56 protein-coding genes (2 of these 56 running past the window's edge) are annotated in these 56,927 nt (G+C 67.5%); 46 read left to right on the top strand and 10 right to left on the bottom strand.

All coding sequences use genetic code 11. The annotated features are described in order from the left end of the window. From CG716_RS08450 to CG716_RS08440, 3 genes are all read left to right on the top strand, one after another. A protein-coding gene (locus CG716_RS08450; RefSeq protein WP_094478367.1) for a TetR/AcrR family transcriptional regulator crosses the window boundary here: on the top strand, window positions 1-336 show its 3' portion. 246 nt of this gene lie to the left of the window's left edge; 336 of the gene's 582 nt are visible here — the last part of the coding sequence; its start codon lies beyond the left edge, outside the window; its stop codon occupies window positions 334-336. Window positions 337-422: 86 nt separating this feature from the next. Then, complete coding sequence (locus CG716_RS08445; protein ID WP_094478365.1) at window positions 423-1,763, top strand: replication-associated recombination protein A; 1,341 nt, start codon at window positions 423-425, stop codon at window positions 1,761-1,763. 25 nt (window positions 1,764-1,788) lie between these two features. Further along, window positions 1,789-2,877 (top strand): methyltransferase, encoded by a 1,089-nt coding sequence (locus CG716_RS08440; protein ID WP_094478433.1) that lies wholly within the window; start codon window positions 1,789-1,791, stop codon window positions 2,875-2,877. Here CG716_RS08440 and CG716_RS08435 read toward each other — a convergent pair. Next, a complete protein-coding gene (locus CG716_RS08435; protein WP_094478363.1) occupies window positions 2,874-3,494 on the bottom strand; it encodes an antibiotic biosynthesis monooxygenase in 621 nt (206 codons plus the stop codon). The two genes, CG716_RS08440 and CG716_RS08435, sit on opposite strands and share 4 nt — an antisense overlap. 114 nt (window positions 3,495-3,608) lie before the next feature. On the opposite strand from CG716_RS08435, the gene CG716_RS08430 reads away from it, so the two are divergent. The 6 genes from CG716_RS08430 (at window position 3,609) to CG716_RS08405 (ending at window position 9,787) form a co-directional block, all read left to right on the top strand. Then, window positions 3,609-4,010 (top strand): secondary thiamine-phosphate synthase enzyme YjbQ, encoded by a 402-nt coding sequence (locus CG716_RS08430; protein WP_094478431.1) that lies wholly within the window; start codon window positions 3,609-3,611, stop codon window positions 4,008-4,010. 78 nt (window positions 4,011-4,088) lie between these two features. After that, window positions 4,089-6,797, top strand: a complete 2,709-nt coding sequence (gene alaS, locus CG716_RS08425; protein WP_094478361.1) for an alanine--tRNA ligase — start codon at window positions 4,089-4,091, stop codon at window positions 6,795-6,797. A 5-nt stretch (window positions 6,798-6,802) separates the two neighbouring features. Next, window positions 6,803-7,321, top strand: a complete 519-nt coding sequence (ruvX, locus tag CG716_RS08420) for a Holliday junction resolvase RuvX (protein ID WP_094478359.1) — start codon at window positions 6,803-6,805, stop codon at window positions 7,319-7,321. Continuing rightward, window positions 7,314-8,549, top strand: a complete 1,236-nt coding sequence (locus tag CG716_RS08415; protein WP_094478357.1) for an endolytic transglycosylase MltG — start codon at window positions 7,314-7,316, stop codon at window positions 8,547-8,549. Before ruvX ends, CG716_RS08415 begins: the two co-directional genes overlap by 8 nt. After that, complete coding sequence (locus tag CG716_RS08410) at window positions 8,546-9,349, top strand: shikimate dehydrogenase (protein WP_094478355.1); 804 nt, start codon at window positions 8,546-8,548, stop codon at window positions 9,347-9,349. The genes CG716_RS08415 and CG716_RS08410 overlap by 4 nt, the downstream gene beginning before the upstream one ends. 18 nt (window positions 9,350-9,367) lie before the next feature. After that, window positions 9,368-9,787: a prepilin peptidase gene (locus tag CG716_RS08405; RefSeq protein ID WP_207760608.1), complete on the top strand. Its 420-nt coding sequence runs from the start codon at window positions 9,368-9,370 to the stop codon at window positions 9,785-9,787. Here CG716_RS08405 and CG716_RS31070 read toward each other — a convergent pair. Beyond that, the gene (locus tag CG716_RS31070; RefSeq protein ID WP_272938271.1) at window positions 9,784-9,915 is read right to left on the bottom strand and encodes a nuclear transport factor 2-like protein; all 132 of its coding nucleotides are present in this window, start codon (window positions 9,913-9,915) and stop codon (window positions 9,784-9,786) included. The two genes, CG716_RS08405 and CG716_RS31070, sit on opposite strands and share 4 nt — an antisense overlap. Window positions 9,916-10,134: 219 nt before the next feature. On the opposite strand from CG716_RS31070, the gene aroC reads away from it, so the two are divergent. From aroC to CG716_RS08375, 5 genes are read left to right on the top strand one after another with little or no spacing between them, the layout of a single operon-like run. Further along, on the top strand, window positions 10,135-11,343 hold the full coding sequence (gene aroC / locus CG716_RS08395; protein ID WP_094478353.1) for a chorismate synthase: 1,209 nt from the start codon (window positions 10,135-10,137) through the stop codon (window positions 11,341-11,343). Window positions 11,344-11,347: 4 nt separating this feature from the next. Further along, complete coding sequence (locus CG716_RS08390; RefSeq protein ID WP_094478351.1) at window positions 11,348-12,013, top strand: shikimate kinase; 666 nt, start codon at window positions 11,348-11,350, stop codon at window positions 12,011-12,013. Then, window positions 12,010-13,125 (top strand): 3-dehydroquinate synthase, encoded by a 1,116-nt coding sequence (gene aroB / locus CG716_RS08385; RefSeq protein WP_094478349.1) that lies wholly within the window; start codon window positions 12,010-12,012, stop codon window positions 13,123-13,125. The genes CG716_RS08390 and aroB overlap by 4 nt, the downstream gene beginning before the upstream one ends. After that, window positions 13,122-13,577: a type II 3-dehydroquinate dehydratase gene (gene aroQ, locus CG716_RS08380; protein ID WP_094478347.1), complete on the top strand. Its 456-nt coding sequence runs from the start codon at window positions 13,122-13,124 to the stop codon at window positions 13,575-13,577. Before aroB ends, aroQ begins: the two co-directional genes overlap by 4 nt. A 14-nt stretch (window positions 13,578-13,591) precedes the next feature. Beyond that, entirely contained in the window at window positions 13,592-14,470 is an 879-nt protein-coding gene (locus tag CG716_RS08375; protein ID WP_094478345.1) for an MBL fold metallo-hydrolase, read from the top strand. Between the two features lie 23 nt (window positions 14,471-14,493). On the opposite strand, the gene CG716_RS08370 is transcribed toward CG716_RS08375, so the two are convergent. Next, window positions 14,494-15,123, bottom strand: coding sequence for a B-4DMT family transporter (locus CG716_RS08370; RefSeq protein ID WP_094478343.1), 630 nt, complete (start codon window positions 15,121-15,123; stop codon window positions 14,494-14,496). 33 nt (window positions 15,124-15,156) lie between these two features. Here CG716_RS08370 and CG716_RS08365 point away from each other — a divergent pair, with 33 nt between their 5' ends. The 5 genes from CG716_RS08365 to CG716_RS08345 are packed head-to-tail and all read left to right on the top strand — an operon-like array spanning window position 15,157 to window position 19,044. Further along, window positions 15,157-16,245 (top strand): M24 family metallopeptidase, encoded by a 1,089-nt coding sequence (locus CG716_RS08365; protein WP_094478341.1) that lies wholly within the window; start codon window positions 15,157-15,159, stop codon window positions 16,243-16,245. Between the two features lie 29 nt (window positions 16,246-16,274). Continuing rightward, window positions 16,275-16,838 (top strand): elongation factor P, encoded by a 564-nt coding sequence (gene efp, locus CG716_RS08360; RefSeq protein WP_094478339.1) that lies wholly within the window; start codon window positions 16,275-16,277, stop codon window positions 16,836-16,838. Window position 16,839: 1 nt separating this feature from the next. Continuing rightward, window positions 16,840-17,319, top strand: coding sequence for a transcription antitermination factor NusB (nusB, locus tag CG716_RS08355; RefSeq protein WP_094478337.1), 480 nt, complete (start codon window positions 16,840-16,842; stop codon window positions 17,317-17,319). Window positions 17,320-17,329: 10 nt separating this feature from the next. Further along, the gene (locus tag CG716_RS08350; protein ID WP_094478335.1) at window positions 17,330-17,866 is read left to right on the top strand and encodes a TetR/AcrR family transcriptional regulator; all 537 of its coding nucleotides are present in this window, start codon (window positions 17,330-17,332) and stop codon (window positions 17,864-17,866) included. A 32-nt stretch (window positions 17,867-17,898) separates the two neighbouring features. Next, the gene (locus CG716_RS08345) at window positions 17,899-19,044 is read left to right on the top strand and encodes an acyl-CoA dehydrogenase family protein (protein WP_094478333.1); all 1,146 of its coding nucleotides are present in this window, start codon (window positions 17,899-17,901) and stop codon (window positions 19,042-19,044) included. A gap of 9 nt (window positions 19,045-19,053) precedes the next feature. Here the strand turns inward: CG716_RS08345 and CG716_RS08340 are convergent, their stop codons facing one another. Continuing rightward, window positions 19,054-19,860, bottom strand: coding sequence for a BtpA/SgcQ family protein (locus CG716_RS08340; RefSeq protein ID WP_094478331.1), 807 nt, complete (start codon window positions 19,858-19,860; stop codon window positions 19,054-19,056). Between the two features lie 138 nt (window positions 19,861-19,998). Between CG716_RS08340 and CG716_RS08335 the strand changes: the two genes are divergently transcribed. From CG716_RS08335 to CG716_RS08285, 11 genes are all read left to right on the top strand, one after another. Next, complete coding sequence (locus CG716_RS08335) at window positions 19,999-20,841, top strand: DeoR/GlpR family DNA-binding transcription regulator (RefSeq protein WP_094478329.1); 843 nt, start codon at window positions 19,999-20,001, stop codon at window positions 20,839-20,841. Next, complete coding sequence (locus CG716_RS08330; protein ID WP_094478327.1) at window positions 20,838-22,322, top strand: FGGY-family carbohydrate kinase; 1,485 nt, start codon at window positions 20,838-20,840, stop codon at window positions 22,320-22,322. The genes CG716_RS08335 and CG716_RS08330 overlap by 4 nt, the downstream gene beginning before the upstream one ends. Further along, window positions 22,319-23,092, top strand: a complete 774-nt coding sequence (locus tag CG716_RS08325; RefSeq protein ID WP_094478325.1) for an SDR family NAD(P)-dependent oxidoreductase — start codon at window positions 22,319-22,321, stop codon at window positions 23,090-23,092. The genes CG716_RS08330 and CG716_RS08325 overlap by 4 nt, the downstream gene beginning before the upstream one ends. Before the next feature lie 43 nt (window positions 23,093-23,135). After that, a complete protein-coding gene (locus tag CG716_RS08320) occupies window positions 23,136-24,452 on the top strand; it encodes an ABC transporter substrate-binding protein (RefSeq protein ID WP_094478323.1) in 1,317 nt (438 codons plus the stop codon). Between the two features lie 67 nt (window positions 24,453-24,519). After that, complete coding sequence (locus CG716_RS08315; protein WP_094478427.1) at window positions 24,520-25,353, top strand: carbohydrate ABC transporter permease; 834 nt, start codon at window positions 24,520-24,522, stop codon at window positions 25,351-25,353. Beyond that, a complete protein-coding gene (locus CG716_RS08310; RefSeq protein ID WP_094478321.1) occupies window positions 25,350-26,165 on the top strand; it encodes a carbohydrate ABC transporter permease in 816 nt (271 codons plus the stop codon). Before CG716_RS08315 ends, CG716_RS08310 begins: the two co-directional genes overlap by 4 nt. 26 nt (window positions 26,166-26,191) lie before the next feature. Continuing rightward, window positions 26,192-27,280 carry an ABC transporter ATP-binding protein gene (locus tag CG716_RS08305; protein ID WP_094478319.1) on the top strand — a complete coding sequence of 363 codons (1,089 nt, stop codon included), beginning with the start codon at window positions 26,192-26,194 and terminating at the stop codon, window positions 27,278-27,280. Beyond that, window positions 27,280-28,074, top strand: a complete 795-nt coding sequence (locus CG716_RS08300) for an inositol monophosphatase family protein (protein ID WP_207760604.1) — start codon at window positions 27,280-27,282, stop codon at window positions 28,072-28,074. Before CG716_RS08305 ends, CG716_RS08300 begins: the two co-directional genes overlap by 1 nt. A gap of 861 nt (window positions 28,075-28,935) precedes the next feature. Beyond that, complete coding sequence (locus CG716_RS08295) at window positions 28,936-30,084, top strand: hypothetical protein (RefSeq protein WP_133066893.1); 1,149 nt, start codon at window positions 28,936-28,938, stop codon at window positions 30,082-30,084. A gap of 55 nt (window positions 30,085-30,139) precedes the next feature. Beyond that, window positions 30,140-31,621: a hypothetical protein gene (locus tag CG716_RS08290; RefSeq protein WP_133066892.1), complete on the top strand. Its 1,482-nt coding sequence runs from the start codon at window positions 30,140-30,142 to the stop codon at window positions 31,619-31,621. Window positions 31,622-31,672: 51 nt separating this feature from the next. Then, window positions 31,673-32,725, top strand: a complete 1,053-nt coding sequence (locus CG716_RS08285) for a cupin domain-containing protein (RefSeq protein WP_094478311.1) — start codon at window positions 31,673-31,675, stop codon at window positions 32,723-32,725. Window positions 32,726-32,751: 26 nt separating this feature from the next. Here the strand turns inward: CG716_RS08285 and CG716_RS08280 are convergent, their stop codons facing one another. Then, entirely contained in the window at window positions 32,752-33,954 is a 1,203-nt protein-coding gene (locus CG716_RS08280) for a serine hydrolase domain-containing protein (RefSeq protein WP_094478309.1), read from the bottom strand. Between the two features lie 149 nt (window positions 33,955-34,103). Here CG716_RS08280 and pyrR point away from each other — a divergent pair, with 149 nt between their 5' ends. The 7 genes from pyrR to pyrF are packed head-to-tail and all read left to right on the top strand — an operon-like array spanning window position 34,104 to window position 42,753. Beyond that, window positions 34,104-34,670: a bifunctional pyr operon transcriptional regulator/uracil phosphoribosyltransferase PyrR gene (gene pyrR, locus CG716_RS08275; protein WP_094478307.1), complete on the top strand. Its 567-nt coding sequence runs from the start codon at window positions 34,104-34,106 to the stop codon at window positions 34,668-34,670. 31 nt (window positions 34,671-34,701) lie between these two features. Beyond that, entirely contained in the window at window positions 34,702-35,655 is a 954-nt protein-coding gene (locus CG716_RS08270) for an aspartate carbamoyltransferase catalytic subunit (RefSeq protein WP_094478305.1), read from the top strand. After that, complete coding sequence (locus CG716_RS08265) at window positions 35,652-36,980, top strand: dihydroorotase (protein WP_094478303.1); 1,329 nt, start codon at window positions 35,652-35,654, stop codon at window positions 36,978-36,980. Before CG716_RS08270 ends, CG716_RS08265 begins: the two co-directional genes overlap by 4 nt. Next, window positions 36,977-37,474 (top strand): PH-like domain-containing protein, encoded by a 498-nt coding sequence (locus tag CG716_RS08260; protein WP_094478301.1) that lies wholly within the window; start codon window positions 36,977-36,979, stop codon window positions 37,472-37,474. The genes CG716_RS08265 and CG716_RS08260 overlap by 4 nt, the downstream gene beginning before the upstream one ends. Then, window positions 37,471-38,595 carry a glutamine-hydrolyzing carbamoyl-phosphate synthase small subunit gene (gene carA / locus CG716_RS08255; RefSeq protein WP_094478299.1) on the top strand — a complete coding sequence of 375 codons (1,125 nt, stop codon included), beginning with the start codon at window positions 37,471-37,473 and terminating at the stop codon, window positions 38,593-38,595. Before CG716_RS08260 ends, carA begins: the two co-directional genes overlap by 4 nt. Beyond that, window positions 38,595-41,936 (top strand): carbamoyl-phosphate synthase large subunit, encoded by a 3,342-nt coding sequence (gene carB, locus CG716_RS08250; protein WP_094478297.1) that lies wholly within the window; start codon window positions 38,595-38,597, stop codon window positions 41,934-41,936. The genes carA and carB overlap by 1 nt, the downstream gene beginning before the upstream one ends. Next, on the top strand, window positions 41,929-42,753 hold the full coding sequence (gene pyrF / locus CG716_RS08245; RefSeq protein WP_094478295.1) for an orotidine-5'-phosphate decarboxylase: 825 nt from the start codon (window positions 41,929-41,931) through the stop codon (window positions 42,751-42,753). Before carB ends, pyrF begins: the two co-directional genes overlap by 8 nt. Before the next feature lie 9 nt (window positions 42,754-42,762). Here pyrF and CG716_RS08240 read toward each other — a convergent pair whose 3' ends face one another. Continuing rightward, entirely contained in the window at window positions 42,763-43,209 is a 447-nt protein-coding gene (locus CG716_RS08240; protein ID WP_094478425.1) for a hypothetical protein, read from the bottom strand. 472 nt (window positions 43,210-43,681) lie between these two features. Between CG716_RS08240 and mihF the strand changes: the two genes are divergently transcribed. The 5 genes from mihF to metK all read left to right on the top strand — a co-directional run bounded on the left by mihF (window position 43,682) and on the right by metK (window position 47,615). After that, complete coding sequence (mihF, locus tag CG716_RS08235; protein WP_036338016.1) at window positions 43,682-44,005, top strand: integration host factor, actinobacterial type; 324 nt, start codon at window positions 43,682-43,684, stop codon at window positions 44,003-44,005. A gap of 5 nt (window positions 44,006-44,010) precedes the next feature. Next, the gene (gmk, locus tag CG716_RS08230) at window positions 44,011-44,634 is read left to right on the top strand and encodes a guanylate kinase (protein ID WP_094478293.1); all 624 of its coding nucleotides are present in this window, start codon (window positions 44,011-44,013) and stop codon (window positions 44,632-44,634) included. 84 nt (window positions 44,635-44,718) lie between these two features. Continuing rightward, on the top strand, window positions 44,719-45,021 hold the full coding sequence (gene rpoZ / locus CG716_RS08225; RefSeq protein WP_005146197.1) for a DNA-directed RNA polymerase subunit omega: 303 nt from the start codon (window positions 44,719-44,721) through the stop codon (window positions 45,019-45,021). A 22-nt stretch (window positions 45,022-45,043) separates the two neighbouring features. Further along, window positions 45,044-46,288, top strand: coding sequence for a bifunctional phosphopantothenoylcysteine decarboxylase/phosphopantothenate--cysteine ligase CoaBC (gene coaBC / locus CG716_RS08220; RefSeq protein WP_165774066.1), 1,245 nt, complete (start codon window positions 45,044-45,046; stop codon window positions 46,286-46,288). A gap of 118 nt (window positions 46,289-46,406) precedes the next feature. Then, the gene (metK, locus tag CG716_RS08215) at window positions 46,407-47,615 is read left to right on the top strand and encodes a methionine adenosyltransferase (RefSeq protein ID WP_094478289.1); all 1,209 of its coding nucleotides are present in this window, start codon (window positions 46,407-46,409) and stop codon (window positions 47,613-47,615) included. Between the two features lie 51 nt (window positions 47,616-47,666). On the opposite strand, the gene CG716_RS08210 is transcribed toward metK, so the two are convergent. From CG716_RS08210 to CG716_RS08195, 4 genes are all read right to left on the bottom strand, one after another. Further along, the gene (locus tag CG716_RS08210) at window positions 47,667-48,410 is read right to left on the bottom strand and encodes a 3-oxoacyl-ACP reductase family protein (RefSeq protein ID WP_094478287.1); all 744 of its coding nucleotides are present in this window, start codon (window positions 48,408-48,410) and stop codon (window positions 47,667-47,669) included. Window positions 48,411-48,479: 69 nt separating this feature from the next. Next, a complete protein-coding gene (locus tag CG716_RS08205) occupies window positions 48,480-50,093 on the bottom strand; it encodes an adenylate/guanylate cyclase domain-containing protein (protein WP_234817753.1) in 1,614 nt (537 codons plus the stop codon). A gap of 83 nt (window positions 50,094-50,176) precedes the next feature. Then, window positions 50,177-50,557 (bottom strand): hemophore-related protein, encoded by a 381-nt coding sequence (locus CG716_RS08200; protein WP_165774065.1) that lies wholly within the window; start codon window positions 50,555-50,557, stop codon window positions 50,177-50,179. Between the two features lie 84 nt (window positions 50,558-50,641). Next, entirely contained in the window at window positions 50,642-51,583 is a 942-nt protein-coding gene (locus CG716_RS08195) for an esterase LipI (protein ID WP_094478281.1), read from the bottom strand. Between CG716_RS08195 and CG716_RS08190 the strand changes: the two genes are divergently transcribed. The 4 genes from CG716_RS08190 to CG716_RS08175 form a co-directional block, all read left to right on the top strand. Further along, entirely contained in the window at window positions 51,549-52,280 is a 732-nt protein-coding gene (locus CG716_RS08190; protein WP_094478279.1) for a lysoplasmalogenase, read from the top strand. The two genes, CG716_RS08195 and CG716_RS08190, sit on opposite strands and share 35 nt — an antisense overlap. Window positions 52,281-52,308: 28 nt before the next feature. Continuing rightward, window positions 52,309-54,306, top strand: a complete 1,998-nt coding sequence (locus CG716_RS08185; protein ID WP_094478277.1) for a primosomal protein N' — start codon at window positions 52,309-52,311, stop codon at window positions 54,304-54,306. 305 nt (window positions 54,307-54,611) lie between these two features. Beyond that, a complete protein-coding gene (gene fmt, locus CG716_RS08180) occupies window positions 54,612-55,541 on the top strand; it encodes a methionyl-tRNA formyltransferase (RefSeq protein ID WP_094478275.1) in 930 nt (309 codons plus the stop codon). Next, window positions 55,538-56,927 carry the 5' portion of an RsmB/NOP family class I SAM-dependent RNA methyltransferase gene (locus CG716_RS08175; RefSeq protein ID WP_207760603.1) on the top strand. The gene runs 89 nt beyond the window's last position, so 1,390 of the gene's 1,479 nt are visible here — the first part of the coding sequence; it begins with the start codon at window positions 55,538-55,540; the stop codon falls past the right edge of the window. The genes fmt and CG716_RS08175 overlap by 4 nt, the downstream gene beginning before the upstream one ends.

Genomic DNA, 56,927 nt, shown 5'->3' with positions numbered 1-56,927 from the left:
GCGCCCAGCGGTGTCCCGACCGACGACATCGCCGCCCTGATGGTGGCCGCGTGCCGAAACCTATTGCATCACAGGCATCTTGCGCACGCGATGATCACATCGACCCAGATCGTCCGGGCGCAGGCCGACGCGCCAGACGACCCCACATTGCGCGAGCTCATTCTGAAGATCGCCGGCGTCGACAGCCCGACCGACGAACAACTGCGCCGCACCCGGCTGGTGCAGCAGGCCGCGTTCGGCATCTTGACGTGGACGGTCGGTGGAGCGCTGGGACCAGAGGATGCGCTGGCGGACGTGGACGTCGCCTGCCGGTTGCTGGTGGGCGATGTTTTTTAACGGGTTCTGAGCGCCCAGCCGGTCTGACGGGACCTGGCCGCGTGCAGTCACGACGACCACATGACGAACATGGTAAGTCTGAGGGCGTGTCTGGCAGCCTGTTCGACGTTCCCGACGGCGGCGACGGCCGGGTGAGCTCGGCCGCGCCGGCGTCGGCTCCGCTGGCTGTCCGGATGCGCCCGGCCAGCCTGGACGAAGTCGTGGGGCAGGAGAACCTGCTGCGCCCCGGCTCGCCACTGCGCCGCCTCGTCGAGGGCTCGGGCGCGGCGTCGGTGATCCTCTACGGGCCGCCAGGCACCGGCAAGACGACGTTGGCATCGCTGGTTTCGCAGGCCACCGGCCGACGGTTCGAGGCGCTCTCGGCGCTCAGCGCGGGCGTCAAGGAAGTGCGGGCCGTCATAGACAAGGCGCGCAACGCCGCCGTTATCGGCGAGCAGACCGTGCTGTTCATCGACGAGGTGCACCGGTTCTCCAAGACCCAGCAGGACGCACTACTGGCCGCGGTGGAGAACCGGGTGGTGCTGCTGGTGGCCGCTACGACCGAGAACCCGTCGTTTTCGGTGGTGGCCCCGCTGCTGTCGCGCTCGCTGATCCTTCAGTTACAGCCGCTGACCGCGGACAACATCCGTGCCGTGGTGCGCCGCGCCATCGAGGACCCGCGCGGACTGGGCGGCGCCGTCGCCGTCGACGACGACGCCGTGGAACTGGTGGTGCAGTTGTCCGCCGGTGACGCCCGTCGGGCGCTGACCGCACTGGAGGTGGCCGCCGAAACAGCAGTGGCAAGCGGTGGCCGCATTTCCGTCGAGACCATCGAGCAGTCGCTGGACAAGGCGGCCGTGCGCTACGACCGTGACGGCGACCAGCACTACGACGTCATCAGCGCATTCATCAAGTCGATCCGCGGCTCGGACGTCGACGCCGCGCTGCACTACCTGGCCCGCATGCTGGTTGCGGGGGAGGACCCGCGGTTCGTGGCCCGCCGGTTGATGATCCTGGCCAGTGAAGACATCGGCATGGCCGATCCGTCGGCGCTGCAGATCGCGGTCGCCGCCGCGCAGACGGTGCAATTGATCGGTATGCCGGAGGCGCAGCTCACGCTCGCGCACGCGACCGTGTATCTGGCCACCGCGCCGAAATCGAATGCGGTCACCACCGCACTTGGCGCCGCGATGAACGACATCCGGGCGGGCAAGGCCGGTCTGGTGCCGGCGCATCTGCGCGACGGGCACTACGCGGGTGCGGCCAAGCTCGGCAATGCCGTGGGCTACCGATATCCGCACGACGACCCGGACGGTGTTGTGCCCCAGCAATATCCACCCGACGAGGTGCTGGGCGTCGACTACTATAAGCCGACCAGCCACGGCGCCGAGCGCGAGATCGCCAGCCGGCTGGACAAGCTGCGGGCGATCATCCGTCGCAACCGCTGACACTCAAGGGGGAGAGTTACCGATGATGGCGCAGGCCAAGGTGCCGCCGGCACCAGTGGTGAAGGCAATCGATCGCATCCGGCAGCACCTGTCCCGATTGAGCCGGCGGATGGTGCCCCCTCCGATCGAGATGCTCGAACTGGTCCTGGGGGCCTGGGTATCGCAGGCGATCCAGGTGGCGGCCGCGCTGGGCATCGCCGACGCACTGGCCGGCGGCCCGTTACCGGCAACCGAACTCGCCGAGCGCGTCGGCGCGGATCCCGACGGGGTGGACCGGCTGATGCGGGCCCTGGTCAGTCGGGGTGTGTTCCGCCGCCACCGCGACGGCCGCTACGGGCTGAATGCTCTCGGCGAGACTCTGCGGTCCAAGTCGGAGCCATCGATGCGGCCTGCGGGGTTGTTCTACGGATCCCATCAGCAGCGGGAGCACTGGTCCCATCTGCTCGACGCGGTTCGCACGGGCAAGCCCGTGGTCGAATCCCTGCGCGGCAAGGAGTTTTTCGATTACCTCGGCGACGACCCGGAATTCGCGGGTTTGTTCAACGACGCGATGACGGGCATGTCGGAGATGACGGTGCAACCCGCGGTCGCCGCGTACGACTTCAGCCGCTATTCGACGATCGTCGACGTGGGCGGCGGCCACGGCCGGCTGCTGGCGGAAATCCTGGGTGCCACCCCGTCGGCCCGCGGCGTGCTGTACGACCTGCCCGACGTGGTCGCCTCAGCGCCCAAGCTGCTGGCCGAGTTCGGGCTCACCGATCGGGTGGACGTTCAGGGCGGCTCGTTCTTCGACGCGGTTCCCGGCGGCGGCGATGCCTATGTGATGAAGCACATCATTCACGACTGGGCTGATGAGCAGTCGCTGACGATCCTGCGCAACATCCGTGCCGCGATAAAACCCGGCGCCAGCTTGCTGCTCCTCGAATTCGTCATTCCCGACGACGACAGCGACTTCATCGGCAAGTGGATCGATCTCGAGATGTTGGTTCAGGCCGGCGGCCGGGAACGCACAGCCGAGCAATACCGGTCACTACTCGCCAAAGCCGGCTTCCGGATGACGGGGATAGTGCCGACCGCGGCCCCGATCAGCGTTGTGGAAGCGGTGCCCGCCTAAGCCATTTCGGGCACACGCAACTGCGCGATCGCCAGTTCGAACTCACCGACGTCGAACTGATCGGCACCCAGATCGCGCAGCAGCGCGGTCCGCAAGGACCTGGCCACATCTCGACTGCGCTCCATCGCGGCGTGGCTGTCGTAGGTCGTCGACACCACCGCACGGCCGGTGGCGCGGTCGGTCATCAGGCTGGTGCTGCAGAACCCGTCCAGCTGTTCGATCTCGGGAAGCACCGTCTCCTTGTAGAACTCGACGACTCGATTGAACTGGTCGGGCCTGGCCTTGAGCCAGGTGGCCCGCACACAGGCGCCTTCGCCGGAGCGGTGGTCGCGATGCAGTGCGGCGATCTCCCATTCGTCCACCGAGGTGCCGGCCGCGAACGCCTTGGCGGCTTTGGCGCGCAGCGAGCGCACCTGGTCGGCACTGGAGCGCATCGCCGCATTGTTTTCCCAGGCGGTGGTGGCGATGCAGCGGCCCGATTCGCGGTCGGCAAGAAACGACGTGCCGATACATCCCGGCATGTCGCTCACGGCTGGCATGACCTCGGCACGAAACACGGCGATCCCGGCATCTATCGATTCCGGGCGCGCGTCAAACGTGGTAGAGCGTGCGTGCACGGTCCACCCCCTTCGACTCGGGGCAGCGCCCCGGTGGCGCCACCGGCGCATTTCACCTTCCTCCACCTGGTGTGACCTGGCAACGGTTTCGCCCAGGTCGCTACGGTGGGAATCGTGGACACCGCTGTGCTCGACGTCGACAGTTCCCGTCGGCGGATCGTCGACCTCACTGACGAGGTGCGGTCGTTCTGCCGCGGCCGTGGGGACGGGCTGTGCAACGTCTTCGTCCCGCACGCCACCGCAGGCATCGCGATCATCGAGACCGGAGCCGGTTCCGACCACGACTTGCTCGACACCCTGGAACGGCTTTTGCCGCGCGACGATCGGTACCGGCATTCGCACGGCTCGGCGGGCCACGGCGCCGATCATGTGATGCCGGCCATCGTGGCGCCCTCGGTGACGCTTCCGGTAGCTGACGGCACCCCGCTGCTGGGCACCTGGCAGAGCGTCGTGTTGGTCGACCTGAACAGGGACAACCCGCGCCGATCGGTTCGGCTGAGCTTCCTGCCCGGCTGACCGGCCAACGTCGGGAGACCGGTAATGTGGTGCGGTCGAGGCGTCAGCCGAGCCGCATCCCGAACGCAAGGAAATTCAGTGCAGACACACGAGATCAGGAAGCGCTTCCTGGATCATTTCGTGAAGGCAGGCCATACCGAGGTGCCGAGTGCCTCGGTGATCCTCGACGACCCGAACCTGCTGTTCGTCAACGCGGGCATGGTGCAGTTCGTGCCGTTCTTTCTCGGGCAGCGCACCCCGCCGTACACGACGGCCACCAGCATCCAGAAATGCATTCGTACGCCGGATATCGACGAGGTCGGTATCACCACCCGCCACAACACCTTCTTCCAGATGGCGGGCAACTTCTCCTTCGGCGATTACTTCAAGCGCGGCGCGATCGAGCTGGCCTGGTCGCTGCTGACCAATCCGGTCGCCGACGGCGGTTACGGGTTCGACCCCGAACGGCTGTGGGCAACCGTCTTTTACGACGACGACGAGGCTGTGCAGCTCTGGCAGGAGATCGCCGGTCTGCCGATCGAGCGGATCCAGCGCCGCGGCATGGCGGACAACTACTGGTCGATGGGCATCCCCGGGCCGTGTGGTCCGTGTTCGGAGATCTACTTCGACCGCGGCCCCGAGTACGGCGTCGAGGGCGGTCCTGAAGCCGACGAGAACCGCTATATCGAGATCTGGAATCTCGTTTTCATGCAGAACGAGCGTGGCGAGGGCACGTCGAAGGACGACTTCGAGATCCTGGGCCCGTTGCCGCGCAGGAACATCGACACCGGCATGGGTGTGGAGCGCATCGCCTGCCTGCTACAGAACGTCGACAACGTCTACGAGACCGACCTGCTCCGCCCGATGATCGACAAGGTTGCCGAGTACGCCCCCCGCGGCTATGGCGCCGGCAGCCATGAAGATGACGTCCGCTACCGGGTCATCGCCGACCACAGCCGCACCGCGGCGATCATCATCGGCGACGGCGTCACGCCCGGCAACGAGGGCCGCGGCTATGTGCTGCGCCGGTTGCTGCGCCGCATCATCCGCGCGGCCAAGCTGCTCGGTGTCGAGCAGCCGATCATGGCGGAACTGATGACATGCGTGCGCGATGCGATGGGGCCGTCGTATCCGGAGCTGGTCACCGATTTCGACCGCATTCAGCGCATTGCGGTGGCCGAGGAGACGGCGTTCAACCGGACTCTGGCCTCGGGTTCGAAGCTGTTCGAAGAGGCGGCCGCGACCACCAAGGCCGCAGGCAAGTCCGTGCTGGGCGGCACCGAGGCGTTCACGCTGCACGACACTTACGGCTTCCCGATCGAACTGACCTTGGAGATGGCCGCCGAGGCTGGCCTGTCCGTCGACGAGTTGGGCTTCCGTGAGCTGATGGCCGAGCAGCGCCGCCGGGCCAAGGCCGACGCCGCGGCCCGCAAGCACGCTCATGCCGACTTGTCCGCGTTCCGTGAGCTGGTCGACGCCGGGCCGACGGAGTTCACCGGCTTCGACGAGCTGACCTCCGAAGCCCGGATCCTCGGCATCTTCGTCGACGGCAAGCGGGTGCCGGTGATCGCTCACCACTCGCGCGTGCACTCCCAATCACCCCCTCCGGAGCGCGTCGAGGTGGTGCTGGACCGAACCCCGCTCTACGCCGAGTCCGGTGGACAGATCGCCGACGCGGGCTGGATCAGTGGCACCGGCGGCAGCGCGACGGCCAAGGCTGCCGTCACCGACGTCCAGAAGATTGCCAAGACGCTGTGGGTGCATCGGGTCAATGTCGAGTCCGGTGAATTCGTCGAAGGCGACACCGTCACCGCGGCCGTCGACCCCAAGTGGCGCCACGGCGCCACCCAAGGTCACTCCGGCACTCACATGGTGCACGGCGCGTTGCGACAGGTGTTGGGGCCCAACGCTGTTCAGGCCGGCTCACTGAACCGTCCCGGCTACCTGCGGTTCGACTTCAACTGGCAGGGCCCGCTCAGCGAGGAGCAGCGGACCCAGGTCGAAGAGGTGACCAACGAGGCCGTCGAGGCCGACTACCCGGTCAACACGTTCACCACCGGACTGGAGAAGGCCAAGGCCATGGGCGCGATGGCGATGTTCGGTGAGCAGTACCCTGCCGAAGTCCGCGTCGTCGATATCGGCGGCCCGTTCTCGCTGGAACTGTGCGGCGGTACCCACGTGCACAACTCAGCCCAGATCGGGCCGGTCACGATCTTGGGTGAATCGTCCGTCGGTTCCGGCGTGCGCCGCGTCGAGGCTTACGTCGGCCTGGATTCGTTCCGCCACCTGGCCAAGGAACGCGCGCTGATGGCCGGGTTGGCCTCCTCGCTGAAGGTGCCGTCGGAAGAGGTGCCGGCCCGCGTCGCCACCCTGGTCGAACGGCTCAAGGCCGCCGAGAAGGAACTCGACAAGATGCGACTGGCCACCGCGCGGGCCGCCGCGGCGAACGCCGCCGCAGGTGCCGAGCAGGTGGGTAAGGTCCGTCTTGTGGCGCAACGGCTCTCGGCCGGCATCAGCGCGGGTGATCTGCGCTCCCTGGTCGGTGACATCCGCGGCAGGATGGGCTCGGAGCCCGCGGTCGTGGTGCTCATCTCCGAAGGCGACGAGGGCACTGTCCCGTTCGTGGTGGCGACCAACCCGGCCGCGCAGGACGCCGGGCTGAGCGCCAACGAGCTGATCAAGCAGATCTCTTCGGCCGTCGACGGGCGGGGCGGCGGCAAGGCTGACCTGGCCCAGGGATCCGGAAAGAACACGGCCGGTATCGATGCGGCACTGGGGGCGGTTCGCGCAGAGATCGCGCGGAGCTAGCCTCCGTGCTCTCCGCACAGAACCGTGTGCCCGACCGGCCCGGCGCAGACGATCCCGGGCGCGGTCGTCGGCTCGGGATCGACGTCGGCACTGTGCGGATCGGCGTGGCGGTCAGTGATCCCGACGGCATTCTGGCCACTCCGGTGGAGACGGTGCGCCGGGAGCGAACGGGCAAGCATCTGCGGCGGCTGAGCGCGCTGGTCTCCGAACACGACGTCGTCGAGGTGATCGTCGGGCTGCCCCGCACACTGGCCGACCGCGCCGGGACGTCGGCGCAGGACGCGGTCGACGTGGCCGACGCGCTGGCCGGGCGGATCGCCCCGGTGCCCGTTCGACTGGCCGACGAGCGGCTGACCACCGTGGTCGCCCAGCGTTCGCTGCGCGACGCCGGGGTGCGGGCCAAGAGCCAGCGCGGAGTGATCGATCAGGCCGCCGCCGTCGGAATCCTGCAGGGCTGGCTCGACCAGCGCCGGAATCTAGCCAGCGCGCCCCGGGGAACAGCGGAGAGTGACGACGATGTCTGACGACTTCGACCACGACCGTTCCGCGCCGGTGGCCGTCGGCCCGCCACGGAGCCGGATGAGCCGCCTCGATCGGGTCCGTGCCCGGCGAAACCGTAACCGCCGCAGGATGATCGGCGCCGTCGCGGGGACCCTGCTGGTTGTCGTGGTGGTGGCCGCGGTGTACCTGGGCGCCAAGCTGTTCAGCGGCAGCTCTGGCGACTACGCCGGCGCCGGCAAGGACGACGTCGTCATCCAGGTGCACGATGGCGACTCCACCACCCAGATCGCACAGACACTGCGCGACAAGAACGTCGTGTCCAACGTCAAGGCCTTCGTGGACGCCGCCAAGGACAACGCGGCGATCGCGGCCATCCAGCCCGGGTACTACGCGGTGCGCACCGAGATGTCGGCCTCCGCGGCGGTGGACCGGCTGGCCGACCCGCATAACCGGGTGGGCAAGCTGGTGATCCCCGAGGGCCGTCAGCTCGACGACATCGCCGAGGTCGGCTCGGGCAAGGTGACTGACGGCATCTTCACCCTGATCTCCAAGGCCACCTGTGTCCCGCTCAACGGCCAGCCGAAATGCGTAGCCGCCGAGGACTTGCGCAAGGCAGCCGAGGAGGCGGCGCCGGCCGACTTGAACGTGCCGCAATGGGCGACTCAACCCGTCATCTCACTGGGGAGCAACCACCGCAGGCTCGAGGGACTGATCGCGCCGGGTACCTGGAACGTCGACCCGGCGGCGTCGCCTCAGGAGATCCTGGCCAAGCTGATCGGCCAGAGCACCGATCACTACGTCAGCGCCGGGCTGCTGGACACCGCGACAGCGATGAACATGTCGCCCTATCAGATCCTGATCGTGGGCTCGCTGGTGCAGCGCGAGGCCAAACCGCACGATTTCGCCAAGGTCGCGCGAGTGATCTACAACCGGCTGGCCGTGCCGCAGAAGCTGGAATTCGATTCGACGGTCAACTACTCGTTGGATCGTCAGGAAGTCGCCACCACCGACGCCGACCGGGCTCAGATGACGCCGTGGAACACCTACGCCATGGACGGCTTGCCGGTCACGCCGATCTGCTCGCCCGGGCAGGATGCGCTGGCCGCGGCCGAGCGGCCCGAGCCGGGGGACTGGCTGTATTTCGTGACCGTGGACACCGACGGCACCACATTGTTCACCCGCGACTATCAGCAGCACCTGGCCAATATCGAGCTGGCCAAGCGCAATGGTGTGCTCGACTCCGCGCGATGACGGGCGCGCGTAAAGCCGCGGTGCTCGGGTCACCCGTCGCACATTCCAAATCGCCGCTGCTGCACCTGGCCGCCTACCGCGCGCTCGGCCTGACCGACTGGACCTACGACCGCATCGAGTGCACGGCCGACGAATTACCTTCCCTCTTAAGCGGTTTCGGCCCCGAGTGGGTCGGGGTCTCGGTGACGATGCCAGGAAAGTTCGCCGCCCTGCGCTTCGCCGACGAGCACACCGAACGCGCGGACCTGGTCGGCTCGGCGAACACCCTGGTCCACACCGAACGAGGCTGGCGCGCCGATAACACCGACATCGACGGGGTCGCCGGTGCCCTCGGGCACGTCCGCCATCTGCACCACGCAATCGTGCTGGGTTCGGGCGGCACCGCACCCGCGGCCGTCGTGGCGCTGGCCGACCTCGGGGCCATCGAGATCACCGTCGTCGCGCGCAACCGCGACAAGGCGGCTCGGTTACTGGACCTCGGCGCGGCGGCCGACGTCACCATGGAATTCTGCGACCTGGCCGATCCGCGCCTCCCTGAGGTGGTGGCCACCGCCACCGCCCTGGTCAGCACTGTTCCCGCCGATGCCGCAGCCGACTATGCCGAGGTGTTCGCGGGGGTCCCTGTGCTGCTGGACGCGATCTACGACCCGTGGCCCACTCCGCTGGCCACCGCCGTGGGGGCCGCCGGCGGCCAGGTGATCAGTGGCGTGCAGATGCTGCTGCATCAGGCGTTCAGCCAAGTCGAACAATTCACAGGGCGCCCGGCGCCGCGCGAGCAGATGGCGGCCGCGCTGGGTTAACGTCCGCCGGTGCGCCAGTTGGTGATCGGGCTTGTGCTGTCGTGGGCAGCGGCGTTGGTGGTGTTCGACGTCCGCCACCGGCGATTGCCCAATGCGCTCACACTGCCCGGGGCGGTCACGGTCCTTGCCGTCGCCGGACTGTGCGGTCACGGGCTTCCGGCACTGGCCGGGGCACTCGGACTGGCTGCGCTGTATCTGGCTGTGCACCTGACGATTCCGGCCGGGCTGGGCGCCGGTGACGTCAAGCTCGCGCTCGGGGTGGGCGGGCTGACGGGCGCGTTCGGGCCTGACGTGTGGCTGCTGGCGGCGCTGGGTGCACCTCTGCTGACGGCCATGCTGGCGACCGTCATCGCGGTGCGAGATCGGACGGCGACGGTGCCCCACGGCCCGTCGATGTGCGTGGCGAGCCTGGCCGCCGCGGCCCTCGTCGTCTTTTAGCCCTCGGGCCAGCCCAGCGCGTCGAAGACGGCGACCGGATTGAGGCAGTCCCGCCAGCGCACGATCTCCCGGTCCTGGATCGTGATGACCGAGATGAACCGACCGGCGTAGCGCGGGTAGCCGGGCACGGTGATCACGTATTCGGTGAGGACGTCTCGGCCATCAGGTCGAAGAAGTGCCCCGGGTCGACGAGTCCCTGCAGGCCGCGTTCGATGATCCGGAAGAACGGGTCGAGAGCCGCGAAATCGTCCAGATTCGCATCGGAGTTTTCCTCATTGCTCCATTTTCGCGTGCTCCTGCGGAAAGCAGATTGGGTCTGCCGTGACCGGCGTGGGAAGATGGGACGCGTGTTGCGATGGACGACCGCCGGTGAATCCCATGGCCGCGCGCTGGTAGCCGTAGTCGAAGGCATGGTCGCCGGTGTGCAGGTCACGTCGACCGACATCGCCGACCAGCTCGCCCGCCGGCGCCTGGGCTACGGTCGCGGTGCCCGGATGAAATTCGAACAGGACCAGGTCACTGTGCTGGCCGGGGTCCGCCACGGCGCCACCTTGGGCGGCCCGATCGCCATCGAGATCGGCAACACCGAGTGGCCCAAGTGGGAAACCGTGATGGCTGCCGATCCTGTCGCCGACGAGGAACTGGACGTCGCGCGCAACGCGCCGCTGACCCGGCCCCGGCCCGGACACGCCGACTACGCCGGCATGCTCAAGTACGGCTTCGACGACGCCCGCCCGGTGCTGGAGCGGGCCAGCGCCCGCGAGACCGCGGCGCGGGTCGCGGCAGGGACTGTCGCCCGCGCATTCCTGCGCCAGACGCTGGGCGTCGAGGTGCTCTCCCACGTCATCTCGATCGGTGCGTCGGCACCCTACGACGGACCCCCACCGGCCGCGGGCGATCTCGATCGCATCGACGAGAGCCCGGTCCGGGCCTTCGACAAGGCCGCCGAAGCCGACATGATCGAGCAGATCGAGGCCGCCAAACGCGACGGCGACACCCTGGGCGGCATCGTCGAGGTCGTGGTCCACGGCCTGCCGATCGGGCTGGGCTCGTTCACCAGTGGCGACAACAAGCTGGATAGCCAGCTCGCCGCCGCGGTGATGGGCATCCAGGCCATCAAGGGCGTGGAGATCGGCGACGGTTTCCAGACCGCGCGCCGACGCGGCAGCCAGGCTCACGACGAGATGTACCCCGGCCCCGACGGAGTGGTCCGCTCCACCAACCGGGCCGGCGGCCTCGAAGGTGGCATGACCAATGGCCTGCCGCTGCGGGTGCGGGCGGCGATGAAGCCGATCTCGACGGTGCCGCGTGCGCTGGCGACCGTCGACATGGCCACCGGCGAGGAGGCCGTGGCGATCCATCAGCGTTCCGACGTGTGTGCGGTTCCCGCCGCTGGTGTCGTCGTCGAAACGATGGTCGCGCTGGTGCTGGCCCGTGCTGTGCTGGACAAGTTCGGCGGTGACTCGCTCACCGAGACCCGGCGCAACGTCGACGGGTATCTGCAGGCGGTCGCCGAGCGCATGCCCTCCGAGTCGCCAGTGCGGGCGTCGGGGTAGCGAGATGGCGCCGAAAGCCGTGCTGATCGGGCTGCCCGGCTCAGGGAAGTCCACTATCGGGCGGCGCCTGGCCAAGTCGATGGGCGTGGCGATGCTCGACACCGACGCGGCGATCGAGGAGAAGACCGGCCGCACCGTCGCCGACATCTTCGCCAACGACGGCGAGGAGGAATTCCGCCGCATCGAAGAAGACGTCGTCCGCGAGGCACTGGACACCCACGACGGTGTCCTGTCGCTGGGCGGCGGCGCGGTCACCACAGCCGGCGTCCGCGATGCGCTGGCCGGGCACACCGTGATCTTCCTGGAGATCAGCGCGGCCGAGGGAGTGCGCCGCACCAGCGGCAGCACCGTGCGTCCGCTGCTGGCCGGACCCGACCACGCCGAGAAGTACCGCACGCTGATGAACCAGCGGGTGCCGCTCTACCGTCGGGTTGCCACGATCCGGGTGAACACCAACCGCCGCAACCCTGGCGCCGTCGTGCGTCACATCGTCGCGCGGATGGAGAACCCGCAACCGCAGCGCCGGCGCAGACCACCATGGCGGCGTTCGCCGGTGGCAACTGAAAAACGTTCCACCCCAACATCACCGGATGAACCGTCCGAATCAACCCCGGTCACGCCCGCCACCCCGGCGGCGCTGGCCGCTCGCCGCGCCGGAGTTCGCAAATGACAGATACACCGGTGACCATCGAGGTCGCCGTCGATCCGCCTTACCCGGTGATCGTGGGCACCGGCCTGCTCGGCGAGCTCGGTGAGCTGCTCGGCGGCCGGCACAAGGTGGCGATCCTGCATCAGCCGACGCTGGCGCAGACCGCTGAAGCCATCCGGGAACATCTGTCCGGCAACGGTGTCGACGCCCACCGCGTCGAAATTCCGGACGCCGAGGCGGGCAAGGATCTGGCGGTCGTCGGCTTCATCTGGGAAGTGCTGGGCCGCATCGGAATCGGCCGCAAGGACGCGCTCGTCAGCCTCGGTGGCGGCGCGGCGACGGATGTCGCCGGGTTCGCCGCGGCGACCTGGCTGCGCGGTGTGGACATCGTGCACGTCCCGACCACGCTGCTGGCGATGGTCGACGCCGCTGTCGGAGGCAAGACCGGGATCAACACCGAGGCGGGCAAGAACCTTGTCGGCGCCTTCCACCAGCCGGCTGGTGTCCTGGTGGATCTGGCGATGCTGGAAACGTTGCCGCGCAATGAACTCGTCGCCGGAATGGCCGAGATCGTCAAGGCCGGTTTCATCGCAGACCCGAAGATCCTCGACCTCATCGAAGCCGACCCGCAGGCCGCCGTCGACCCGGCCGGTGGTGTGCTGCCGGAACTGATCAGGCGGGCGATCGCAGTCAAGGCCGAGGTGGTGGCCGCCGACGAGAAAGAGTCGGCACTGCGCGAAATCCTCAACTACGGGCACACTTTGGCGCACGCCATCGAACGCCGTGAACGCTATCGGTGGCGCCACGGTGCGGCGGTATCGGTGGGGCTGGTGTTCGCCGCCGAGTTGGGCCGGCTGGCCGGCCGGCTCGACGATGCCACCGCCAAGCGCCACCGCAACGTGCTCACCTCGCTGGGATTGCCCGTCAGCTACGAACCCGACGTGCTGCCCGAGCTCGTCGAGATCATGGCCGGTGACAAGAAGACTCGCTCGGGTGTGCTGCGGTTCGTGGTGCTCGACGGGTTGGCCAAACCAGGCCGGTTGGAAGGTCCGGACCCGGCGCTGCTGGCGGCGGCATATGCGGAGGTGGCCGCGATGAGCCCAACGGGCGAAGAGCAAAGGACACAGCTATGACGACAGTCCTAGTCCTCAACGGACCGAATCTCGATCGGCTCGGCCGCCGCGAACCCGAGATCTACGGCAGCACAACCTATGACGACCTGGTCATGCTGATCGAATCGCAGGCGACCGAACTGGGGCTGACCGCGGTGGTGCGGCAATCCAACAGCGAAGGCCAGCTGATCGACTGGCTGCACGCCGCCGCCGACGCCGGTGACCCGGTGATCCTCAACGCCGGCGCGCTGACCCACACCTCGATCGCGCTGCGGGACGCCTGCGCCGAGCTGAAGGCGTCGCTGATCGAGGTGCACATCTCGAATGTGCATGCGCGTGAAGAGTTTCGGCACCACTCATACCTGAGCGGGGTGGCCACCGGCGTGATCGTCGGGCTCGGCGTGCAGGGCTACCTGCTGGCGCTGCGCTACCTGGCCACACTCGAAGTCACCCTCGAACCCGGCCTCGACTAGTCGGGTTGCCGCGGGTGCGCAACCGGATGGCGTTGGGCGAAGCCACTGTCACGCGCATCGTCGAAACGCAGATCCAGATGCGGACATCGCTGTTCGCCGACACCCCGGCACAGGCCTGGGCCGATCACTCCGATCTGCTGGAGCCGCACTTCTGGGATCGTGACGCCGGGCTCTGGCGGATCGCGATGCAATCCTGGGTGGTGGAGGTCGACGGTCTGGTCGTGGTGGTCGACACCGGGGTCGGCAACGACCGCGAGCGCCCGCACATGCCGCCGCTGGACCACTTGTCGACCGACTTCCTGGACGCATTCACCGCGGCCGGCTTCGATCCGGCGGCAGTCGACGTCGTGGTCAACACCCACCTGCACACCGATCACGTCGGCTGGAACACCCACCTGGTTGACGGTCAGTGGGTGCCGACGTTCCCCAACGCTCGCTACGTGATGCCCGAGCCCGACTACCGCTTCTTCGGGCCCGGGGGAGAGGGCGAGAACGACGGCATGCGAACGGTGTTGGCCGACAGCGTGATTCCGGTGACCGATCAGATCCGGCTGTGGACCGACGACCTTGCGCTCAGCGCGTCTCTGCGGCTGCGCCCGGCGGCCGGTCACACGCCGGGCTCGTCGGTGTTGTGGCTCGACGCGGGAAGCCCCGCTGTGTTCGTCGGAGACCTGACGCACTGCCCGATCCAGATCCGTCGACCCGACGACGCGTGCGCGTTCGATGTCGATCCGGCCGCCGCTCGCGGCACCCGGCGGCGGGTGTTCACCGAAGCGGCCCGCGCCAACGCGATTGTGTTCCCGGCGCATTACCCGGGGCACGGTGGACCGGTGATCGTGGCGAGCGGTGACGGCTTCGATGTGGACGGCTGGGCGTCGATCGACACCATCTAGCTGTCCTGCGGTCAGCGGCGGGGTCAGGCCTTGTCGGTCTTGCCCTCGGTCATGTCGATCTGCTCGGTCGGCTCGTCGCGCTCGGCGGTCGCGACCGCGGAGGTCTGCTCCTCGGCCGCGGCGGCGGACTCGGTGCTGCCGAGCCCGGCGATGGGTCCGGTGTGGTCGTCCTCGCGGGCGGCGTCGAAGACGTCAGCCTGGCTGCCGTCCTCGCGGCGACGCTCTTGAGGCGGCCGCTTGCGGTCGACCAGGTAGCGGCCGATGGCGACCGCGGCGATGGCCGGGACGAACACCACCAGCGCGGTGAAGGCCGCGAATGTGGTCAGCTCGCTGATCAGGCCCTCGGCGTAAACGTTGTGGTAGAAGAGCGAGACGATCCAGGTGACCAGGCCGCTGAGGAGGCCGCCGACCAGTCCGGCCAGCAGCCAGGTCATGGCCAGATCGCGGCGGCGGTCCGGGTCGGGGTTGGCGTTGGCGTCGGCGCGGCCGTCGAGCAGGCCCCAGACGAACGCCGCGATGGCGAACAGCACGACCAGCGAGATGCTGATCGTTCCCGCCTTGGTCTCGTAGATATTGATCAGCGTGCCTTGCACCAGACGGACGATCACCATGCCGGCAGCGAAGGCCAGTCCGCGCAACAACCACGTAGTCATGGTTAGCCAGAGTAGCGAGTAGCGTCAGCGACCGTGACACATTCCCAACGGCGGGACCGACTGGCCGCCCGGCTGGCTGCCGACGGGCTGGACGCGATCCTGGTCAGTGACCTGGTCAACGTGCGTTATCTGTCCGGATTCAGCGGGTCGAATGCAGCGCTGCTGGTGTTCGCCGGCGACACGCCGACGGTGCTGGCCACCGATTCGCGGTATCGGACCCAGGCCGCACACCAGGCGCCGGACGTGGAAACCGTCATCGAACGAGCCTGCGGGCGTCATCTGGTCGGGCGCGCGGTGGCCGACGGGGCCGCCACGATCGGATTCGAGAGCCACGTCGTGACCGTCGACGGCTACGACGCGCTGGCCGGCGCGCTCGATGACCACCCGGGCGCCGAGCTGGTGCGCGCCTCGGGCACCGTCGAGACGCTGCGCGAAATCAAGGATGCCGGGGAGATCGCACTGCTGCGGCTGGCGTGTGAGGCCGCCGACGCGGCCTTAGCCGAGCTGGTTCGCGGCGGCGGCCTGCGGCCCGGGCGTACCGAACGGGAGGTCGGCCGCCAACTCGAGGCACTGATGCTCGAGCACGGCGCCGACGGGCCGTCCTTCGAGACGATCGTGGCCACCGGCGCCAACTCGGCCATTCCGCATCACCGGCCTACCGACGCTGTGCTGGCCGATGGCGACTTCGTCAAGATCGACTTCGGTGCGCTGGTCGGCGGCTACCACTCCGACATGACGCGCACGTTCGTGCTCGGTGCGGCCGCGTCCTGGCAGCTGGAGATCTACGAGTTGGTGGCGGCCGCGCAGCGGGCCGGCCGCAATGCGCTGGATATCGGGGCGGAGCTGCGTGACGTAGACGGCGCGGCCCGCCAGGTGATCGTCGATGCCGGCTACGGCGAGTACTTCGGCCACGGCCTGGGCCACGGTGTCGGACTGCAGATCCACGAAGCGCCGGGAATCAACTCCGCTGCCGCCGGTACACTGCTTGCTGGCTCCGTGGTGACCGTGGAACCCGGTGTCTACCTGCCCGACCGTGGCGGTGTCCGCATCGAGGACACTCTGGTCGTCGGCAAGAGCCCCGAATTGCTCACCCGGTTCCCCAAGGAACTACAGGTCATCTAGGACCAGATAAACGAGGAGAACGACCGACCGTGGCATCCACCGCCGATTTCAAGAACGGCCTTGTGCTGAACATCGACGGCCAGCTTTGGCAGATCATCGAGTTCCAGCACGTCAAACCGGGCAAGGGCCCCGCATTCGTGCGCACCAAGCTCAAGAACGTCCTGTCCGGGAAGGTCGTCGACAAGACGTACAACGCCGGGGTGAAGGTGGAGACCGCGACGGTCGACCGGCGCGACGCCACCTACCTCTACCGCGACGGCTCGGACTTCGTGTTCATGGACTCCGAGGACTTCGAGCAGCATCCGCTGCCCGAGGCGCTGGTGGGCCGCCTGGCCGATTTCCTTCTGGAGGGCATGCCGGTGCAGATCGCGTTCAACGAGGGCGCGCCGCTGTACCTGGAGCTTCCGGTCACCGTTGAGCTCGAAGTCGCCAGCACCGAACCGGGTCTGCAGGGCGACCGGTCCAGCGCGGGCACCAAGCCCGCGACGCTGGAGACCGGGGCCGAGATCCAAGTTCCGCTGTTCATCAACACCGGCGACAAGCTCAAGGTGGATTCCCGCGACGGCAGCTATCTGGGGCGTGTGAACGCCTGATATGGCTGATCGGAAGGCCGACAAAGGTCGGCATCAGGCGCGCAAACGCGCCGTCGACCTGCTCTTCGAAGCCGAGGCCAGGGGGCTGACGGCCGCCGAGGTGGCCGACGGGCGCACCGCGCTGGCCGAGTCCAACGCCGACGTGTCGGCGTTGAACCCGTACACGGTGACGGTCGCCAGGGGCGTGGCCGCCAACTCCGCGCACATCGACGAGCTGATCACCTCGCACCTGCAGGGCTGGACGTTGGAACGGCTGCCTGCCGTGGACCGCGCGATCCTGCGGGTGGCCGTCTGGGAGCTGCTGCACGCCGACGACGTGCCCGAGCCGGTGGCTGTCGACGAGGCGGTCGAGCTGGCCAAGGAGTTGTCCACCGACGAGTCGCCGGGCTTCGTCAACGGGGTACTGGGCCAGATCATGCTGGTTACCCCGCAGATCCGTGCGGCAGCCGACGCGGTCCGGGGCGCCTCACCCGAGGCGTAGTCTGCCCGCCATGCTGGCCGCAACCGATTGGGTGGAGGCGGGTTTCTCGCTGCTGGCCACCGATGGCGTCAAAGGGCTGACGCTGGACCGGCTGTGCAAACGGGTCGGCGCCACGAAGGGCAGCTTCTACTGGCATTTCGCCGATCTGGGTGCCTATCGCTCCGCTCTGGCGGATACCTGGGCTGAAGTGCACGACAGCGCGCGCGCCGAATTCTCCTCGCACGCGGGTCTGTCGCCGCGGGAGCGGCTCACCGCAATGATGGGAGTCCTTCTCGGACAACGGCATTGGATGTTGGAGCGGGCCATGCGGGAGTGGGCGCGTTCGGACGCCGATATCGCCGTGGCGGTGGCAGCTTCAGATCGGCGGGTGCGTCGGGCGGTGCGCCAGGCCTACCTCGACGATGGGTTCAGCGCTGAGGACGCCGCCGTGCGGGCCGATGCGACATTCGCCGCCGGTGTCGGTTTTCTGCACCTGTCTGCCTCCGCGCCCGGCGCGAAAGCCGCTGCGCAGCAACAGCGTTTCCTGGACATCATGCTGAGGCACTGATTCCATACCGTTTGGTATGGTAGCGTCGGCTCGTGCCGACGATCACCGAGGATTTCGTGGCGTGCCTGGCCCAGCGGGCCGCCGAGGCCGAGGAACTGCGCCGCCTTCCCGACGCCACTATCGCGGATTTCCGCGCCAGCGGTATGGCTGGGCTCCTGCTGCCCGCGCGCTACGGCGGCGAGCAGGCGCACTTCCCGGCGATCTTGGATCCGGTGCGCCGGATGGCACACGGCTGCGCTTCCAGCGCCTGGACGCTCGGGTTCTACATCCTGCACAACTGGATGCTGGCGCTGTTCGGCGAGCAGGCCCAGGACGAGGTCTTCGCCGGCGGCCCCGTGCTGTGTCCGGCCCCGCTGGCGCCGGCCGGCCGCGGTGTGCCGGCCGACGGCGGGGTAGCGCTGTCCGGCCGCTGGTCGTGGGCGACCGGGATCATGGCCGCCGAGTGGGTGATGGTCGGCACGCTGTGCGGGCCCGACGATGCGATGTATCCGGCACTGGCCCTGCTGCCCGCCAACGACGTTGCGGTCGACGATGTTTGGCACACCGACGGTATGCGCGGGACTGGATCGCACGATGTCGTGATCGACGGGGCCGTCGTCCCCGAGCATCGACTGGTCAAACTCACCGATGTTTACGGCGGCACCGCGCCGGGGTCCGGGCTGCACGCCGGATCGGCCTACCGCTGGCCGCTGGTGCCCGCGCTGTCACTGCTGGCGGCCATGCCGGCGCTGGGCGCGGCCGAGCATGTCGCCGACCTGTTCGCCGGCCGCCTCGGCGAGCGGGTGCTGGCCTACTCGGGGGTGGCGCAGAAGCAGCAGCCCGCAGCGCAGATTCGCCTGGGCGACGCCCGGGTGCGGCTGCGCGCGCTGCGTGGCCTGTTGGCCGACACCGTCGCCACGATCGAGAGTATGGTCACCGACGGCGCCCGGATCCACCGTGCGGCTCGCGCGCAAGCCCGGCTGGCGGCCGCGCACATCGTGCACGAATCGCGTGCGGTCGTCGCCGACCTGCTCGAATCATCTGGCGCCAGTGCGCATTTCCTGCATAACCCGCTGCAGCGGGCCAAGCGCGACATTGACGTCATCTGCGGCCACGTGGTGTTCGACTACGACGTCAGCCGGGAACTGGCCGGCGCGTTGGAGATCGGGGCCCCGATCTCGCCGCTCGCGATGGTCTGACTGGCGGTGCTATCGCGCGTGCTTGGCGTTCGCCATGAGTTCGGCGACGCGTTCGCGCCGAGCTCGGTTCTCGAAGACACCGTCTTCTTTGAAGTACGTGCCGACGATCGCCCCGTCGGCGAGGGCTAGCTGATCGGCGACGTTCTCGGCTTTGACCCCGGTATTGACGAACACCGGCACCTCTCCAGCGGATTTCTTCACAATGGCGAGAGCTTCGAGATCCGTTGGCGCGCCGGCAGTCAACCCCGATACGCAGATGGCGTCGGGCAGGGTGGCGAAGACCGTCGTGCGGGTCACCGATGCCAGATCGCGTTCGGCGAGGTAGGCGGCCGATTCGGGAACGATGTTGAAGAAGAGTCTGACGCCGGCGCCGCCGATGCGGACACGGTGCCGCGCGACCTCGCCGACGTTGGTATTCCAGAGGCCGAAGTCGCTTGCGTACACGCCGGTGAATATCTCGCGGACGAACTGTGCGCCCGTGGCGACAGCGAGGTCGATAGATGCACGGCCGTCCCACAGCACATTGACGCCGTAGGGAATCGAAATGTCGCCGAGGAGCTGACCGATGATGCGCGCCATCGAGATCGCGGTGATCGGTTCGGTCTTGGTGAGGTACGGCAAGCTGAACTCGTTGGAGATCATGATGCCGTCCACCCCGCCCTGCTGAAGGGCGTCCAGTTCCTCCTTGGCCCGATCCACGACCGCTGAGATCCCAGCCCGAGTGTCGAATCCGGGATCACCCGGCAGCGCGGAGAGGTGAAGCATCGCGATGACGGGCTTCTGTACGGCGAACACCTCGCGTACCCAATCGGCCATGTAAGTCCCTTTCGTGTGTGCTGACTGTTTCCAAACCCGTGCGCTGATCTGCGATGAAATCACACTATAACTGAGAATTTACGACAGATGTTGCGGGAAAGTACGTTAAGACCTTACATTCGACCCAGCAGTTCGTGAATGAATCACAACTTGAGGGAGCGGGTCGGACTGGTGTCAGCCAAGACGCGGCGTGCGCAGATAGGACAGCGGGTCCTCGACGAGGGCGAGATCGAGTACGCGTCGCTGGCCCAGGAGTATGGCGTGTCCGAGATGACGATCCGGCGCGATGTCGAAGCGCTGGAGGCCTCCGGCCTGGTGCGGCGGGTGACTGGCGGCGCGATCGCGGCTTATCGCAAGGCCGAAGAGCCGCCATTCGAGAGCCGGGCGATGCGGTCCGCGACGGAGAAGATGCACATCGCCGAGGCGGCAGTGCAATTGCTCGAGCCGGGTGAAACGGTCATCCTCGACAGTGGCAGCACCGTGCTGGCGGTGGCTCGTGCGATTCGCGGGCGCAACCTCGGTCTGACGATCGTGACACCCAGCCTTCTGGCGGCGATCGAACTCGCCGACGAGCCGGATACCACGGTCATCGTCACCGGAGGCAATCTCCGGGCCGGCGAACTCAGCTTGATCGGATTCGAAACCGAGGCCGCCTACCGGCTGTACAACTGCGACACCTTCATCATGGGTGTTGCCGGGGTCGATCCCGTCCGCGGTCTGACCGACTATCACCGAGTCGAGGGCAGCGCCAAGCGGGCGGCTGCGGCCTCCGCCGATCGCATCATCGTCGTGGCCGACGAGTCGAAGCTCGGCCGGGTGCAGTTGCTGACTGTTGCTCCGCTCAGCGCGGCCGGCCATATCGTCACCGACAGCGATCCCGAAGACCCCACCCTGGTGGCCGCACGCAATCTGGGTGTCGAGGTGATATGCGTCGATCGGGACGGAAGTCCGAACGACGTAGTCCGGACCGAGACCCCATGAGCGCCTTTACCGTTGGTGTCGACATCGGAACGACGGGTACCAAGACTGTGCTCTTCGATGCCGGGGGCGGCATCGTGGCACAGAGCACGCGCGCGTCCGCTCTCTACAGCGATCACCCGGGGTGGGCGGAGGCCGACCCACAGCAGTGGCTGGTGAATGTCGTCGACTCCATCACGGAGGTGGTCGCGGCGGCAAAAATCTCGCCGCGCGAGGTCAAGGCCATCGCCACGACGGGTATGGTCCCGGCGGTTATCCCCATCGACGCGGCCGGCCAACCATTGCGCCGCGCGATCCTGCAGAACGACGCTCGGGCCACCGCGCAGATCAGAGCCCTCGCCGAGCGGCTTGCCGCGATCGATCTCGTGGCATTGACCGGCGCGGCGCTCACCCAGCAATCGGTGGCACCAACGGTCTTATGGCTTGATGAGAACGAAGCCGAAACCGTCCGTCGGACAGCGTATTACGTGGGATCCTACGACTGGATCCTGATCGCGCTCGGTGCGCGACCACATGTGGAGAAGAACTGGGCGCTGGAGTCGGGCCTGTTCACCATCGCGGGCGATCCGGTCGAAGCGGTCCTGGACGAAGCGCACATCGAGCCTGCGGTGCTGCCGCGCGTGCTCGGGTCCGGTGAGGTGGCCGGCGGGCTGAGCGAAGCGATGGCGCAGGCCACCGGCCTGCACGCGGGCACTCCGCTCATCGTCGGCGGTGCCGACCATGTGCTGTCGGCGTTCGCAGCCGGTGTCGAGCAACACGGTGAGTGGTTGGTCAAACTTGGTGGCGCCGGGGACATTCTGGTAGCGACGGATGAGCCGGTCATCGACTCGCGCCTCTACCTCGATGCCCACCCGATACCGGGCCGGTGGCTTCCCAACGGGTGCATGGCCACCAGCGGCAGCCTCATCCGTTGGTTCCAGGGTCTGATCGGCGGTGAGGATCTCATGGCGCTCGATCGCGAGGCACAGGACCGCCGCCCAGCCGAAGTTCTCTGCCTGCCCTACTTCCTGGGCGAGAAGAGTCCGCTGCACGATCCCGACCTGCGCGGCGTGTATGCAGGTTTGCACCTCGGCACCACTCGTGCCGACATGTACCGCTCGACGCTCGAAGCCATCGCGTTCGGGTTCCGCCACCACGTTGAGGTGTTCGCAGACCTCGGTATCGATCTCGGGCGCGTGTCGGTCACCAATGGCGGCAGTAAATCGACGCTGTGGAAGCAGATTCACGCCGAGGTGCTCGGTGTCGAGATGTACCCCGTCGTGGACCACCCCGGTGCTTCGCTGGGCGCGGCTCTTATCGCCGCGGTGGGGATCGGCGCCCTCACCGGTTGGGACGAATGCAGCCGCTTCGCCACACTCGGCGAGCCAGTGCTGCCGGACCCGCGCAACGTCGCCGTATATGACGCGGCCTATCGCGAATGGCGCGCACTGAGCGCGGCCACCGCGGATATCTCGCATTCGATCGCAGAAAGGACTCGTCAATGAGCAAAACCGTCGTCGTCACCGGAGCGGGGTCCGGAATCGGAAAGGCGATCGCAACCGTTGCAGCCCAACGTGATTGGCGAGTGGTGGTTACCGACATCGACATCGACGCCGCTGCCGAGGTCGCCGCCGGGCTGGCCGATCCGGCCGGTCTGGGTCATGAGGCGAGCCAGCTCGATGTCACCGACCCGGCGCAGGCCGCTGCGGTCGCCGACGACGTCGCCGACCGGCTCGGGCTGGACGCGTGGATGAGCAATGCCGGTATCTCGTTCATGGTGCCGTTCCTCGACGTGTCTCTGGACAACTACAACCTGACGATGGACATCAACCTCAAGGGTGTCTTCATCTGCGGTCAGGCCGCCGCCCGCGCCATGGTCCGCACCGGACGCCGCGGCACCATCGTCAACACCGCATCCATGGCAGGCAAGCAGGGCCGGGTGCCGTACCTGTCCGACTATGTCGCCTCCAAGCACGGTGTCGTCGGGTTGACGCAGGCAATGGCGTTCGAGCTTGCCGAGTACGGCATCACCGTCAACAGCGTCTGTCCCGGATTCGTCGAGACTCCCATGCAGTCGCGTGAATTGCAGTGGGAGGCAGAGCTTCGCGGCTCGACTCCCGAGAAGGTCAAGCAGATGTGGATCGATGACACCCCGCTTGGCCGTTTGCAGCAGCCTGAAGATGTGGCCTACACCGTCGCATTCCTGCTCTCCGATGACGCCCGGTTCATCACCGGCGAGGCGCTGGCCGTCAACGGCGGCGCCTACATGGATTAGCCCTACCGATCACCACCTAAAACACCACTGAAAAGGGGAAGCAATGAAGTTGATAAGTCCGGGGTTACGGCGCGCAGTAACCTGTCTGAGCGCCATCGGCGCATCAGCGCTGCTCCTGTCGGGGTGTGCGGGAAGCGGAGGGCCGCAGAGTGCGACCGCCACCGGCACGGGTCAGATCCCGACCGAGACGTCGGGCACCGTCAACATCCTGATGGAGAACGTGCCGGACACCGACATCGTCACATCGCTGATTCCGGAGTTCAACAAGAAGTACCCCAATATCAAGGTGACCATCGAACCGCAGACCTACGACCAGATCCGCGACAAGCTGGTTGCGTCGTTCCAGGCTCCGCAGGCGAACTATGACCTCGTGGTCGTCGACAATGTGTGGATGAAGGACTTCGTCGCGGCCAATTGGTTGCAGCCGTTGGATTCTCGCATCGATTCGACACCGGATTACGACTACGCAGACTTCTTCAAGCCGCTCACCGATATCGACACGGTCGACGGAAAGCGCTACGCGGTGCCGTTCTACAACTACGCCCTCGGGTACATCTACAACGTGCCCGACTATCAGAAGGCCGGTTTGGCCGAACCGAAGTCGCTCGACGATCTGGTCGCGAACTCGAAAAAGCTGGTAGCGGGCGAACGGGCGGGGATCGCGATGCAGCCACAGCGCGGCTACAAGGTTTTCGAGGAATGGGCGAACTTCCTCTTCGCCGCCGGCGGATCGATCGTTGACGCCTCCGGCAACTACACACTCGACACACCCGAAGCCAAGAAGGCACTGTCGGCGTACGTCGACCTCTACAACACCGCGGCGCCGAAGAACAGCCTGAGCTGGGGCTTCGACGAGGCGGGCCGGTCGGTGTCCAGCGGACAGTCGGCTTCACTGGTGAGCTACAACTGGAATCTGCCGTCTCTGAATGCTCCTGATGGCACCGCGGCCAAGTCCGGCGTGGGTCCGTTCAAGCTCGCGGCGATGCCAGGGGGAGTCGATGTACTCGGCTCGTGGAGCTGGGCGATACCCTCAAATTCCCGAAATGCCGACGCAGCATGGGCTTTCGCATCGTGGCTCACGTCAAAGCCCGTCGACGTCGAACGGGTCGTCAAGGGCGGCGCGGTCATCCGCACCAGCAGCACTCAGGACCCCAAGGTACTGGGCGACGGATTCGGCTCCGACTACTACGGCGTGGTGAACGAGATCCTCTCGAAGGCCAAGCCATTGAGTAACCAGACCAATGCCGAGGAGATGATCCAGGCGGTCGGAACCGAATTGAACGAAGCCGTGGCCGGCACAAAGAGTGTCGACGACGCTCTGCGCGACGCTCAGGCCGCCGCGGAGAAGACGCGAGGCTGACGCGGTGTGCGAATCCGGCGACCGTGACGACTAGGGAGGACACAACGTGACCAAGTTCAAGTACGGGATGTTGAGTCCACTGCTGGCGCTGTTCGTTGCGGTCGTCGGATTCCCGCTGCTCTATGCGCTCTACCTCAGCGCTACCGACTACAAGCTCACCGACCGGCGAGCTCCGCACTTCGTCGGTGTGACCAACTACGTCAATACCCTCAGCAACGCCGACTTCTGGCAGGCGTTCGGGACAACCGCCACCTACGTTCTGGTCGCGGTCATCCTGGAACTGATCATCGGTCTGGTTCTGGCGATGGCGCTGCAGCGCCAGAAGTGGGCTCGCGACATGACGCGAGCGATGCTGCTGGCGCCCATGTTCATCACCCCGGTGGCTGTCGGTTTGACGTTCCGGTTCCTGCTCAACGACCAGCTCGGAGCCATCCCGTTCGTGCTGAAGAAGTTTGGCATCAACATCGACTTCCTCGGTGCCGGTCATGCTCTGTACACCTTGGCGCTCATCGACGTATGGCAGTGGACCCCATTCATGGTGCTGTTGTTGCTCGCCGGTCTGGAGTCGATCCCCAAGCAACCGCTCGAGGCGGCCCGCGTCGACGGCGCGCGGCCGTGGTACGTGTTCTGGCGGGTGATCCTCCCGCTGTTGCGGCCGGTGCTCGCCGTCGCGGTGCTGCTACGGGCCCTGGATGCGATGAAGGTCTTCGAGTACGTATACGCCACTACCAAAGGTGGTCCGGGCACGGAAACCGTGACGCTGCAGTACTACACCTATCAGACCGGCGTTCAGTTCTTCCGGCTCGGAAGCGCGGCGTCCATGGCGTTCGTCGTGCTGGCCGTCGTACTGACGGCCGTGGTGATCACGTTCCGGCTGATGGAGAGGAACCGAGACGCATGAACAGTATCAAGGGCTACACCCTCGCCCGGATTCTCGTGCTCTGGGTTGGCGTCATCATCGTGATCATGCCGATCGCGTGGATCGTGCTGGCAAGTTTCAAGTCTCCGGTACAGCTTAACGACCCGTCGTTGGTGTTCTTCACGCCGAACATCGACAGCTGGAAGTCGGTACTCTCGTCGGGGATTCTCGACGCCGCGGGCAGGAGCTTCCTCGTCGCTTTCATCAGCGTCACCATCAGTCTCGTCGTCGGCTGTATGGGCGCGTACGCGATCACCAGTTACCGGGCCGGGGGCACCGCCACCCGATTCGGACTGCTTGCCGCGCAGATGATTCCGCCCGCTGTGTTGGTTTTCCCGTTCCTGACGATGGCCTACGCGCTGCGCCTGCAGGACAGCTTGGTGCCGGTTATTTTCGCGCACCTGAGCTTCGTCGCACCGGTGGTGACCTGGTTTCTCATCGGCTTCTTCGAGGCGGTGCCGAAATCGATCGAGGAGCAGGCCCGCGTCGACGGGTTCGGCCGGTTCCGGGCATTCCTGCTGGTGGTGTTGCCTCAAGTGCTGCCAGGTATCGGCGCGTCCGCGATCTTCGGTTTCACGTTGTCGTGGAATGACATGTTTTACGGACTGATCCTGGCGCCCGGTAACGCCAAGATCCTCCCGGTGGCGATCGCGGGGTTCAACACCTTCCGCGGAGTGCAGATCGGGGCGATGTGCGCCGCCATCCTCATTGCTGTGGTCCCGGTGGTCATTGCGAGTTTCTTCATTCAGCGCCGCCTCGTCCGAGGTATCAGTGGCGGCGCGGTCAAGACCTAGAGCACGGCGGGAGAACACGAAAAACTATGGCTACAGTCACTTTCACCGATGTCACCAAATCCTTTGGTAGCGCCGGCATCGTTCATGACTTCAATCTCGAGATGCCTGACGGCTCGTTCACCGTGTTGGTGGGCCCGTCGGGGTGCGGCAAGTCCACCTCGTTGCGGATGCTGGCCGGCCTGGAGCCGGTGACCTCGGGCACCATCCGGATCGGCGATCGCGATGTGACGAAGTTGGAGCCCAAAGACCGTGATATCGCGATGGTGTTCCAGAACTACGCGCTCTATCCGCATTTGACCGTTGAGCAGAACATCGCCTTTCCCCTGCGCGCTCAGAAAGTTGCCAAGAAGGAAGCGCGGGAGCGTGCCGGTTTGGTCGCCGAAACACTCGGGCTCACCGGCGCTCTGTCGCGAAAGCCCAAGGACCTCAGCGGTGGACAGCAGCAGCGCGTCGCGATCGGCCGGGCGATCATCCGTGAGCCCGCGGTGTTCCTGTTCGATGAGCCGTTGAGCAACCTGGACGCCAAACTGCGCGTCGAGACTCGGACCGAACTGCTGCGCATCCAGCGCCGCCTCGGCATCACGTCCCTCTATGTCACTCACGACCAGGAGGAGGCAATGACCCTGTCAGACCGCATGGTCGTGATGAACGGGGGTCAGATTGTCCAGCAGGGCGCGCCTTTGGAGGTGTACACCAAGCCGGCCAGCACATTCGTCGCCACGTTCGTCGGCAGCCCCAAGATGAATCTTGTGGACGGCGTGGTCGCCGACGGCCTCTTTCGTTCTACGGACGGTCTGGTCCTTCCGATCGGCAGCGCCGTTCCGCGGCAACCCGAACGGGTGACGGTCGGCTTCCGCCCGGAGCATCTCGTCGTGACGAGTGCCGGCAGGGACGATGTCGCCCTGCCGCCCGGTTCGACCGGCCGGGTCGCGTTGATCGAGCATCTTGGGCCGCGCGCGATTGTCGCCGTCGAAGCGCCCGGCTGCACGCTGGTCAGTGTTGTCGACATCGCACAGCTCGATGGGCTCGATGAAGGTGCCGTCGTCTCGATGTCGGTCCGTGACGGCGGCGTGCACGTCTTCGACAAGACCACCGGCGCTCGTATCGAATCATGATGGGCCGCAACGACACCAACGCTCCTGCCGTCTCGTCGGCCGAGTTGCTCGACGTGGCGCTGACCGCCGCGTGGAGCGGTGCGGACGTGCTCAAGGCCGGTGCCCGCGGGTCATTTCGGGTGACGAACAAGGGGTCGGAGGACGGGAACCTGGTCACCGACGTCGATGTGGAGGCCGAGCACGCGGTGCGCGGTGTCATCCAGTCCCGGCGACCCACCGACGAGATCACCGGCGAAGAGCTCCCGCCGTCGGGCCGGCACCAAGCTGCGCAGGTGCGCTGGTCGATCGATCCGCTCGACGGGACAACGAACTTCACCCGAGGTATCCCGTTCTACGCGACCTGTGTCGGGGCTGTCGACGCTGCCGGTCGATGGCTTGCCGGGGCGGTGGTCGCGCCGGCCCTGGCCAAGACGTACTTCGCGCATCGCAACGGGGGAGCGTGGCTCGCCGAGGACGGCCGGGTCCGCCGGCTCACCGGGCCCGCCGGTGGCCGCGGGGCGAGGCTGCTGGGGATGGGCTACTCCTATTCCGCCGAGATCCGGGCCGAGCAGTTCAGGGCGACCGCTGAGCAGATGCGGGACTACACCGATGCCCGCATTTTCGGGTCAGCAGCGCTGGCGATTTGTGCCGTCGCCGAGGGTGCACTGGACGGCTTCGTCGAAACCGACCTCGGCGAACATGATTGGGCCGCAGCCGCGGTCATCGCCGAGGAGGCCGGCCTGCGGGTGACTCGCCCCGGCCCAGAATCGCCGACTGTGGCCGTCGACCAGGGCGCGAGCGGCTCGCGGAGATGACGGCAGGTACCCCGCTTTGGTCTTGCTGCCGATCGACGAGGATGCCGTAGAGGATGTTCGGCAATTCGCCTCTGCGACGCCCGGGCGCGACTTCGCGCGCTGCGCTGCTTCCTCGAATCATCCGGCGTTAGTGAGCATTTGTGTACAACCCCCTGCAGTGTGCCAAACAGGAGATCGGCGTTCCCATCTCCTCGATGGCGGTGGTCTGATTATCGGCCGAGTCGCTAGCACATGGTGAACCGAGCCTGGTCGCAATTTGCTGATTTCCTGGGCGCAAATCGGGTAGCGCGGCGGGTAGTCAGATTCAGGCTCTGCGCCTTGGCTTTTCGGAGCAGGGTGTCGGACCAGATACTTAGTTATGTTCACAACCAGTTGCCGGAATCCACGCCATTTATTCACAGACGATTGCCAGATTCGACATCTGGTCCGATATAGTGCACCTCGGCGATTTCGCCTATTGCACATCTTGATCGGGGGGTTCGGGTCGTGGGAGAAAGTTCGCGCCAATCGGCACTGCGCTACGCGCGGATCGGTGGCCTCGCGGTCGCGACCGGACTCGGGGCTGCGTTGGCTACCGGGCACGGCATCGCGGCGGCAGATTCGTCGTCCAATGACAGTGCATCGCACGGTGCTGAGGCAAAGTCGGCAGGGCCGCAGCGGGCGATTGCCAAGCCGAAACAAGTTCCAGCTAAGTCTGATAGACCCAAGTCGGGTACAGCTAAGTCTGGTATAGCAAATTCTGATGCGCCGAAGTCTGATTCAGCGCGGACGACCGCGGCAAGCCGGACCGCCTCGCGGACCGCGACAGTTCAGAGCGCAGCGGCGCTCTCGGCAGCCGCTGTTCGGTCGACTCCCAATCCGTTGGCGATGCTCAATGACAGTGGCGCACCCGCGATTCCGTCGCCGAAGGATATCGAAGCCATGCTGGGTGGCGTGCGCCGGGAGCTGGAGCACATGCAATCGGCTCTCTCGCAGTCGGTTACGAACCTCTTCGCGGATCCCGCCGGTTCGGTGACCGCAGGACTGGCTGCGCTGCGTACGGCCGCCGCCAACGTCGAGACCAAGGCGTCTGATACGCCGTCCAAGGGATTCCAGCTCTATACGATCTACAACCTGACGGCTGCGCCGATCACGTTGGACAGCGTCAACATCGTCACGCCCGAAGGTGCCGGCACCTCCATCGTCAGGACGCCTCCGGTCGGTACCGTGGTCGCCCCGGGCGGGAAGATTACGCTTGAACTGGCCCAGAAGCGGAGGTCGATCCTCGGGCTGTTCACCATCAGTGCGCAGCGGGACACCGATGTGATCCTGTCGTTCAAGGATGGCGACGGCACCATCGTCAACGTCCGCGCAGAGTACACCTACTGGCAGTCGCGTCCGCTGACCGGCAATGGCGGCCTGGCGATCTGCGATACCAGCCGGTGCAAGGTGGAAGGCGACGAAGGCGATTCTCGCCGGACAGTATTCGTGCTCGGTGCCGGTACTTCCGCCCTCGACGCGACCAACCTGCCGGTCGATCGCCAGCAGAAGCTCGTCGGACTCTGCGGCGCTTCCCAGGTGAGCTGCAAATGGGTGGACTCGAAGGTCGTGCAGGGGACTTACGGCCAGGCACAGGTGATCGGCTCGGTCGTCCATAACAACACGGACAGAGACACGAGCTCACCGGTCGCCATCACCGTCTCGAAGGCGTACTCGTCCAGCCTCAAAGGCGGTATCAAGGGCGGGTTCGATCTACTCGGTGTGATCAAGGCCGAAGTCAGCACCGAGTACACCAGCACGTGGACCGACACCTTTACCACCACCCAGACAGTGCCCGTTCCGCTGCCGCCCCACACTGCGGGGTGGGTCGACGCCAAGGTACCCGTTGACGTCGTGACCGGCACCCTCGTGGTGCAGACGCCGGGACAGACGATCTACCTGAAGAACGTCCGGGTCGAAGTACCCATTGCGGGCGGCGCCGCCATCCTCTCCATCGAGAATCGCGCGCTTCCAAAAGGCATCAATCTCTAGCGCCGCGTTCGACGAACAAGACTGTCGCGCAGCTGAACTCAGAGGAGAACTGAGAGTGTTCGAAATTCGTAGTTTCTGCGGGATCGTCGGCCGGTGCATGGGTACGTTCGCGCCGCCGGTGATCACCGGTGTGGTGGTCGCCGGGTCTGTGATCATGCCTGCGGCCGCGCAGTCGGCCGCGCAGTCGGCCGCGCCGACCGGCGACGTGCGCGCGGCCGAAGCGATCCCGTTGGCCTCCACAGCCGTGGCTGCCGCACTGGCCGGTTCCGCCGGCGAGGCAGGGCTCCCGGTCGTCTCATCATCTCGCGAAGATTCAGCCGTCTCCGCGAAGTCGTCACCGGGGGTTATCGTGGGTCCGACCATCCCAAAGGTCACGAATTCCTTTGCGATGAAAGCGAAGACGCCGGGTGCTGCTCGCACCTTCGCCGCACCGACCCTGGCACCGGTGCACGCCAGCCACTCCAGCCAGCGCGCTACGGTCGCTGCGGCTGCTTCGGCGGCCGGCCCGCTCGATGAGGTGGCCGCTCTCGTCCACTTCTACATCGGCAACGGGATCGACGCGCCGGCCGACTGCGCGGGTGACGCGTGCAATGGCGGCAACGGCGGAATCCTGTTCGGCAACGGCGGCAATGGCGCGAACGGCGGCCGGGGCGGTAACGCCGGCTTGTTCATGGGAATCGGCGGCAACGGCGGTCGTGGCACCGATGCCGTGTACGACGAGAATGGCGTCCAGCTGGCGGCGGCGGGTGACGGTGGCGCGGGCGGTTCCGGGGCAGCCCTGTTCGGATTCGGCGGTGCGGGGGGCGACGGAGGTTCCGACATCCGGACCGGCAGCGGTGAAGCGTTCGGCGGCGACGGCGGTGCCGGTGGCAGGGGCGGCTTTCTGGGGCTGGGCGGTCACGGCGGCACCGGCGGGAATGCGGTGGCTGCGAACGGAACCGCCGTGGCCGGCAACGGTGGCGCGGGAGGTCTCGGTTTGATCGGCTCCGGTGGCTCCGGAGGGCGGGGCGGCGACGCCCAGGCGACCAGTGACGACTCCAGCGATATCGCTTTCGGTGGTGACGGTGGACAGGGCGGCCAGGGGGCGTTCGGCGCCTCAGGCAACGGTGGCAACGGCGGTGACGGCGATGCCTTCACCGCGGCGACGGGTGTCGGTGGCGGAGGTGGTGCTGGCGGAAAGGTCAGCATCGGCGCAGGCGGGCACGGCGGCACCGGTGGCGGAGGGTTCTCCGATGATGGTGACGCGTACGCCGGCGACGGCGGTGTCGGCGGCAGTGGTGTCGCGCTGTCGAGCGGTGGTAACGGTGGTGACGGTGGTGAAGCCGTGTCATTCGGCTCCGGCTCGGCTTCTTCCGGTGTCGGCGGTGCGGGCGGTAAGGGTGGCCCGTTCGGGATCGACGGCAGGAAGGGTGCCGACGGCCAAGCCGGCAACGGGGCCGATTCCGGTGCCGCAAAGACCGCGAAGTCGGTAGCCGCAACCAAATCAGGAGCCGCGACCGGCTCGGCGAGATCACGCGCGGCTTCGAAAGGGCGCTGACGCAGGTAGGCCGCGCACCCCGACAACGATTGGTGCGCAGCCTATTTGCACATGAGCGGCAAGATTGCCAACTGTCGGGCCGATTTCGGGCGAAAGCGAGCACGACAACCATTCGTCCGAGAGGATTGCCCGGTGCCCAACATCGCAACGCCGCCCCAGTCTGCACACCTCACGGCCGAAGCGCAGTACTTCGACTACAGTTCGGCCGCCAATCCTTTACGCCAAGGCCTGATCTCAAGCGTGCCCTACCGCGCCTTCTCGCCTGAGTTCTTCGCGGACGGTCCGACCCGGATCCAGCCCTTGGACCTCAGCGATGAGCTGGGCTGCGCTGGTCCAGCGACGAGTCCGGCGCTGTGCGCGAATTTCATTCGCATTGCGCGCGGTTCGATCATGACAACAGCCGAGGCCAGTAGCCAGCTCTTCTTCGTATTCTCGGGTAGCGGGCGAACCGATGCCTGTGGCGAGACCATCCACTGGACGGCGGGCGACTTCTTGGTATTGCCCGCCCACGGTCACGCGCTGCATTCCAGCGACGGGGAGGCCGGCCTTTACTGGGTACATGATGCCCCGTTGTTGCGGTATTTGGGTGCCTCGCCGACGGTTGCACGATTCGCTCCCACCTTCTACGAACATTCGAAGGCGCAGGAAAAACTCACACAGATCCTCGAAGATCCGACGACCGCAACCGCGAACCGCGTCAGCGTATTGCTGGCCAACAGCCAGTTTCCGCAGACGCGGACCATCACCCACACCCTGTGGGCCATGTTCGGAATCCTTCCGGCAGGCCAGGTGCAATATCCGCATCGGCACGAGTCAGTGGCACTGGACTTCGTGATCGATTGTCAGCCCGGCTGTTACACGATGATCGGCACCGAGCTCGACGAGTCCGGCATGATCAAGGACGGCCATCGCGAAGATTGGTCTCCCGGAGCGAGTTTCGTCACACCGCCGGGGTACTGGCACTCCCACCACAATGAATCCGGCGCCGACGCTCATGTGCTTCCGATTCAGGATGCCGGTCTGCACACCTATCTCCGGACGCTGGAGATCACCTTCAGTCACCCGGGCCATGACCGGACGGCACATATTTCACAGAAGCCCTGACCCGAAGCCCGGATGTCGGTGCCGGTCTAGATCTGTAATGCCTGATACGTACGCCGCACGAACTTAGGCTGCACCGACTGCAACTTGGCCAGCGACGTGTTGCCGGCCACCGCGGCCGCCGGTGCGCTCAGACTCGGATAGTTCTGGATCAGGTAGATCAGGATCAGATCGTTGGCCGGGTCGGCCTGCCACCAGGTTCCGTAGGCGCCGGGCCAGCTGAACGTGCCCAGCCCGCCGGGGCCGTACAACTGCGCGGATTTGGCCGGATCGGTGACTACCGACAGATTCAGCCCGAAGCCCCTGCCCGTCCAGAACGGTAGTCCCAGGAACGGGTGCTGCTTCTGTTCCACGGTCAGCCGGTCGGTGCGCATCAGCTGCACCGACGACTGCGAGAGCACCCGTGTCCCGTCGATGTCGCCGTCGCCCAAGAGCATCCGGGCAAAGCGCAGGTAGTCGTCGACGGTCGTCACCAGGCCAGCCCCGCCCTGACAGAACCGCGGCTCAGTCACGGGTATCGGACTCATCGCGTCATGCTGCAGCCCGGTTTCTTCGTCGAGGCGGTACATCGTGGCCGACCGGGACCGCTTGTCGGGGGAGATGAAGAAGCCGGTGTCCGCCATGCCGAGTGGCTCGAAAACCCGCTCGGTGAGCACGGTGTGCAGCGACTTACCTTCGATCCGCGACAAGGCGATCCCGAGGACGTCGGTGGCGTGGCTATAGGTGAGCCGTTCGCCGGGCTGGTGGACCAGCGGCAACTGGGCGATCTCGGCGAGCCAGTGATCCTGGTCCTGGCGCAGGGACACCCGGGCGTACGCCTTGCTGATCGGGCCGAGCACGGAGAACACGTAGGCCAGCCCGCTGCGGTGAGTCATCAGGTCGTCGATGGTGATCGGCCGCTGCGCCGGCACGGTGCGATCCAGTGGACCCGTCGGATCGATGAGCACCTGCATGTCGGCCAGCTCCGGCAGCCAACGCGTGACCGGGTCCGACAGCCCAAGCTTGCCTTCGTCGACGAGTGCCATCGCCGCCGCGACCGTCACCGGCTTGGTCATCGAGGCGACTCGGAAGATGGTGTCGCGCTGCATGGGTAGCCCGGCCTCGACATCGCGGTAGCCGATCTCGTTGACCTGCACGACGCTGCCGCGGTGCCATGCCAGCGTCACGGCTCCGGACAGCAGACCGGAATCCACCGCCTGTACGACAGAGGTGCGATTGTCTGTGAGATTCACCGGGGGGAGTCTACTGACCACAGACCAGGCCAGCCCTCAACACACAATCTCGGTTCGGGAAGAGTGCCGGATGGGTGCTAAGCTGCCCGGCAGTTCGACATCCTTTAACGATCCGTCCAGAGAGGCGGAGAAGGAGGTCCGGTCAGCTCGTGGGCTCTACCGACCGTGAATTGATGTCCGCTGCGGACGTCGGGAGAACCGTTTCCCGCATCGCACATCAGATCATCGAGAAGACCGCGCTCGACTCGCCCGATTCCCCCCGCGTCGTCCTGCTGGGCATCCCGACCCGCGGTGTCACACTGGCCAAGCGACTGGCAGCGAAGATCGACGAATTCTCGGGCGTCGCCGTGGAGCGCGGCGGACTCGACATCACGCTGTACCGCGACGACCTCGGCTCCAAGCCGCCCCGGGCGCTGGCGGACACCTCGATTCCGGCCGGCGGTATCGATGACGCCCTGGTGATCCTCGTCGACGACGTGCTCTACACCGGACGGTCGGTCCGCTCGGCCCTCGACGCGCTGCGCGACATCGGCAGGCCGATGGCGGTTCAGCTGGCCGTCCTGGTCGACCGCGGCCACCGCGAACTGCCGATCCGCGCCGACTATGTCGGCAAGAACGTGCCGACCTCGCGCAGCGAGAACGTCAAGGTGCGCCTCGAGGAGGACGACGACATCGAAGGCATCTGGATCGCACCGCAGGGAGGGCCTGCCCGCTGATGAGCGCTTGCGCGAAGAACAGGCAACAACCGTGACGATCAGACATTTACTTTCCGCGGGCGATCTGACCCGCGACGAGGCCACCGCGATCCTCGACGATGCCGACCGGTTCCGGCAGGCGCTGCTGGGCCGCGAGGTCAAGAAGCTGCCGACGCTGCGCGGGCGCACCATCATCACGATGTTCTACGAGAACTCCACCCGCACCCGGGTGTCGTTCGAGGTGGCGGGTAAGTGGATGAGCGCCGACGTGATCAACGTGAGTGCCTCGGGATCCTCGGCGGCCAAGGGCGAATCGCTGCGCGACACCGCGCTGACGTTGCGGGCCGCCGGCGCCGATGCGCTGATCATCCGGCACCCGGCCTCCGGTGCGGCCCAACAGTTGGCGGAGTGGACTGCCGAACCGGACGGCAGTGGCCCGTCGGTGATCAATGCCGGTGACGGGACGCACGAGCACCCGACCCAGGCGCTGCTGGATGCGCTCACCCTGCGCCAGCGCCTCGGGGACATCGAGGGGCGCCGGGTGGTGATCGTCGGCGACATCGTGCACAGCCGGGTGGCCCGCTCCAACGTGTCGCTGCTGGCTACCCTCGGCGCCGAAGTGGTGCTGGTCTCGCCGCCCACCCTGCTGCCCGTTGGGGTATCCGACTGGCCGGTGACCGTGTCGCACGACCTGGACGCCGAACTGCCCGCCGCTGACGCGGTGATGATGCTGCGGGTGCAGGCCGAGCGGATGAACGGCGGGTTCTTCCCGTCGGAGCGGGAGTACTCGGTGCGCTACGGGCTCTCTGATCGCAGGCAGGCCCTGCTGCCCGCACACGCGGTGGTCATGCACCCCGGCCCGATGCTGCGCGGTATGGAGATTTCCTTCGCTGCCGCGGACTCTTCGCAATCGGCTGTGCTGCAACAGGTTTCCAACGGTGTGCACGTGCGGATGGCGGTGCTGTTCCATCTGCTGGTCGGCACGGACGAGGCGGTGTCGGTATGACAGATTCAATCCCCGAGTCGCTGCGCTCCTGCCCGCCGATCCTCATCAAGGGCGTCCGGCTCTACGGCGAGGGTGACCCCGTCGACGTCCTGCTGGCAGACGGCCAGATCGCCGAGATCGGCCCCAAGCTGACGGCGCCCGAGGACGCCGATGTCATCGACGCCACCGGCCAGGTGCTGCTGCCCGGCTTCGTCGACCTGCACACCCACCTGCGCGAGCCCGGCCGCGAATATGCCGAAGATATCGAAACCGGTTCGGCGGCAGCGGCGTTGGGTGGCTACACCGCGGTGTTCGCGATGGCAAACACCGATCCGGTGGCCGACAGCCCGGTGGTGACCGACCACGTATGGCGGCGCGGCCAACAGGTCGGCCTGGTCGACGTACACCCGGTCGGTGCGGTCACCGTGGGGCTGGATGGCAAGCAGCTCACCGAAATGGGCCTGATGGCAGCCGGTGTGGCGCAGGTCAAGATGTTCTCCGACGACGGCATCTGCGTGCACGACCCGCTGGTGATGCGCCGGGCGCTGGAATATGCCACCGGCCTTGGTGTGCTGATCGCCCAGCACGCCGAGGAGCCGCGGCTGACCGTCGGCGCCGTCGCCCACGAAGGCCCCAACGCCGCCAAGCTGGGGCTGGCCGGCTGGCCACGGGCCGCCGAGGAATCCATCGTGGCCCGCGATGCATTGCTGGCCCGCGACGCCGGCGCCCGCGTGCACATCTGCCACGCCTCCACCGCCGGAACCGTCGAGATCATCAAATGGGCTAAACAACAAGGCATTTCGATCACCGCCGAGGTCACCCCGCACCACCTGCTGCTCGACGACAGCCGGCTGGCCAGCTACGACGGGGTGAACCGGGTGAACCCGCCGCTGCGTGAGGCCGCCGACGTCCAAGCATTACGCCAGGCGCTGGCCGACGGCGTGCTCGACTGCGTGGCCACCGATCACGCGCCGCACGCCGAACAGGAGAAGTGCTGCGAGTTCTCCAAGGCCCGGCCGGGCATGCTGGGTCTGCAGACCGCGCTGTCGGTGGTGGTCGAGGCCATGGTGGCGACCGGGCTGCTGGACTGGCGCGGTGTCGCGCGGGTGATGAGCGAGAACCCCGCCCGTATCGTCGGGCTGGACGACCAGGGCCGCCCGCTGGAGGTGGGGGAGCCGGCCAACCTCGTCGTCGTCGACCCCGACGCCACCTGGGTGGTCGATGGAGGCGGACTTGCCAGCCGCTCGGCCAACACCCCCTTCGCGTCAATGGCGTTGCCCGCGAACGTCACTGCGACCCTGCTTCGGGGCGTTGTGACCGCGCGGGACGGGAAGAGCCCGGCGTGAACACCGGAACAGCGATCGGGTCGTACGTCTTCGCGTTCGTGATCGTGGTCATCATCGGTGTGGTGATCGGCCGGATGTTGCGCGGCTGGAAGCGGCGGGCCAAGCGGCAATTCGACCTGCTGGGCGAACTGCCGGCCATGCCCGACCTGCTCGGCTCGGCCACCGTCGCACCGACCACGGGCCTCTACGTCGGCAGTACGCTGGCCCCGCACTGGCTGGAGCGCATTGCCGCAGGGGATCTCGGGTACCGGTCCAAGGCCGTGCTGACCCGCTACCCCGAAGGGATCCTGCTCGAGCGCTCGGGCGCGACCCCGATCTGGATCCCGCAGGACGCGATCACCGCCATTCGCACTGAACGCGCGCTGGCCGGGAAGGTGGCGGCCATCCTTGCGATTCGGTGGCGGCTGCCGTCAGGAACCGAGATTGATACGGGCTTTCGCGGCGACGACCGCCGTGACTATGCCCGCTGGACGACAACAGGAGAAGCAGCGTGACGGGTAAAGCCCATCTGGTTTTGGAGGACGGGCGGGTCTACACCGGCACCGAATTCGGTGCGATCGGACAGACCCTCGGCGAAGCGGTGTTCTCCACCGGGATGTCCGGCTACCAGGAGACTCTGACCGACCCCAGCTATCACCGCCAGATCGTGGTGGCAACCGCCCCGCAGATCGGCAACACCGGCTGGAACCAGGAGGACAGCGAGAGCCGCGGAGACAAGATCTGGGTGGCGGGCTACGTCGTGCGCGACCCGTCGCCGCGCCCCTCGAACTGGCGGGCCACCGGAACCCTCGAGGACGAACTCAAACGCCAGCAGATCGTCGGCATCGCCGGCGTGGACACCCGCGCGGTGGTGCGCCATCTGCGCTCCGGCGGCTCGATGAAGGCCGGGGTGTTCTCCGGCCCCGCCCTGGCCGGCGCCGAGGAGATGCTGAGCCGGGTGCGCAACCAGCCCGCGATGCTCGGGGCCGATCTGGCCGGGCAGGTCAGCACCCCCCAGGCCTACATCGTGGAACCCGAAGGGGCGCATCGACTCACCGTCGTCGCGCTCGACCTCGGCATCAAGACCAACACCCCGCGCAACTTCGCCAAGCGCGGCATCCGGACCCATGTGTTGTCCTCGTCGGCCACCTTCTCCCAGATCGCGGAGCTGAAGCCGGACGGAGTGTTCCTGTCCAACGGCCCGGGCGACCCGGCCACCGCCGACCACGTCGTCGGGGTGACCCGGGAGGTCCTGGGCGCCGAAATCCCTTTGTTCGGGATCTGTTTCGGCAACCAGATCCTGGGCCGGGCGCTGGGGCGGTCCACCTACAAGATGGTGTTCGGCCACCGCGGCATCAACGTGCCGGTCATCGACCACGCCACCGGCACGGTGGCGATCACCGCGCAGAACCACGGCTTCGCACTGGAAGGCGAAGCCGGTGAGCACTTCGACACCGACTTCGGCCCGGCGCTGGTCAGCCACACCTGTGCCAACGACGGGGTGGTCGAGGGCATCAAACTTGCGAACGGAAAGGCCTTTTCGGTGCAGTACCACCCGGAGGCCGCGGCCGGGCCACACGACGCGAACTATCTGTTCGACCAATTCGTGGACCTGATGGACGAGGGGAAGCGCTAATGCCACGCCGGACCGACCTCAACCACATTCTCGTCATCGGCTCCGGGCCGATCGTCATCGGCCAGGCCTGCGAGTTCGACTACTCGGGCACTCAGGCCTGCCGGGTGTTGCGCGCCGAAGGATTGACCGTCAGCCTGGTCAACTCCAATCCGGCGACGATCATGACCGACCCCGAATACGCCGACTTCACCTACGTCGAGCCCATCACCGCGGCGTTCGTCGAGAAGGTCATCGCCCAACAAGCCGCCCGCGGCAACAAGATCGACGCCGTGCTGGCCACCCTCGGTGGGCAGACCGCGCTGAACACCGCGGTCGCGCTGCACAACGAGGGCATCCTCGAGAAGTACGGCATCGAGATGATCGGCGCCGACTTCGACGCCATCCAGCGCGGCGAAGACCGACAGCGGTTCAAGGACATCGTCGCCAAAGTCGGTGGCGAGTCCGCGAAGTCGCGGGTCTGCTTCACCATGGACGAGGTTCGCGATACCGTCGCCGAGTTGGGCCTGCCCGTCGTGGTGCGCCCGTCCTTCACGATGGGCGGGCTGGGCTCGGGGATGGCGCATTCACTCGAGGACGTCGAGCGGATGGCAGGCGACGGGCTCGCCGCATCCCCGTCGGCCAACGTGCTGATCGAGGAATCCATCTATGGCTGGAAGGAATACGAGCTCGAGCTGATGCGCGACCATCACGACAACGTCGTGGTGGTGTGCTCCATCGAGAACGTGGACCCGATGGGCGTGCACACCGGTGACTCGGTGACCGTGGCCCCGGCGATGACGCTCACCGACTGCGAATACCAGGTCATGCGTGATCTGGGCATCGCGATCCTGCGCGAGGTCGGCGTGGACACCGGCGGCTGCAACATCCAGTTCGCGGTGGACCCGAAAGACGGCCGGCTCATCGTGATCGAGATGAACCCCCGCGTGTCTCGGTCCAGCGCGCTGGCGTCCAAGGCCACCGGATTCCCGATCGCCAAGATCGCGGCCAAGCTGGCGATCGGCTACACCCTCGACGAGATCGTCAACGACATCACCAAGGAAACCCCGGCCTGCTTCGAGCCGACGCTGGACTACGTGGTGGTCAAGGCCCCGCGGTTCGCCTTCGAGAAGTTCCCCGGCGCCGACCCGACGCTGACCACGACGATGAAATCGGTCGGCGAGGCGATGTCGTTGGGCCGTAACTTCATCGAAGCGCTCGGCAAGGTGATGCGCTCGCTGGAGACCACCCGTGCCGGGTTCTGGACCGGACCCGACGACGACGGTGCCGCCGACGAGGTGCTGGAGCGGCTGCGCACCCCGACCGAGGGCAGGCTCTACGACATCGAGCTGGCGCTGCGGCTGGGCGCCAGCGTCGAAGACGTCGCCGCTGCCTCCGGTGTCGACCCGTGGTTCGTCGAGCAGGTCAACGGTCTGGTGGGGTTGCGCCAGGAACTGCTCGACGCCCCTGTCCTGGCCGAGGACCTGCTGCGCCGCGCCAAGCACAACGGATTGTCGGATCGTCAGATCGCCTCGCTGCGCAGCGAATTGGCCGGCGAGGCCGGGGTGCGGGCGCTGCGGCAGCGCCTCGGCATCCATCCCGTCTTCAAGACCGTCGACACCTGTGCCGCCGAGTTCGAGGCCAAGACGCCCTACCACTACTCGAGCTACGAACTCGACCCCGCCGCCGAGACCGAGGTCGCCCCGCAGACCGTCCGGCCGAAGGTGCTCATCCTGGGCTCGGGCCCGAACCGGATCGGGCAGGGCATCGAATTCGACTACAGCTGCGTGCATGCGGCGATCACGCTGAGCCAGGCCGGCTTCGAGACCGTGATGGTCAACTGCAACCCCGAAACGGTGTCCACCGACTACGACACCGCCGACCGGTTGTATTTCGAACCGCTGACCTTCGAGGACGTTCTCGAGGTCTACCACGCCGAATCGGAGTCCGGTCGTGGCGGTCCGGGGGTGGTCGGGGTGATCGTGCAACTGGGCGGCCAGACCCCGCTGGGGCTGGCGAAGCGGCTGGCCGACGCCGGGGTGCCGATCGTCGGCACCCGGCCCGAGGCCATCGACCTGGCCGAGGACCGCGGCCGGTTCGGCCAGGTGCTGCACGAGGCCGGACTGCCCGCGCCGAAGTTCGGCACCGCCACCAGCTTCGAGCAGGCCCGCGAAATCGCCGCCCGCATCGGCTATCCGGTCCTGGTGCGGCCGTCCTATGTGCTCGGCGGGCGCGGCATGGAGATCGTCTACGACGAGAAGACGCTGAAGAGCTACATCACCCGAGCCACTCAGCTCTCGCCCGAGCATCCGGTGCTGGTCGACCGTTTCCTCGAGGACGCCATCGAGATCGACGTCGACGCGCTCTGCGACGGCACCGAGGTCTACATCGGCGGCGTGATGGAGCACATCGAAGAGGCCGGCATCCACTCCGGCGACTCGGCGTGCGCGCTGCCGCCGGTGACGCTGGGCCGCAGCGATATCGAGGCGGTGCGGCGGGCCACCGAGGCCATCGCGCACGGTGTCGGGGTGGTCGGGCTGCTCAACGTGCAGTACGCGCTCAAGGACGACGTGCTCTATGTGCTGGAGGCCAACCCGCGGGCCAGCCGGACCGTGCCGTTCGTCTCCAAGGCCACCGCGATTCCGCTGGCCAAGGCATGCGCGCGAATCATGCTGGGCGCCAGCATCTCCCAGCTGCGTGCGGAAGGGGTGCTGGCTCTGAGCGGCGACGGTGCGACGCCGGCGCCCAATGCGCCGATCGCGGTGAAGGAGGCGGTGCTGCCGTTCCACCGGTTCCGCAAGGCGGACGGCTCCGGCATCGACTCGCTCCTCGGCCCGGAGATGAAGTCCACCGGCGAGGTGATGGGTATCGACCGCGATTTCGGCAGCGCCTTCGCCAAGAGTCAGACCGCCGCCTACGGCTCACTGCCCAGCACCGGCACGATCTTCGTATCGGTGGCCAACCGCGACAAACGCTCGCTGGTGTTCCCGGTCAAACGACTGGCCGACCTCGGCTTCCGGGTGCTGGCCACCGAAGGCACCGCGGAGATGCTGCGGCGCAACGGCATTCCGTGCGACGTGGTCCGCAAGCACTTCGAGGAGCCCGGCGATGGCCGGCCCGCGATGTCCGCGGTGGACGCCATCCTGGCCGGCCATGTCGACATGGTGATCAACACCCCCTACGGCAACTCGGGCCCGCGCATCGACGGCTACGAGATCCGCTCGGCCGCAGTGTCGATGAACGTCCCGTGCATCACCACCGTGCAGGGCGCCTCGGCGGCCGTGCAGGGGATCGAGGCCGGCATCCGCGGTGACATCGACGTGTTGTCGCTTCAGGAACTGCACGCCACCCTCGGCCATGACTGAGGCGGGGTTCGGCGACCGGCTGGCCGCCGCGATCGCCGAGCGCGGGCCGCTGTGCCCGGGCATCGACCCGCACCCGGAGCTGCTGCGGGCTTGGGATCTGCCCGTCAGCACCGAGGGTCTGGCCCGGTTTTGCGACATCTGCGTGCAGGCCTTCGCCGGATTCGCCATCGTCAAGCCACAGGTGGCGTTCTTCGAGGCTTACGGCTCAGCCGGTTTCGCGGTCCTGGAAAACACCATGGCCGCGCTTCGATCGAGCGGCGTCCTGGTGCTCGCCGACGCCAAACGCGGCGATATCGGATCGACGATGGCCGCCTACGCCCAGGCGTGGGCCGGTACCGGGCCGCTGGCCGCCGACGCCGTCACTGCCTCGCCGTATCTCGGATTCGGTTCGCTGCAGCCACTTTTGGATCTTGCCGCCGTCAACGGGCGCGGGGTGTTCGTGCTGGCGGCTACATCCAACCCCGAAGGTGCCTCGGTGCAGCGGGCGACCGCGGGCCGGCGCACGGTCGCGCAATCCATCGTCGACGACGCCGCGGCCGTCAACCGCGCCGCTTCTCCGCACCCGGGATCGGTGGGTGTGGTCATCGGCGCGACGCTGGACGTGGTGCCCGACCTCAGCGAGCTTGGCGGGCCGGTGCTGGTGCCGGGCGTGGGTGCCCAGGGCGGACGCCCCGAGGCGCTCGGTGGCCTCGGAGGCGCTCGGCCCGGGCAGCTCTTGCCGGCGGTGTCGCGCGAAATCCTGCGCGCCGGACCGGATGTCGCCGCGGTCCGGCGAGCAGGGGAGAAGCTACGCGAAGCGGTCGCCTACCTCGCCTGACTGCCGGATCTACAGCGGGATCCACACGCCAAACAGCCAGAAACCCCAGGCCTGATTGCCCTGATCGAATACCGGGTTGACCCAGTTGCCGCCGTAGTTGAACGGTTGGTGGTCCCAGCGGCCCTGATCGATACCGCGCCAGCCCAGATCTTGCGGCGGGGGGCCGGGCTGCCAGCCGCGGTCGTCACCGCCGCGCCATCCGCGGTCGTCACCGCCGCGCCACTGCTGCCCGCTAGGTCCGCCACCAGGCCCGCCGCGCCAATCGGCCGGCCCGGGGTCGCGGCGATCCTGACCCGGTCCCTCAGGGCCGCGCTGGCCGGGTCCCTGGCAACCCTGGAATCCGCACTGACCGCCTGGCCCAGGTTCGGCGAGCGCGGGGGCCGCTCCCACCGTTAGCCCGGCGATCGTGATCCCGACCGCAACGGCGGCGATACGGGTCGACTTTGTGATGGACATGACACGTCCCTTCAAGGGTTCGAAAAACAGCACTGCACGACCCCGACATCGACCACGTTAGATAGCTCGGCTATGCAAGATCTGTCGCGCAGCTGTGCGTGCGGTAAGTGATCGCAAAGGCTCGTCTCGACACGCCCGACACGCCGCGACCTGCCTGAAAGCTGAAATTTGCCCCCGTCCGGCCCGTGATGTGCGTCGGCGGCGGGGATGCGGCCCGGCGATTGTCCAAGACATCGCTGGTGGGGCCCGTTTTTTGGGCAACTTTTTGGAGCTTTGCTCGGCTGCGTCAGTGTGCCGGAACGTTGTCCCGACAGCTGTCCAGACAACGTGATCTTGACCCTTATCCTGCGGGTTTGCACCGGTAATCAGGGGGTGGGGTTAGATTTCGTCAGAGAGCGTGGGTACGGTCGCTGTCGCTGGCTGAAGTACCCGGCCCAGGCAAATTAATGATCGTGATGAGACGGAGGAACCCGTGGCCCTTCCCCAGTTGACCGACGAGCAGCGTGCAGCCGCGTTGGAGAAGGCTGCTGCCGCGCGTCGTGCACGAGCTGAGCTCAAGGATCGGCTCAAGCGTGGCGGCACCAACCTCAAGCAGGTGCTCAAGGACGCTGAGACCGACGAGGTTCTCGGCAAGATGAAGGTTTCCGCACTGCTGGAGGCCCTGCCCAAGGTGGGCAAGGTCAAGGCGCAGGAAATCATGACCGAGCTGGAGATCGCCCCGACGCGCCGCTTGCGTGGCCTCGGTGATCGGCAGCGCAAGGCCTTGCTGGAAAAGTTCGACTTCACCGCCGACTAGAGACGGTGAATGCCGGCGGAGGGCCGGACAGCGCGGGCGTGACGCCCGACCACCGCGGCCATGGCCGAGTGGTGGTGCTGTCCGGGCCATCCGGGGTAGGGAAGTCGACAATCGTCGGATGCCTGCGTGAGCGGGTGCCCGACCTGCATTTCAGTGTGTCGGCAACCACCCGGGCCAGGCGCCCGGGTGAGGTGGACGGCGTCGATTACCACTTCGTCACACCCGAACAGTTTCAGCAGTTGATCGACTGTGGCGACCTGCTCGAATGGGCAGAGATCCACAACGGACTGCAGCGCTCCGGCACGCTGGCCGCCCCGGTGGCCGACGCGATGGCCTCAGGGCAGCCCGTCCTGATCGAGGTCGACCTGGCCGGCGCCGAAGCCGTCAAACGGGCGATGCCCGAGGTTGTGACCGTGTTCCTGGCGCCGCCCAGCTGGGAGGCGCTCGAACAGCGCCTGACCGGCCGGGGCACCGAAACCCCCGAGGTGATGGCGCGCCGATTGGACACTGCCCGCGCTGAGCTGGCTGCTCAGGGCCGGTTCGATGTCGTCGTCGTGAACAGCCAATTGGAGTCGGCCTGTGCCGAATTGGTATCCTTGCTGGTGGGCAACGCCCCAAAGCCGGCGTGAGATGTCGACAACCCCGACTCGCTACCCGATATAGACCCGCATCTGCTACTCGAAGCAGTACATCCGCTCAGGAAGAAGTTCTACGTGACGCAAGCCAGCACGGATCACTACGATCCGGCCCCGGGTGCCGCAACCGCCTATGACACGCCTTTGGGCATCACCAACCCGCCTATCGACGAGCTGCTGGACCGGGTGTCGAGCAAGTACGCGCTGGTGATCTACGCCGCCAAGCGTGCCCGCCAGATCAACGACTATTACAACCAGCTCGGCGACGGCATCCTCGAATACGTCGGCCCGCTGGTCGAGCCTGGCCTGCAGGAGAAGCCGCTGTCGATCGCGCTCCGCGAGATCCACGGCGACCTGCTCGAGCACACCGAAGGCGAGTAGCTCACCAAGCCCGGGCTAGTTGATGAACCGCAAGCGGATCATCGTCGGCGTCGCCGGAGGCATCGCCGCATACAAGGCGTGCTCGGTGGTCCGCCAGCTCAGCGAGGCTGGGCATGACGTCCGCGTCGTGCCCACCGAGTCGGCATTGCGGTTCGTCGGCGCCGCCACATTCGAGGCGCTGTCGGGACATCCGGTCCGCACCGGTGTATTCGAGGACGTCGACGAAGTCCCGCACGTCCGGCTCGGCCAGGAAGCCGACCTCGTCGTCGTCGCTCCGGCCACCGCCGACCTGCTGGCCCGTGCCGTCGCCGGCCGCGCCGACGACCTGCTGACCGCGACACTGCTGACGGCCCGCTGCCCGGTGTTGTTCGCGCCGGCCATGCACACCGAGATGTGGTGGCACCCGGCCACCGTCGAGAACGTCGCGACCCTGCGTAACCGGGGCGTGGTCGTCCTCGAACCCGCCTCCGGGCGTCTCACCGGCGCCGACACCGGCCCGGGACGGTTGCCCGAGCCGGAGGAAATCACCACCTTCGCCGAGCTGCTGCTGGCCCGTTCCGATGCACTGCCACACGACCTGAATGGCGTCAAGCTGCTGGTGAGCGCCGGTGGCACCCGCGAGGCGATCGACCCGGTCCGCTTCATCGGCAACCGCAGCTCCGGGAAGCAGGGTTACGCGGTGGCACGGGTGGCCGCCCAGCGCGGCGCCGACGTCACCCTGATCGCCGGCAACACCGCCGGGCTCGCCGAACCCGCTGGTGTGCACGTCCTGAATATCACCTCGGCGGCGCAGCTGCAGGAGGCGGTCACCAAGCACGCACCCGACGCGCATGTGCTGGTCATGGCCGCCGCGGTAGCCGACTTCCGGCCCGCACACGTGGAAGCCAGCAAGATCAAGAAGAAACCCGATGTGGTGGAGGCGCCCGCCATCGAGCTGGTGCGCACCGACGATGTGCTGGCCGGCGCGGTGCGCCAGCGCGCCGACGGGCAGCTGCCCAATATGCGGGCCATCGTGGGCTTCGCCGCCGAGACCGGTGACACAGAAGGCGACGTGCTGTTCCACGCCCGAGCCAAGCTTGCCCGCAAGGGGTGTGATCTGCTCGTGGTCAACGCCGTCGGTGAGGGCCGCGCGTTCGAGGTGGACAGTAACGACGGGTGGTTACTGGGCGCCGACGGCACCGAGACCGCACTGGAACACGGATCGAAGACTCTGATGGCAAGTCGTATCGTGGACGCGATCGCCACGCTCCTGCGGCGCGAGGCCTGACCGGTCTGGCAATTGGAAGAAAAGTGCGCGGAAGCCTTGCGCGGACCGTACCGTGCCGGTTTGGTCTGTATGGGCGAGGATATGATTCGCAGAACTAAGTATTGGAAGGGATGACAACGTGAGCGCAGGTCGGCTGTTTACCAGTGAGTCGGTGACCGAGGGTCATCCCGACAAGATCTGTGACGCCATCAGCGATTCGATCCTGGATGCGCTGCTGGCCGGCGACCCCAAGTCACGTGTCGCGGTCGAGACGGCCGTCACCACCGGCCAGGTGCATGTCATCGGCGAGGTGACGACGTCGGCCAAGGAAGCATTCGCCGACATCAACGACATCGTCCGCAAGCGCATCCTGGACATCGGCTACGACTCCTCGGAGAAGGGCTTCGACGGCGAGACCGCGGGCGTCAACATCGGCATCGGCCGCCAGTCTCCCGATATCGCCCAGGGTGTGGACACCGCTCATGAGACTCGCGTCGAGGGCGGCGCCGATCCGCTGGACCTGCAGGGCGCCGGCGACCAGGGTCTGATGTTCGGCTATGCCATCAAGGACACCCCCGAGCTGATGCCGCTGCCGATCGCGCTGGCGCACCGGCTGGCCCGCCGCCTGACCGAGGTGCGCAAGACCGGCGTGCTGGACTACCTTCGCCCAGACGGCAAGACCCAGGTCACCGTGCAGTACGACGGCACCACCCCGGTACGGCTGGACACCGTCGTGCTCTCCACGCAGCACGCCGCAGGCATCGATCTGGAAGGCACCTTGACCCCGGACATCCGGGAGAAGGTCGTCAATACCGTGCTGGCCGACCTGAACCACGATTCGATGGACACCTCGGACTTCCGGCTGCTGGTGAATCCCACCGGCAAGTTCGTGCTGGGCGGCCCGATGGGTGACGCCGGCCTGACCGGCCGCAAGATCATTGTCGACACCTACGGCGGCTGGGCCCGCCACGGCGGTGGTGCGTTCTCCGGCAAGGATCCGTCAAAGGTGGACCGCTCGGCCGCGTACGCGATGCGCTGGGTGGCCAAGAACGTCGTCGCTGCCGGCCTGGCCGAGCGGATCGAGGTGCAGGTCGCCTACGCCATCGGCAAGGCCGCCCCAGTGGGCCTGTTCGTCGAGACCTTCGGGTCTGAGACCGTCGACCCGGCGCGCATCGAGAAGGCCATCACCGCGGTGTTCGACCTGCGGCCCGGCGCGATCGTCCGGGACCTCGACCTGCTGCGTCCCATCTACGCGCCGACGGCCGCGTACGGCCACTTCGGCCGCACCGACATCGACCTGCCGTGGGAGCGCCTGGACAAGGTCGACGACCTCAAGAACTCGGTCTAGCTCCGTACTACGCCCGTGAAGCGGTAGTCGTCCAGCGGGAACCGGCGGCTTCTAGATGACGAAACCGCCGTCGATGTTCCAGGTCACGCCGGTGACGTAGCTGGCTTCCGGTGAGGCCAGGTAGGCCACCGCACTGGCGATATCGCGGGGCTGGCCGTAACGGCCGACGGCGATGAAAGGTCGCACTTCATCGGAGAACCCGCCCACCTCGGGGTTCATATCGGTGGCCACCGGTCCGGGCTGAATCGTGTTGATGGTGATACCGCGCGGCCCGAGCTCGCGAACCAGACCGCGGGTGAGCCCGGCGACCGCTGCCTTGGTCAGCGCGTACACCGCCAACCCGTTCATCGGGACCCGGTCGGCGTTCACGCTGCCGATGGTGATGATCCGCCCGCCCGCGCCCAGGTGCGGGACCGCCCGCTGGATGGCGGTGAACACACCGCGCACGTTGACTGCGATCAGCCGGTCGAACTCCTCCAGCGGAAAGTCTTCTATTGTGCCGGCAATGGCGATCCCGGCGTTGTTGACCAGGATGTCCAGACCGCCCAGCGTCGAGACCGTGTGCTCGACTGCCGCGGTGATCGCGGCGGAGTCAGCGCTGTCGGCCTGGATCGCGGTCGTCGAGCCGCCGGCGCCGACCAGTTCGTCGACCAAGGCCTGCGCAGTCTGCACCGAGGATTGATAGGTGAACGCGACCGCGGCACCGTCGGCGACGAGGCGGCGCACAATCTCGGCGCCAATACCGCGGGAGCCGCCGGTGACCAATGCGCGCTTGCCGGCCAGGGGAGTGGTCATCGGGTTCCTCCGTTGCGTGTTGGCCGAATCGTGTGATTGCCAACTCTCACAAGCAGCGCAGGACGAGAATCATTCCGACGGTGTCAGGGTCTTCGAGGGAACGGCCAGCCGGGTCGGCGTTGTGCGCCCGCGCAGAACGACCTCGTCATCGATCGTCCAGAAGCGTTGCTCGGCGGCGTTGGAGGCTTCCACGGCGCATGCGGAGGCGAGCACGCCGGCACCGGTCTTCTTGGCCATTTCGCACAGGCGCGATGCTTCGTGGACGGGATCCCCGATGACGGTGTACTCGAATCGGTGATGCGACCCGATATTGCCGGCCACCACGATGCCGGCAGCCACCCCGATGCCGACGGCGATCTCGGGGACATCGCGGCGCAGGCGGCCAGCGATGGCCCGGGCGGCGGCAAGCGCGTTCGTTTCAGGCTGGTCCTGTGCTACCGGCGCACCGAAGACCGCCAGTGCGCCATCGCCTTCGAACTTGTTGACGAGACCACCGCAGCGCTCGACTTCGTCGACCACGACCGCGAAGAACCGGTTGAGCAGTTCGACGACTTCCGCCGGCGGGCGGCTGCCCACCACCGCTGTCGATCCGACGATGTCGACGAACAGCACCGCGGCGCGGCATTCCTCGCCGCCGAGGTTGATGTTGCGCTGTTCAGCCGCCAGGGCCACGTCGCGTCCGACGTGCCGTCCGAACAGATCCCGGACGCGGTCGCGCTCGCGGAGGCCCTCGACCATCGTGTTGAAGCCGCGCTGCAGTTCGCCGAGTTCGGTGCCGTCGAAGACCACCACACGGGCGTCGAGGTCACCGTCTTCGACGCGCTGCATCGCGGCCCGCACGACCTGAACGGGCGTGGCGATCAGCCAGGAGGCGATCACGATCAGAATGAAGCCGAAAATCGCTGCGGCAGCGGCTAATAGCAGTACGGCGACGGCGAGTTGGGTCACTGTCATATTGCGCAGCGTCAGGGTGAAGGCTGCCACCAGGGCGATCCCTACGACGGGCACGCAGGATCCCAACACCCAGGCCATGATCGTCCGGCCCAACACTCCCGGGCCGCCGCGATGGTCGGGAATGGCGGACTCGAGTGCTTGGGCCGCCACCGGCCGCAACGCGAACTCGGTGAAGAAGTAGCAGCTCGCCGACACCACGATGCCGCTGAACGTGATGCCGAACAACATCTTGGGGATGTAGGCCGTATCGACCAATCCGTAGAGGGTGGTCAGCAGTGCCGCGCCAACACCCCAGAGCACCAGCGGAATAACGGTCAGCTGCCACGGGGCGCGGAATGTGTTGTGGCGATCGCGCGACGTGGGAGGGCGCTGCTCGATCGACCAGCGCAGCGCGTCCAGCAGGCGACGGGTCGCCCAGATCCAGCCGATGATCACCGCGACGACGACGTAGGTCGGGGCGATGACGGATGTGATCGCGTGCGCGCGGCCGGCAAAAATATTGGGTACCGGGATCGCGACCGTGATGACGGACATCGCGACGGCGACGCCGATCAGATTGGCGACCACCACGAACACCGTGAGAATGATCTGGATCCGGATGCGCCGGCGACGTTGACTCTCCGAGACCCGTCCCAGTAGCCAGGATCCATATTCTGGCGTGGCCTGCCGCTGGGCGCTCTGCTGAGTGAGCCATTCCAAGACTCGGCGGGTCAGCTGTACGGGCTTCACTCGATCATTCACGGGTCAGCCCGGCTGTCGGCAAGGTGGCGCAACAGCCGGGCTGACCCGGTGAGTTGAGATCCGTTAGCTTCTCAGCCGACGAACTGGTCGAACGCCCACTGGTACTGCGGCGGGATGACCTGAACGCCGCACTGCTTCTGCAGCGTGCCCAGCGGGGCCAGGAGCGCGGTGAACTCCTGGTACTCCTGCGGGTTGGACTGCGCGTAGGCCTGCAGCGTGGCTGAGGCCTGCGCACGCGGCTGCAGTGCGGCGGTCATCAGCATCCTCTGACCGTCGGGATGGGTGCTCAGGTAGCTCTGGATCTGTCCCTGGGACTGCGCGACCTGGGCATCGACGGCAGGCTTGCTGCAGTCGGGTGCGGCCGCTGCCATCGGGGCGGCGATCACTGCCGATGCCAGGCCGGTGGCGATGGCGCCGAGACAGATGCCAAGTGCGCGCCGGGTTTCGTTCATGGGGTAAATCCTCCCGATTGTGGCGATTGTTGCCATTGTGGCCTGTCCGGACGGTCCCGACAAGATTGCTGCTAGCCGGGCCGCTCAGACGTGCAACGCTGCGCGCAGAGCGGCTAATCCGCGTTCGGTCGCCTCGGTGGCGGCCGGAACAACCCCGGCGTAACCGAGGTAGCCATGCACCAGTGTGTCGGCCAAATGCAGCTCGACTGTTACACCCGCGGCGGCGAGCAGCTCCGCATAGCGGGCGCCGTCGTCGCGCAAGGGGTCGTAGCCGGCCACCGCGATGTAGGCGGGTGGCAGTCCCGCCAAGTCGGCGGCCCGGCCGGGTGCGATGCCCGGCGGCGGGGCGGCCAGGTCGATATCCCCGGCATACCAGCGGCTGAAGGCGTTGATCGAGGCTGTGTTGAGCACCGGAGCGTCAGCGTTCTCGATGACCGACGGCAGCGAGCTGTCCCACATCGTCGACGGGTACCAGAGCAGCTGGAATGCGATCGGCGGGCCGTCGTTGTCCCGGGCCAGCTGGGCCACCACCGCCGACAGCGTGCCGCCGGCCGAGTCACCGGCGACCGCCAGCCGCGACGCATCCGCGCCGAAGCGGTCGGCGTTGGCGGCCACCCACCGCGTCGCTGCCCAGGCGTCGTCGACGGCAGCGGGATAGGGGTGCTCGGGAGCCAGCCGATAGTCGACCGAGACCACCAGACTGCCCGCGCCGACGGCGTGATCACGGGCCGTCCCGTCGTGGGTGTCCAGGTCGCCGACGGCGAAGCCGCCGCCGTGGAAATACATGGTGACGGGGGGATCGGTGTCGGCATCGGTGGGCCAGTAGACCCTGACTGGGATCGGCCCCGCAGGCCCGTCGATGGTGTGGTTTTCCACCCGCAGATCGGGATGCGCCGGGCGGCGAGGCAGGTCCCGGAACCGTCGGCGGGCCTCGTCGATGCCGCCGTCAATGGTCAATTGGAACGGGACGGCGTCCAGTACCTTCTGCAGGATGGGATCCACGGGCGGCCGCTCCAGGCTGGGCATCAGCCCACCGTACTTACGCACCCTGACAACGTGGTGGGCTGCCGGGGCCGCGGCGGCGATCGGCTACGGCGCCTTCCTGGTGATCGCCGCCGTGTCCCTGCCCGAGAACGCCGACCTCACCGGCCGTTTCCCGGGCCAGCCCGTCGTCAAGGCGCTGATGGCCGTTCTGCTGGCGGTGGCCGCGTGGTGGCACCCGATCATCCGGGAGCGACTCTGGCTGGTCGCGGCTCTGCTCTTCTCGGCCGGTGGCGACTTCTTTCTGGCTATCCCGGGGTGGCAGCCGGGGTTCGTGCTGGGGCTCGGCTCGTTCCTGGTAGCCCATCTCTGCTACCTGGGGGCGCTGCTGCCGCTGCGGGGCCGCAGCCGGCCCAGGCTGGTCGCCTCGGCCGTCGTGGTCGTCGCATGCGTGAGTTTGCTGGTCTGGTTCTGGCCCCGGCTGGTGACCGACGGGCTGACGATCCCGGTCATGGTCTACATGGCGGTGCTCGCCGCGATGGTGTGTGCCGCGTTGCTGGCCCGGCTGCCCACCCCGTGGACGGCCCTGGGCGCGGTCTGCTTCGCGGTCTCCGACGGGATGATCGGCATCGGCCGCTTCGTTCTGGATTCGCACGCGCTGGATGTGCCGATCTGGTGGGTGTACGCCACCTCGCAGATCTTGATCACCGCCGGATTCTTCTTCGGCCGGGCCACCGACTGAGTGTCGGCGACGTCGATAGTCTTCGACGATGCCGATCCGGCGCGCCGCCGAACACGAACCCATCGCCCGGGTGCTGCCGATGCTGTCGGTGCCACACCTGGACCGCGAGTTCGACTATCTGGTGTCCGCTGAACAATCCGACGACGCCCAGCCCGGGGTGCGGGTCCGGGTTCGATTCCACGGTCGGCTGGCCGACGCATTCGTACTCGAAAGACGTTCGGACACCGACCATGTGGGCCAGCTGGGCTGGCTGGACCGGGTCATCTCGGCTGAGCCGGTGCTCACCCCGGAGGTTCGCCGTCTCGTCGACGCGGTGGCTGCCCGCTACGCCGGCACCCGCCCTGACGTGCTCCGGCTGGCCATCCCGCCACGGCATGCCAGGGCGGAGAAGGCCCAGGCCGACCCGCCGCTGTTGCCCGTCGTCGAACCGGTCGACCCGGCGGGCTGGGCCCGCTACGGCGGCGGCGAGGGCTTCCTGACCGCATTGCGTGACGGGCGGGCCGCCCGTGCGGTGTGGCAGGCGCTGCCGGGCGAACACTGGTGCGACCGGATCGCCGAAGCAGCCGCGGCCGCGGTCGGCGGCGGCTACGGGGTGCTGGCCGTGGTTCCCGACCAGCGCGACATCGACGCGCTGTGGGCGGCCGCCACCGCTCGCATCGACCCGGCCGCCGTCGTCGCCCTGTCCGCCGGCCTCGGTCCGTCGGCGCGCTACCGGCGCTGGTTGTCGGCCCTGCGCGGGCACGCACGGCTGGTCATCGGGACCCGTAGTGCGGTATTCGCCCCCGTCGACCGGCTGGGCCTGGTCATCGTCTGGGACGACGGCGACGACACCCTCGCCGAGCCGCGCGCGCCCTATCCGCACGCCCGCGAAGTGGCCATGTTGCGGGCCCATCAGCTGCGTTGTGCGGCGGTGATCGGCGGCTACGCCCGCACCGCTGAGTCGCAAGCGCTGGTGCAGAGCGGCTGGGCGCACGACCTGGTGGCCGCCCGGACGTTGGTGCGGGCGGCCGCTCCGAGGGTGGTTGCACTCGACGATTCCGGCTACGCCGAGGAACGCGACGCCGCCGCCCGGTCCGCGCGGCTGCCGTCGCTGGCGCTGCGCGCGGCCCGCGGCGCGCTAGAGCAGCAGGCGCCGGTGCTGATCCAGGTGCCGCGGCGCGGTTACGTGCCGTCGGTCGCGTGTGCCCGGTGCCGCACGATCGCCCGGTGCCGGCACTGCATGGGCCCACTGTCATTGACGGAGCGCGATGCCGCAGGCGCGGTGTGCCGGTGGTGCGGCCGCATCGACAGCGCGGTGCGCTGCAGGCGCTGTGGCTCCGACGCGATCCGGGCGGTGGTGGTGGGGGCGCGCCGCACCGCTGAGGAGATGGGCCGGGCGTTCCCGGGCACGACGGTCATCACCTCGGCCGGCGACACGGTGCACACCGAGATCCAGGCGGCTCCTGTCCTCGTCGTCGCCACGCCGGGCGCCGAGCCGCGGGTGCCGGGCGGCTACGGCGCCGCGCTACTGCTGGACAGCTGGGCGCTTTTGGGCCGCCAAGACCTGCGGGCCGCCGAGGACACCCTGCGGCGCTGGATGGCCGCCGCCGCGCTGGTGCGGCCACGCGGGGACGGCGGCGTGGTGGCGGTGGTCGCCGAGTCGGCTATCCCGACCGTGCAGGCGCTGATCAAGTGGGATCCGGTCGGGCACGCGGAGACCGAACTGGATGCCCGCGCCGAGGTCGGTCTGCCGCCCAGCGTGCACATGGCCGCCGTCGACGGCAGCTCCGGTGCGGTCGACGCGCTCCTGGGCCACGCCGAGCTGCCCGAGGACGCCGACCAGCTCGGCCCCGTCGACCTGCCGCCAGGAGTTCGCCGGCCGCCCGCGACGCGCCCCGGCGAGCCGGTGATCCGGATGCTGGTGCGGGTCCGCAAGGACGAAGGACTGGCATTGGCGGCGTCGCTGCGCCATGCCATCTCGATCGCCAGCGCCCGGCACGATCACGAGGCAGTGCGGGTGCAGATCGATCCGTTGCACATAGGGTGAATCAGACAAACAAGGTTCGGGCGGCGCGCAGACCGCTTGCCGCGACGAGCGCAGGAAGTCCTGTGGCGGAACGTATTTCGGCTGAGAAGAGGTTGGACACCGCGGTCGGCCAGGTGTGGGCGCCGTGCCTGACCAACCCGTGCAGAACCTGGCCTACACCGAGGACAAGCGGGACTTCGCCCGGCTTTAGCACAACAATGCCGCGGCGACTGTGAACCGGTTGACCGCCGCGATTTCGACGATGTTTGTCGTGTCAACAGCCGGGGTGTTGCAGCGCGAGTTCTGCCAGATGCGAAAGTAGAGGCATGCGAATCGTTTTCGCGGGCACACCCGAACCGGCTTTGCCGTCGCTGCAGCGGCTGATCGACTCCGCGCGCCACGAGGTGGTCGCGGTGCTCACCCGCCCCGACGCGGCCGCCGGACGCCGCGGCACACCCGTCCCGTCGCCGGTGGCACGGCTGGCCACCGAGGCGGGCATCCCGGTGCTGCGCCCGGCGCGGCCGAACTCGCCGGAGTTCATCGCCGAGCTGGCCGACTTGGCGCCGGAGTGCTGCGCGGTGGTGGCGTACGGCGCGCTGCTTTCCGAGGCGCTGCTGGCGGTTCCGGTACACGGCTGGATCAACTTGCACTTCTCCCTGTTGCCGGCGTGGCGAGGAGCGGCGCCGGTACAGGCGGCTATCGCCGCGGGCGACAGCGTCACGGGTGCAACGACTTTCCTGATCGAGCCGAGCCTGGACTCGGGTCCGGTCTACGGCGTGGTCACCGAAACGGTGCGGCCCGCCGACACTGCCGGTGATCTGCTGGACCGGCTGTCGGTCTCGGGAGCCGGCTTGCTGGAGGCGACGCTGGACGGTATCGGCGACGGCGCGCTGACCCCTGTGCCGCAACCCGCCGACGGAATCAGTCTGGCCCCGAAGATCACCGTCGAGCAGGCGCGGGTCTCGTGGGACCTACCCGCCCACGTCGTCGAGCGCCAGATCCGTGCGGTCACCCCCAACCCAGGCGCCTGGACCATGATCGGCGACCTGCGGGTCAAGCTCGGCCCGGTCGGCGTCGACGAGGCGGCGCCGCCGCTGGCGCCCGGGGCGATCGCGGTCGATCGAGCCGGCGTGCGGGTCGGCACCGGGTCGCAGCCTGTGGTGCTGGGCCAGGTGCAGCCACCGGGCAAGAAGCTGATGAACGCCGCGGACTGGGCTCGCGGCGCTCGACTCGACGAGGCGGTGCAGGCGTCATGAGCGAAGCTGGCAAGGGAAAGCCGCAGGGCGGCAAGCATTTCCATCAGTCGGGTCAGAAACGCGACCGAACCGGGGCGCCACCCGGCCGTGACCGCGCCCAGCAGCGCCCGCCGCGCCGGCCGCGGCGCACCCCGCTGGATCCGGCCCGGCAGGCCGCGTTCGACGTGCTGCGCGCAGTGTCCGAACGCGACGCCTACGCGAACCTGGTACTGCCGCCGATGCTGACCGAGCGCGGAATCCACGGCCGCGACGCGGCGTTCGCTACCGAACTGGCGTACGGCAGCTGCCGCACGCTGGGTCTGCTCGACGCCGTTATCGCCGCCGCAGCCGGACGTCCGATCGATCAGATCGACCCCGTGCTGCTGGATCTGCTGCGCCTCGGCAGTTATCAGCTGCTGCGCACCAACGTCGCGGAGCATGCCGCGGTGTCCACCACCGTCGAGCAGGCCGGCATCGAATTCGACAGCGTCAGAGCGGGTTTCGTCAACGGCGTGCTTCGCACCATCTCGGGCCGGGACGAAGCGTCCTGGGTCGCCGAGCTGGCCCCGCCTGCCGCCACCGACCCGGTGGGTCATCTGGCGTTCGTGCACGCCCACCCTCGCTGGATCGCCCAGGCGTTCGCCGACGCCCTCGGCGCCGGCGCCGGCGAATTGGACGCCGCCCTGGCCGCCGATAATGGCCGCCCGGCAGTGCACCTCGCGGCGCGCCCGGGTGTGCTGACCGCGCAGGAGCTGGCCGCCGCCGTCGACGGCACGGTCGGCAGGTACTCGCCGTATGCCGTCTACCTGGGCGGCGGTGACCCCGGCAAGCTGGCGGCCGTGCGCGACGACAAGGCGCTGGTACAGGACGAAGGCAGCCAGCTGGTGGCCCAGGCGCTGACGCTGGCCCCGCTGGCCGGCGAGGACGGGGGGCGCTGGCTGGACCTGTGCTCGGGGCCGGGCGGCAAGACCGCGCTGATCGCCGCGATCGCCGCGCAGGACGGCGGCAGCGTGACGGCGATCGAACCGGCGGCGCGACGGGCCGACCTGGTCGAACAGAACACCCGCGGACTGCCGGTCGAGGTCTTGCGGGTCGACGGTCGCGAGTCAGCCCTGGAGCCGGGCACTTTCGACCGGGTGCTGGTGGACGCGCCATGCACCGGGCTCGGGGCGCTGCGGCGCCGTCCGGAGGCCCGCTGGCGGCGCACCCCGGCCGACGTCCCGGTGCTCGCCAAGCTGCAGCGCGAGCTGCTGGCCGCCGCGATCGCCCTGACCCGTCCCGGCGGGGTGATCCTGTACGCGACCTGTTCACCGCACCTGGCCGAGACCGTCGGCGTCGTGTCCGACGCGTTGCGACGGCACCCCGTCATCGCGCTGGACACCCGGCCGCTGTTCGCCCCGGCAGAGG

The sequence above is a fragment of the Mycolicibacterium sphagni genome, assembly GCF_002250655.1.
Taxonomy (GTDB): domain Bacteria; phylum Actinomycetota; class Actinomycetes; order Mycobacteriales; family Mycobacteriaceae; genus Mycobacterium; species Mycobacterium sphagni.
Note: the sequence above shows the minus strand (reverse complement) of the source record. Positions and strands in the feature narration are given on the sequence as shown.

What these genes read in the sequence shown, in the direction of transcription:
- CG716_RS08350 (WP_094478335.1), top strand. Translation starts at nt 17,330, where the DNA reads ATGCTGGCCGCAACCGATTGGGTGGAGGCGGGTTTCTCGCTGCTGGCC.
- CG716_RS08415 (WP_094478357.1), top strand. Translation starts at nt 7,314, where the DNA reads ATGTCTGACGACTTCGACCACGACCGTTCCGCGCCGGTGGCCGTCGGC.
- CG716_RS08320 (WP_094478323.1), top strand. Translation starts at nt 23,136, where the DNA reads ATGAAGTTGATAAGTCCGGGGTTACGGCGCGCAGTAACCTGTCTGAGC.
- CG716_RS08240 (WP_094478425.1), bottom strand. Translation starts at nt 43,209, where the DNA reads ATGTCCATCACAAAGTCGACCCGTATCGCCGCCGTTGCGGTCGGGATC.
- carB (WP_094478297.1), top strand. Translation starts at nt 38,595, where the DNA reads ATGCCACGCCGGACCGACCTCAACCACATTCTCGTCATCGGCTCCGGG.
- CG716_RS08410 (WP_094478355.1), top strand. Translation starts at nt 8,546, where the DNA reads ATGACGGGCGCGCGTAAAGCCGCGGTGCTCGGGTCACCCGTCGCACAT.
- CG716_RS08200 (WP_165774065.1), bottom strand. Translation starts at nt 50,557, where the DNA reads ATGAACGAAACCCGGCGCGCACTTGGCATCTGTCTCGGCGCCATCGCC.
- CG716_RS08325 (WP_094478325.1), top strand. Translation starts at nt 22,319, where the DNA reads ATGAGCAAAACCGTCGTCGTCACCGGAGCGGGGTCCGGAATCGGAAAG.
- CG716_RS08195 (WP_094478281.1), bottom strand. Translation starts at nt 51,583, where the DNA reads ATGCCCAGCCTGGAGCGGCCGCCCGTGGATCCCATCCTGCAGAAGGTA.
- coaBC (WP_165774066.1), top strand. Translation starts at nt 45,044, where the DNA reads ATGAACCGCAAGCGGATCATCGTCGGCGTCGCCGGAGGCATCGCCGCA.
- CG716_RS08315 (WP_094478427.1), top strand. Translation starts at nt 24,520, where the DNA reads ATGTTGAGTCCACTGCTGGCGCTGTTCGTTGCGGTCGTCGGATTCCCG.
- CG716_RS08265 (WP_094478303.1), top strand. Translation starts at nt 35,652, where the DNA reads ATGACAGATTCAATCCCCGAGTCGCTGCGCTCCTGCCCGCCGATCCTC.
- CG716_RS08390 (WP_094478351.1), top strand. Translation starts at nt 11,348, where the DNA reads ATGGCGCCGAAAGCCGTGCTGATCGGGCTGCCCGGCTCAGGGAAGTCC.
- CG716_RS08190 (WP_094478279.1), top strand. Translation starts at nt 51,549, where the DNA reads ATGGGATCCACGGGCGGCCGCTCCAGGCTGGGCATCAGCCCACCGTAC.
- CG716_RS08210 (WP_094478287.1), bottom strand. Translation starts at nt 48,410, where the DNA reads ATGACCACTCCCCTGGCCGGCAAGCGCGCATTGGTCACCGGCGGCTCC.
- nusB (WP_094478337.1), top strand. Translation starts at nt 16,840, where the DNA reads ATGGCTGATCGGAAGGCCGACAAAGGTCGGCATCAGGCGCGCAAACGC.
- CG716_RS08340 (WP_094478331.1), bottom strand. Translation starts at nt 19,860, where the DNA reads ATGGCCGATTGGGTACGCGAGGTGTTCGCCGTACAGAAGCCCGTCATC.
- fmt (WP_094478275.1), top strand. Translation starts at nt 54,612, where the DNA reads ATGCGAATCGTTTTCGCGGGCACACCCGAACCGGCTTTGCCGTCGCTG.
- CG716_RS08285 (WP_094478311.1), top strand. Translation starts at nt 31,673, where the DNA reads ATGAGCGGCAAGATTGCCAACTGTCGGGCCGATTTCGGGCGAAAGCGA.
- CG716_RS08310 (WP_094478321.1), top strand. Translation starts at nt 25,350, where the DNA reads ATGAACAGTATCAAGGGCTACACCCTCGCCCGGATTCTCGTGCTCTGG.
- CG716_RS08305 (WP_094478319.1), top strand. Translation starts at nt 26,192, where the DNA reads ATGGCTACAGTCACTTTCACCGATGTCACCAAATCCTTTGGTAGCGCC.
- pyrF (WP_094478295.1), top strand. Translation starts at nt 41,929, where the DNA reads ATGACTGAGGCGGGGTTCGGCGACCGGCTGGCCGCCGCGATCGCCGAG.
- CG716_RS08335 (WP_094478329.1), top strand. Translation starts at nt 19,999, where the DNA reads ATGAATCACAACTTGAGGGAGCGGGTCGGACTGGTGTCAGCCAAGACG.
- CG716_RS08300 (WP_207760604.1), top strand. Translation starts at nt 27,280, where the DNA reads ATGGGCCGCAACGACACCAACGCTCCTGCCGTCTCGTCGGCCGAGTTG.
- aroQ (WP_094478347.1), top strand. Translation starts at nt 13,122, where the DNA reads ATGACGACAGTCCTAGTCCTCAACGGACCGAATCTCGATCGGCTCGGC.
- CG716_RS08330 (WP_094478327.1), top strand. Translation starts at nt 20,838, where the DNA reads ATGAGCGCCTTTACCGTTGGTGTCGACATCGGAACGACGGGTACCAAG.
- CG716_RS08185 (WP_094478277.1), top strand. Translation starts at nt 52,309, where the DNA reads ATGCCGATCCGGCGCGCCGCCGAACACGAACCCATCGCCCGGGTGCTG.
- CG716_RS08440 (WP_094478433.1), top strand. Translation starts at nt 1,789, where the DNA reads ATGGCGCAGGCCAAGGTGCCGCCGGCACCAGTGGTGAAGGCAATCGAT.
- aroB (WP_094478349.1), top strand. Translation starts at nt 12,010, where the DNA reads ATGACAGATACACCGGTGACCATCGAGGTCGCCGTCGATCCGCCTTAC.
- CG716_RS08370 (WP_094478343.1), bottom strand. Translation starts at nt 15,123, where the DNA reads ATGACTACGTGGTTGTTGCGCGGACTGGCCTTCGCTGCCGGCATGGTG.